At 69.6% G+C, this 57,671-nt stretch carries 47 protein-coding genes and 2 tRNA genes (1 of these 49 only partly in view); 28 read left to right on the plus strand and 21 right to left on the minus strand.

Features of this window, described 5'->3' with window-relative positions:
- The first annotated feature begins 205 nt into the window (after positions 1-205).
- Positions 206-1,558 (plus strand): MATE family efflux transporter, encoded by a 1,353-nt coding sequence (locus tag H9641_RS05440; protein ID WP_318244389.1) that lies wholly within the window; start codon positions 206-208, stop codon positions 1,556-1,558.
- 113 nt (positions 1,559-1,671) lie between these two features.
- Here H9641_RS05440 and rplI read toward each other — a convergent pair whose 3' ends face one another.
- The 5 genes from rplI to H9641_RS05465 all read right to left on the minus strand — a co-directional run bounded on the left by rplI (position 1,672) and on the right by H9641_RS05465 (position 6,028).
- The gene (gene rplI, locus H9641_RS05445; RefSeq protein WP_056654042.1) at positions 1,672-2,121 is read right to left on the minus strand and encodes a 50S ribosomal protein L9; all 450 of its coding nucleotides are present in this window, start codon (positions 2,119-2,121) and stop codon (positions 1,672-1,674) included.
- Positions 2,122-2,138: 17 nt separating this feature from the next.
- Positions 2,139-2,375: a 30S ribosomal protein S18 gene (gene rpsR / locus H9641_RS05450; RefSeq protein WP_030152654.1), complete on the minus strand. Its 237-nt coding sequence runs from the start codon at positions 2,373-2,375 to the stop codon at positions 2,139-2,141.
- Positions 2,376-2,472: 97 nt separating this feature from the next.
- Positions 2,473-3,012 (minus strand): single-stranded DNA-binding protein, encoded by a 540-nt coding sequence (locus tag H9641_RS05455; protein ID WP_056765068.1) that lies wholly within the window; start codon positions 3,010-3,012, stop codon positions 2,473-2,475.
- A 148-nt stretch (positions 3,013-3,160) separates the two neighbouring features.
- Positions 3,161-3,451, minus strand: a complete 291-nt coding sequence (rpsF, locus tag H9641_RS05460; protein ID WP_056654034.1) for a 30S ribosomal protein S6 — start codon at positions 3,449-3,451, stop codon at positions 3,161-3,163.
- A 171-nt stretch (positions 3,452-3,622) separates the two neighbouring features.
- Positions 3,623-6,028 carry a transglycosylase domain-containing protein gene (locus H9641_RS05465; protein ID WP_191801734.1) on the minus strand — a complete coding sequence of 802 codons (2,406 nt, stop codon included), beginning with the start codon at positions 6,026-6,028 and terminating at the stop codon, positions 3,623-3,625.
- A gap of 332 nt (positions 6,029-6,360) precedes the next feature.
- Here H9641_RS05465 and H9641_RS05470 point away from each other — a divergent pair, with 332 nt between their 5' ends.
- The 4 genes from H9641_RS05470 (at position 6,361) to H9641_RS05485 (ending at position 11,633) form a co-directional block, all read left to right on the plus strand.
- On the plus strand, positions 6,361-6,969 hold the full coding sequence (locus H9641_RS05470) for a PadR family transcriptional regulator (RefSeq protein ID WP_056654029.1): 609 nt from the start codon (positions 6,361-6,363) through the stop codon (positions 6,967-6,969).
- A gap of 52 nt (positions 6,970-7,021) precedes the next feature.
- Positions 7,022-8,113, plus strand: coding sequence for an inositol-3-phosphate synthase (locus H9641_RS05475; protein ID WP_191801735.1), 1,092 nt, complete (start codon positions 7,022-7,024; stop codon positions 8,111-8,113).
- A gap of 385 nt (positions 8,114-8,498) precedes the next feature.
- Complete coding sequence (locus H9641_RS05480; protein WP_191801736.1) at positions 8,499-9,821, plus strand: MFS transporter; 1,323 nt, start codon at positions 8,499-8,501, stop codon at positions 9,819-9,821.
- 276 nt (positions 9,822-10,097) lie between these two features.
- Complete coding sequence (locus H9641_RS05485; RefSeq protein ID WP_191801737.1) at positions 10,098-11,633, plus strand: MDR family MFS transporter; 1,536 nt, start codon at positions 10,098-10,100, stop codon at positions 11,631-11,633.
- A gap of 159 nt (positions 11,634-11,792) precedes the next feature.
- Here H9641_RS05485 and H9641_RS05490 read toward each other — a convergent pair whose 3' ends face one another.
- Positions 11,793-13,271, minus strand: coding sequence for a CCA tRNA nucleotidyltransferase (locus H9641_RS05490; protein WP_318244390.1), 1,479 nt, complete (start codon positions 13,269-13,271; stop codon positions 11,793-11,795).
- A gap of 123 nt (positions 13,272-13,394) precedes the next feature.
- Between H9641_RS05490 and H9641_RS05495 the strand changes: the two genes are divergently transcribed.
- From H9641_RS05495 to H9641_RS05530, 8 genes are all read left to right on the plus strand, one after another.
- The gene (locus H9641_RS05495; RefSeq protein WP_191801738.1) at positions 13,395-14,054 is read left to right on the plus strand and encodes an NUDIX hydrolase; all 660 of its coding nucleotides are present in this window, start codon (positions 13,395-13,397) and stop codon (positions 14,052-14,054) included.
- A 137-nt stretch (positions 14,055-14,191) separates the two neighbouring features.
- Complete coding sequence (locus tag H9641_RS05500) at positions 14,192-16,342, plus strand: DUF6049 family protein (RefSeq protein WP_191801739.1); 2,151 nt, start codon at positions 14,192-14,194, stop codon at positions 16,340-16,342.
- Positions 16,339-18,195, plus strand: a complete 1,857-nt coding sequence (gene murJ, locus H9641_RS05505; RefSeq protein ID WP_318244391.1) for a murein biosynthesis integral membrane protein MurJ — start codon at positions 16,339-16,341, stop codon at positions 18,193-18,195. The genes H9641_RS05500 and murJ overlap by 4 nt, the downstream gene beginning before the upstream one ends.
- 59 nt (positions 18,196-18,254) lie before the next feature.
- Complete coding sequence (locus tag H9641_RS05510) at positions 18,255-20,165, plus strand: protein kinase family protein (RefSeq protein ID WP_191801741.1); 1,911 nt, start codon at positions 18,255-18,257, stop codon at positions 20,163-20,165.
- A 145-nt stretch (positions 20,166-20,310) separates the two neighbouring features.
- A complete protein-coding gene (trxB, locus tag H9641_RS05515; RefSeq protein WP_191801743.1) occupies positions 20,311-21,357 on the plus strand; it encodes a thioredoxin-disulfide reductase in 1,047 nt (348 codons plus the stop codon).
- The gene (gene trxA, locus H9641_RS05520; RefSeq protein WP_191801745.1) at positions 21,354-21,680 is read left to right on the plus strand and encodes a thioredoxin; all 327 of its coding nucleotides are present in this window, start codon (positions 21,354-21,356) and stop codon (positions 21,678-21,680) included. Before trxB ends, trxA begins: the two co-directional genes overlap by 4 nt.
- Positions 21,681-21,888: 208 nt before the next feature.
- Positions 21,889-23,220: an aminotransferase-like domain-containing protein gene (locus H9641_RS05525; RefSeq protein WP_318244392.1), complete on the plus strand. Its 1,332-nt coding sequence runs from the start codon at positions 21,889-21,891 to the stop codon at positions 23,218-23,220.
- Positions 23,217-24,329: a D-alanine--D-alanine ligase family protein gene (locus tag H9641_RS05530; RefSeq protein WP_318244393.1), complete on the plus strand. Its 1,113-nt coding sequence runs from the start codon at positions 23,217-23,219 to the stop codon at positions 24,327-24,329. Before H9641_RS05525 ends, H9641_RS05530 begins: the two co-directional genes overlap by 4 nt.
- A gap of 101 nt (positions 24,330-24,430) precedes the next feature.
- Here H9641_RS05530 and H9641_RS05535 read toward each other — a convergent pair whose 3' ends face one another.
- The 8 genes from H9641_RS05535 to rpmH all read right to left on the minus strand — a co-directional run bounded on the left by H9641_RS05535 (position 24,431) and on the right by rpmH (position 30,670).
- Complete coding sequence (locus H9641_RS05535; protein WP_191801747.1) at positions 24,431-25,654, minus strand: ParB/RepB/Spo0J family partition protein; 1,224 nt, start codon at positions 25,652-25,654, stop codon at positions 24,431-24,433.
- Entirely contained in the window at positions 25,651-26,778 is a 1,128-nt protein-coding gene (locus H9641_RS05540; RefSeq protein ID WP_377615783.1) for a ParA family protein, read from the minus strand. Before H9641_RS05540 ends, H9641_RS05535 begins: the two co-directional genes overlap by 4 nt.
- A 239-nt stretch (positions 26,779-27,017) precedes the next feature.
- On the minus strand, positions 27,018-27,692 hold the full coding sequence (gene rsmG, locus H9641_RS05545; RefSeq protein ID WP_191801749.1) for a 16S rRNA (guanine(527)-N(7))-methyltransferase RsmG: 675 nt from the start codon (positions 27,690-27,692) through the stop codon (positions 27,018-27,020).
- A 439-nt stretch (positions 27,693-28,131) separates the two neighbouring features.
- Positions 28,132-28,653, minus strand: a complete 522-nt coding sequence (locus tag H9641_RS05550; RefSeq protein WP_191801751.1) for a Jag family protein — start codon at positions 28,651-28,653, stop codon at positions 28,132-28,134.
- 70 nt (positions 28,654-28,723) lie between these two features.
- Positions 28,724-29,788 (minus strand): membrane protein insertase YidC, encoded by a 1,065-nt coding sequence (gene yidC, locus H9641_RS05555; protein ID WP_191801753.1) that lies wholly within the window; start codon positions 29,786-29,788, stop codon positions 28,724-28,726.
- A gap of 58 nt (positions 29,789-29,846) precedes the next feature.
- A complete protein-coding gene (yidD, locus tag H9641_RS05560) occupies positions 29,847-30,164 on the minus strand; it encodes a membrane protein insertion efficiency factor YidD (RefSeq protein WP_191801755.1) in 318 nt (105 codons plus the stop codon).
- Entirely contained in the window at positions 30,161-30,526 is a 366-nt protein-coding gene (rnpA, locus tag H9641_RS05565) for a ribonuclease P protein component (RefSeq protein WP_191801757.1), read from the minus strand. Before rnpA ends, yidD begins: the two co-directional genes overlap by 4 nt.
- A 6-nt stretch (positions 30,527-30,532) precedes the next feature.
- Positions 30,533-30,670: a 50S ribosomal protein L34 gene (gene rpmH, locus H9641_RS05570; protein WP_010849920.1), complete on the minus strand. Its 138-nt coding sequence runs from the start codon at positions 30,668-30,670 to the stop codon at positions 30,533-30,535.
- Positions 30,671-31,162: 492 nt separating this feature from the next.
- On the opposite strand from rpmH, the gene dnaA reads away from it, so the two are divergent.
- From dnaA to H9641_RS05620, 11 genes are all read left to right on the plus strand, one after another.
- A complete protein-coding gene (gene dnaA / locus H9641_RS05575; protein ID WP_318244395.1) occupies positions 31,163-32,587 on the plus strand; it encodes a chromosomal replication initiator protein DnaA in 1,425 nt (474 codons plus the stop codon).
- 1,366 nt (positions 32,588-33,953) lie between these two features.
- Complete coding sequence (gene dnaN / locus H9641_RS05580; protein ID WP_191801761.1) at positions 33,954-35,084, plus strand: DNA polymerase III subunit beta; 1,131 nt, start codon at positions 33,954-33,956, stop codon at positions 35,082-35,084.
- A 49-nt stretch (positions 35,085-35,133) separates the two neighbouring features.
- Positions 35,134-36,036, plus strand: a complete 903-nt coding sequence (gene gnd, locus H9641_RS05585; RefSeq protein ID WP_191801763.1) for a phosphogluconate dehydrogenase (NAD(+)-dependent, decarboxylating) — start codon at positions 35,134-35,136, stop codon at positions 36,034-36,036.
- A 170-nt stretch (positions 36,037-36,206) separates the two neighbouring features.
- On the plus strand, positions 36,207-37,421 hold the full coding sequence (gene recF / locus H9641_RS05590) for a DNA replication/repair protein RecF (protein WP_191801765.1): 1,215 nt from the start codon (positions 36,207-36,209) through the stop codon (positions 37,419-37,421).
- Positions 37,414-38,007 carry a DUF721 domain-containing protein gene (locus H9641_RS05595; RefSeq protein WP_318244396.1) on the plus strand — a complete coding sequence of 198 codons (594 nt, stop codon included), beginning with the start codon at positions 37,414-37,416 and terminating at the stop codon, positions 38,005-38,007. Before recF ends, H9641_RS05595 begins: the two co-directional genes overlap by 8 nt.
- Before the next feature lie 345 nt (positions 38,008-38,352).
- The gene (gene gyrB, locus H9641_RS05600; RefSeq protein WP_225220065.1) at positions 38,353-40,392 is read left to right on the plus strand and encodes a DNA topoisomerase (ATP-hydrolyzing) subunit B; all 2,040 of its coding nucleotides are present in this window, start codon (positions 38,353-38,355) and stop codon (positions 40,390-40,392) included.
- Positions 40,393-40,587: 195 nt separating this feature from the next.
- Entirely contained in the window at positions 40,588-43,272 is a 2,685-nt protein-coding gene (gene gyrA / locus H9641_RS05605) for a DNA gyrase subunit A (RefSeq protein ID WP_191801767.1), read from the plus strand.
- On the plus strand, positions 43,269-44,294 hold the full coding sequence (locus tag H9641_RS19995) for a DUF3566 domain-containing protein (RefSeq protein WP_225220032.1): 1,026 nt from the start codon (positions 43,269-43,271) through the stop codon (positions 44,292-44,294). Before gyrA ends, H9641_RS19995 begins: the two co-directional genes overlap by 4 nt.
- Positions 44,295-44,421: 127 nt before the next feature.
- A tRNA-Ile gene (locus tag H9641_RS05615) sits at positions 44,422-44,495 on the plus strand.
- Positions 44,496-44,525: 30 nt separating this feature from the next.
- Positions 44,526-44,645, plus strand: a complete 120-nt coding sequence (locus H9641_RS20000) for a DLW-39 family protein (RefSeq protein WP_210410998.1) — start codon at positions 44,526-44,528, stop codon at positions 44,643-44,645.
- 31 nt (positions 44,646-44,676) lie between these two features.
- Positions 44,677-44,749: transfer RNA gene (locus H9641_RS05620), tRNA-Ala, on the plus strand.
- 147 nt (positions 44,750-44,896) lie between these two features.
- Here the strand turns inward: H9641_RS05620 and H9641_RS05625 are convergent.
- Positions 44,897-45,883, minus strand: a complete 987-nt coding sequence (locus tag H9641_RS05625; RefSeq protein WP_191801769.1) for a hypothetical protein — start codon at positions 45,881-45,883, stop codon at positions 44,897-44,899.
- Between the two features lie 150 nt (positions 45,884-46,033).
- Here H9641_RS05625 and H9641_RS05630 point away from each other — a divergent pair, with 150 nt between their 5' ends.
- Together H9641_RS05630 and H9641_RS05635 are read left to right on the plus strand one after the other, a co-directional pair.
- A complete protein-coding gene (locus H9641_RS05630; RefSeq protein ID WP_056648078.1) occupies positions 46,034-46,573 on the plus strand; it encodes a peptidylprolyl isomerase in 540 nt (179 codons plus the stop codon).
- 140 nt (positions 46,574-46,713) lie between these two features.
- Complete coding sequence (locus H9641_RS05635) at positions 46,714-47,454, plus strand: rhomboid family intramembrane serine protease (protein WP_318244397.1); 741 nt, start codon at positions 46,714-46,716, stop codon at positions 47,452-47,454.
- Positions 47,455-47,668: 214 nt separating this feature from the next.
- Here the strand turns inward: H9641_RS05635 and H9641_RS05640 are convergent, their stop codons facing one another.
- The gene (locus tag H9641_RS05640; RefSeq protein ID WP_056648075.1) at positions 47,669-47,923 is read right to left on the minus strand and encodes a cell division protein CrgA; all 255 of its coding nucleotides are present in this window, start codon (positions 47,921-47,923) and stop codon (positions 47,669-47,671) included.
- A gap of 183 nt (positions 47,924-48,106) precedes the next feature.
- On the opposite strand from H9641_RS05640, the gene H9641_RS05645 reads away from it, so the two are divergent.
- Positions 48,107-48,943 carry a DUF881 domain-containing protein gene (locus H9641_RS05645; protein ID WP_191801948.1) on the plus strand — a complete coding sequence of 279 codons (837 nt, stop codon included), beginning with the start codon at positions 48,107-48,109 and terminating at the stop codon, positions 48,941-48,943.
- A gap of 203 nt (positions 48,944-49,146) precedes the next feature.
- Positions 49,147-49,794: an aminodeoxychorismate/anthranilate synthase component II gene (locus H9641_RS05650; protein WP_191801771.1), complete on the plus strand. Its 648-nt coding sequence runs from the start codon at positions 49,147-49,149 to the stop codon at positions 49,792-49,794.
- 130 nt (positions 49,795-49,924) lie between these two features.
- Here H9641_RS05650 and pknB read toward each other — a convergent pair whose 3' ends face one another.
- The 5 genes in view from pknB to H9641_RS05675 are tightly spaced (each overlapping or abutting the next) and all read right to left on the minus strand, a layout consistent with a single transcriptional unit that may run on beyond the window.
- Positions 49,925-51,988: a Stk1 family PASTA domain-containing Ser/Thr kinase gene (pknB, locus tag H9641_RS05655; protein WP_191801774.1), complete on the minus strand. Its 2,064-nt coding sequence runs from the start codon at positions 51,986-51,988 to the stop codon at positions 49,925-49,927.
- Complete coding sequence (locus tag H9641_RS05660; RefSeq protein ID WP_191801777.1) at positions 51,989-53,704, minus strand: serine/threonine-protein kinase; 1,716 nt, start codon at positions 53,702-53,704, stop codon at positions 51,989-51,991.
- Positions 53,701-55,164 (minus strand): peptidoglycan D,D-transpeptidase FtsI family protein, encoded by a 1,464-nt coding sequence (locus H9641_RS05665; protein WP_191801779.1) that lies wholly within the window; start codon positions 55,162-55,164, stop codon positions 53,701-53,703. Before H9641_RS05665 ends, H9641_RS05660 begins: the two co-directional genes overlap by 4 nt.
- Positions 55,161-56,768 carry an FtsW/RodA/SpoVE family cell cycle protein gene (locus tag H9641_RS05670; protein WP_191801781.1) on the minus strand — a complete coding sequence of 536 codons (1,608 nt, stop codon included), beginning with the start codon at positions 56,766-56,768 and terminating at the stop codon, positions 55,161-55,163. Before H9641_RS05670 ends, H9641_RS05665 begins: the two co-directional genes overlap by 4 nt.
- A protein-coding gene (locus tag H9641_RS05675) for a PP2C family protein-serine/threonine phosphatase (RefSeq protein ID WP_191801783.1) crosses the window boundary here: on the minus strand, positions 56,768-57,671 show its 3' portion. It continues 509 nt past the right edge of the window; 904 of the gene's 1,413 nt are visible here — the last part of the coding sequence; its start codon lies off the right edge, out of view — the gene reads right to left on this strand; it ends in the stop codon at positions 56,768-56,770. The genes H9641_RS05670 and H9641_RS05675 overlap by 1 nt, the downstream gene beginning before the upstream one ends.

Genomic DNA, 57,671 nt, shown 5'->3' on the forward strand with positions numbered 1-57,671 from the left:
TCCCCTGTACAGCGCCGGGAGCAGCCAGTTCACTAGGCTCAGCCATGTGGACGAAGAAAATTCCGGCAACACGCCGCCGACACGCCAGCCCTCTCCCGGTCAGGGTGAGGACACCGGTCGTTCACCCCGTTCACCCGAGCACCGCCCCCGGGACATGCAGGACGCCCCAGGTGCCGCAGGGTCACCCGCTTCGTCCACAGGACCTGTGGAGACCTCGCCCACGTCTCCGCCCGAGCCCACGGGCCGCCGCCTCATCGACAAGCAGATCCTGGCCCTCGCGGTCCCGGCCCTGGGAGCTCTGGTCGCGGAGCCGATCTTCGTGCTCGTCGACAGCGCCGTCGTCGGGCACCTGGGGACCGCGCAGCTCGCCGGGCTCTCCCTCGCGTCGACGGTCCTGCTGACGCTCGTCGGCCTGTGCGTGTTCCTCGCGTACGCGACCACCGCGGCCGTGGCCCGGCGCATCGGCGCGGGCCACCGGCGCGAGGCGCTCCAGTCCGGGATCGACGGCATGTGGCTCGCGCTCGGGCTGGGCCTCGTGCTCGCCGCGGCCCTGTGGTTCGGGGGCGGCTGGGCGATCGGCGCGATGGGCGGCACGGGCGAGGTCGCGCACCACGCCCTGGTGTACCTGCGGTGGTCGGGCCTGGGCCTGCCCGGCATGCTCGTCGTCCTGGCGTCCACGGGCGTGCTGCGCGGCCTCCAGGACACCCGCACCCCCCTCTGGGTCGCCGCGGGCGGCGCGACGTTCAACGCCATCCTCAACGTCGTGCTCGTCTACGGCGTGGGCCTGGGCATCGCGGGCTCGGGCATCGGGACGGCGGTCGCCCAGCTGACCATGGGCGCCGTCCTCGGCGTCGTCGTGGTCCGCGGGGCCCGGCGCGAGGGCGCCTCCCTGCGCCCCGCCGCGGGCGGGATCTGGTCCAACGCGCGCGCGGGCGCACCGCTGTTCGTCCGCACGCTCTCGCTGCGCCTCGCGATCCTCCTGACGGTCTTCGTCGCGACGGGCCTGGGCGAGGTCACGCTCGCCGGCTACCAGGTGGTCGCGTCGGTGTGGGGGCTCGCGGCCTTCGCGCTCGACGCCCTCGCGATCGCCGCGCAGGCCCTCGTGGGCCACGGCCTGGGAGCGGGCGACCGGTCGCACGTGCGCTCGGTCCTGCGGCGCACGCTGCAGTGGGGCGTCGCGGCAGGGGCGCTGCTCGGCCTGGTCATGGCCGTCGGCGGTTGGTGGTTCGCGCTGTTCTTCACGTCCGACCCCGACGTGCGTGCCGCCGTCGCGCTCGGCATGGCCGTGTGCGGGCTGCTGCTGCCGATGGCGGGGTGGGTGTTCGTCCTGGACGGGGTGCTCATCGGCGCCGGGGACGGCCGCTACCTCGCGTGGGCGGGCATGGTCACGTTCGTCGTGTACGTGCCGTTCGCGCTGGCGGTCCGTGAGCTCGCGCCCGACGGCGCCGCGGGCCTCGCGTGGTTGTGGGCGGCCTTCGCGGGGGTCTTCATGGCGGCGCGCGCCCTGACGACGGGGCTCAGGGCGCGCGGCGACCGGTGGATGGTCACCGGGGCCTGAGGAGGACTACCTCCGAGAACGCCGACGGCCCGGCCCCCTCCGCAGAGGGGACCGGGCCGTCGGGTGAGATCTCCGATCCATCCATCCCTTGCGGGACAGGGGCGATCAGTCGATCAGGCAGCCACCACGTTGACCGCGATGTTCGCCGAGACCTCGGCGTGCAGGCGGATGGTGACCGTGTACGAACCGGTCGACTTGATCGGCTGGCCGATCTCGATCTTGCGCTTGTCGACGGACGGGCCGCCGACGGCCTTGACGGCCTCAGCGATGTCACCGGTGGTGACAGCGCCGAACAGACGGCCGCCCTGGCCCGCCTTGGCCTTCACGACGACAGGCTTCGACTGCAGCGAGTCGCGCGTCGCCTTGGCCTCGTCGAGCGTCGCGATCTCGCGAGCCTTGCGAGCCTTGCGGATCGCAGAGATCTGCGACTCGGCACCCTTGGACCACCCGGTCGCCAGGCCACGGGGGACGAGGAAGTTACGGGCGTACCCGTCCTTGACCTCGACCACGTCGCCGGGCTCGCCCAGGCCGGTGACCTCGTGGGTCAGAATGAGCTTTGCCATGTTCTATCCCCTCTCGATCAGCGTGCGGACGACGAGTACGGCAGGAGTGCCATCTCGCGGGCGTTCTTGACGGCACGTGCGATCTGGCGCTGCTCCTGGACGGAGACGCCGGTCACGCGACGGGCACGGATCTTCCCGCGGTCGGAGATGAACTTCCGCAGCAGGGTCGTGTCCTTGTAGTCGACCGACTCGATCTTCGCCGACTTCAGGGGGTTGGACTTCTTCTTGGGCTTGCGCACCACTGGCTTCGCCATGGTGTTGCTCCTTCACAAGGTGCTATCCCCGGCCGGGGTGGGTGCCCTCGTCGGGCACCTGCCCCGCCGGGAAGGGTTTGTCTGGGGTGAGCGGTGACTAGAAGGGGGGCTCGTCCGAGAACGAGGCACCACCCGACGACGCGGGGCCAGCCGTGGCCCACGGGTCGTCGTTGCTCTGCTGGCCACCGCCGGAAGCGCTGAATCCGCCGCCGCCGCTCGAAGCGCCGCCGCCGCCGAAACCGCCGCCACCACCGAAGTTGCCGCCACCCGAGCGCTGGGCCCGGGTGACCTTCGCGGAGGCGTACTTCAGGGAAGGACCGATCTCCTCCACCTGCAGCTCGACGACCGTGCGCTTCTCCCCCTCGCGGGTCTCGTACGAACGCTGGACCAGACGGCCCTGAACGATGACGCGCATGCCCTTGGTCAAGGACTCGGCGACGTTCTCCGCGGCCTCGCGCCAGATCGAGCAGCGCATGAACAGCGTGTCGCCGTCCTTCCACTCGTTGCTCTGGCGGTCGAAGGTGCGCGGCGTGGACGCCACGGTGAAGTTGGCGACGGCAGCCCCCGCGGGGGTGAAGCGAAGCTCCGGGTCCCCGGTCAGGTTCCCGACCACCGTGATGACGGTTTCACCAGCCATGCCAGCTCCTCATTGTTCGTTACGTATCGAAGACTCTTCGAAGGGGATGACCCCCGTCCGCGGACATCCCACCACGTGCCACTGACGCTGTCCTGGGGACGCGCAGCGCACCGGGGGTGCCACGAGGGAAGTCAGAAGTGCGAGGTGATCAGCGAGCGTCGGTGCGCAGGACCTTCGTGCGCAGGACGACCTCGTTGAGGCCGAGCTGACGGTCCAGCTCCTTGGCCGTGTCGGACGTCGCGGTGAAGTCGACGACGGCGTAGATGCCCTCGGACTTCTTGTTGATCTCGAAGGACAGGCGGCGACGGCCCCAGATGTCCACCTTGTCGACAGTGCCACCGTCGGTCTTGATGACCGTCAGGTACTTGTCGAGCGACGGAGCAACGGTGCGCTCCTCGATCTCGGGGTCGAGGATGATCATCAATTCGTACTGACGCATGCGGTTAACCCACCTCCTGCGGACTCAGCGGTCACGGTATCTCCGTGACAGGAGGGTTGTGCGTCGCTGTGAGGTCACCGTGCTGATGGCAGCACGGATCGAGACACAGCAAGTTCCCAAGGTACCCGGTCGGGGCCGGGGTCGGGAAATCTGTGGGGGTGACGTCGGTCGCTACCCGCCGTTGCCGTTGTTGCCGTTGCCGTTGCCCGGCCTTCCACCCTCCTCGGGTGGCGTGGTCGGCGGTGTCGACGGATCGGGCGTGGGCTTGGGATCCGGCCCCTTGGACAGGACGACCGTGACGGTCTTGCCCATCTCGACCTGCTGACCGGACCCTCCGACCCGGAGCACGATGCCGGGTGCGACGTCTGCCGAGTACTCCTCGGTGAACGAGACCTTGAGCCCCATGCCTTCGAGCACGGCCTTGGCGTCTGCCTTGGACCTCCCGGCCAGGTCGGTCGGGACAGTCACGGTGGTCGGTGCGACCGGCTCCTCCGGCTCGACCAGCTCCTCGATCGCGGGCTCCGTGGGCTCCTCGCTCGGCGTCGGGGACGGCTTGACCTTCTTCATCGTGTACTCGGGGAAGTCCTGGACCTCGGCGTACTGGGGCAGCGCGAGGACGCCCTCCATGTAGGAGGTCCAGGCGTCGACGGGCCACGTGCCACCTGTGATCGACTTCTTGTAGTACTCGCCGAACGGGGTGATCTGCTCCTGCGTCGACTGGTCACCCTGGTAGAGCCCGACGACCGTCGCCAGCTGCGGGATGTACCCCGCGAACCAGGCCGACTTGTTGTCGTTCGAGGTGCCGGTCTTGCCCGCGACGGGGCGGTTCAACGCCTTGGCCGGTGCGCCGGACGCGCCCTTCGACTCGACGACCTGCGTCATGGCGTAGGTCGCGGCGGCCATGACGTCGGCCTCGAAGACGCGGTCGTTGCGGCCCGGCATGTCGTAGGTCTCAGCGCCCGAGTCCAACCGCTTGACCGACTGGACCACGTGCGGCGTCGACTCGAAGCCCTGCGCGGCGAACGTCGCGTAAGCGTGCGCGATGTCGATCGGGTGGACCGACGCGGTACCGAGCACGTTCGACGGAACGGCCTTGAGGTCCATGGTGTCCTCGGGGATCCCCGCCTTGACGGCCGCGGCGACCGTCGCCTCCGGCCCGACCTCCATGTTCAGGGCTGCGTAGACCGTGTTCACGGAGTTCGCGGTCGCCGTCGCCAGGTCGATCTCGCCGTAGGGCTGGTTGCCGAAGTTCTTCACGCCCTGGCCCTTGTCGTAGAAGCCGGGCACCTCCACGTCGTTGTTGCCGTCGTACGTCGCGGACAGGTCGATGCCCTGCTCGAGCGCCGCGACGAGCGTGAACGGCTTGAAGGTCGAGCCTGCCTGGGCGACACCGCGGGTCGCGTTGTTGAACTCCTGCGTCACGAAGTCCGGGCCGCCGTAGACGGACTTGACCGCACCGTCCGCAGGGTCGATCGAGACGATCGTCGGCTTCAGGTTGGGCGAGGCCGGGTGGTCGCCGTCGTAGGGGATGCTCTCCGCGGTCGCGACCGCGAGGTCCTGCATGGTCTTGTCGAACGTCGTGACGATCGTGAAGCCCTTGGTGTCGAGGTCGCCACCGTCATAGCCGTTGGCCTCGAGCTCGCGCCTCACCAGGTCCAGGAGGTAGCCCGCCTGCCCACCCTTGGAGTTGGTCACGACCTTTTCCTTGAGCGTGTCGGCGGGGAAGACCGCCTCGGCCTTCTCGGCAGGGGTGATGTGCCCGTCCGCAGCCATGCGGTTGATCACGCGCTGCCACTTCTCCTGCGTGATGTCAGGGTTGTTGGCCGGGTCGTAGACGGTCGGGTTGGGGATGATCGCGGTGATCATCGCGGCCTGGGAGATGGTCAGCTCTGCGGCCGGGACACCGAAGTAGGTCTGCGCGGCGGCCTCGATCCCGTGGGCCCCACGGCCGAAGTAGATCGTGTTGAGGTAGTTCCCCAGGATCTCCTCCTTGGGCTGTTCCTGCGTGAGCCGCAGCGCGAGCATCGCCTCGCGGAACTTTCCGACGTAGTCCGACACCGTCGCGCCGGCGTAGTACCGCTCGGCGTACTGCTGGGTGATGGTCGACGCGCCCTGGAGGCTGCCCCCCTTGAGGTTGTTCACCATCGCGCGAGCGATGCCCTTGAGGTCGATGCCCGAGTTCGTCCAGAAGGAGCTGTCCTCGGACGCGACCACGGAGTTGCCGACGTAGTCGGGCAGCGTCGCGTAGTCCACGATGACGCGGTTCTCCTCCTGGAAGGTCCCGATCTCCGTGACACCGTCCGCGTAGTACACCGTGGTCTTCTGCTGCTGCACCGCGTAGGCGGGCTCGGCCGGGACCGAGGTCGTCGCGTAGGCGGCGATGACGATGCCGGCGACCAGCGCGGTCCCGGTGAGGAAGGTCCCGAGCAGCACGCGCCAGGACGGCAGCCAGCGACGGAAGCTCTTGACGTGGGAACGGGGGTAGTTGAAGAACCGGCGCTTGCGCGCCGAGGTGCCCGTGCGCGCCGTGCTACCGGCACGCGCCGTGCCCTTCGTCTGCCTCGCGGAGCTCGCCACGGTTCACCTTCCTCTGGGGGTCTGTACCGGTCCGGACCTGTTCCGCACCGCCGCCCGGGTGTGGGCGCGCCAGGCGCAGAGCATGCATCAGACCACCCTGAACAATAGGGCGTCCTCCCGTGGGGACAAGGCCCCTGGAGGCCTGGTCCGCCATTGTTTCGCCACAGCCACGCCGCAGGTCCCCCAGTCCTTCACATCTGCTCGGCGGCGTGACATATTGCGCGGTACCGCGAATCCACCTAACCTGTCGATGTATCGACTCGATACATCGAGTAGTCGAACCACGCCCGATCCGCCCTCCGCGGTGACAGCCTGACCGAGGAGGAGGTGTCATGGCACGCAGCCGTTCCGACGTGCTGGAGACCGCGATCCTCGGCCTCCTGAACGAGTCCCCGCTGCACGGGTACGAGCTCCGCAAGCGGCTCAACCTGCTGCTCGGGTCGTTCCGGGCGTTCTCCTACGGTTCGCTCTACCCGGCGCTCAAGGCGATGGTCACGCACGGCTACATCGTCGGCACCGAGTCACCCACCACCCCTCCCCACGCGTTGTCCGGCAAGCGGGCACGCATCGTGTACCAGCTGACCGCCGAGGGCAAGGAACGTCTTCAGACGGTCCTCGCGACCTCGGGACCGGCAGCCTGGGAGGACGAGAGCTTCGACGTCCGGTTCGCGTTCTTCGCGCAGACCGACGCCGAGACCCGGCTCCGCATCCTCGAGGGTCGGCGCAGCCGGCTCACCGAGAGGCTGGAGTCGGTCAAGGAGTCCGCCGCACGCACTCGTGAGCGGCTGGACGAATACACCCTCGAGCTGCAGCGTCACGGCCTGGAACAGGTCGAGCGTGAGGTTCGGTGGCTCGACGGACTGATCACGACCGAGCGCGACCGTCGTCGCACCCGGCCGTCGAGCGGCCCTGAGAACCGTCACGGGCAAGACAACCACTAACTACGAAGCCGTCGGCGCGCAGCGCCCCCGGCACTGACAGCAAGGAGCGAGGATGTCCTCCATCCGCGTCGCCATCGTTGGCGTCGGAAACTGCGCATCTTCCCTGGTCCAGGGCGTGCACTACTACCGCGATGCTGACCCGAGCAGCACCGTGCCCGGACTGATGCACGTGCAGTTCGGTGACTACCACGTGTCCGACCTGGAGTTCGTCGCCGCTTTCGACGTCGACGCCAAGAAGGTCGGCTTCGACCTCTCGGAGGCCATCAACGCCTCGGAGAACAACACCATCAAGATCGCCGACGTCCCGCCGCTGGGCGTGCCCGTCCAGCGCGGTGTGACGAACGACGGTCTCGGCAAGTACTACCGCGAGACCATCGAGGAGTCGGACGCCGAGCCGGTCGACATCGTCGCCGCGCTCAAGGAGTCGGGCGCGGACGTGCTCGTCTGCTACCTGCCCGTCGGTTCGGAGATCGCTGCGAAGTACTACGCGCAGTGCGCGATCGACGCGGGTGTCGCGTTCGTCAACGCCCTGCCGGTCTTCATCGCGTCGGACCCCGAGTGGGCTGCGAAGTTCGAGGCCGCAGGCGTCCCGATCGTCGGCGACGACATCAAGTCGCAGGTCGGCGCGACCATCACGCACCGCGTGCTCGCGAAGCTCTTCGAGGACCGCGGCGTCGTGCTGGACCGCACGTACCAGCTGAACGTCGGTGGAAACATGGACTTCAAGAACATGCTGGAGCGCACGCGCCTCGAGTCCAAGAAGATCTCGAAGACGCAGGCCGTGACGTCGAACCTCGAGGGTCCCCTCGGTGGCAAGACCGAGGACCGCAACGTCCACATCGGCCCGTCGGACTACGTCGCGTGGCTCGACGACCGCAAGTGGGCGTACGTCCGCCTCGAGGGCCGCGCGTTCGGCGAGGTGCCCCTGAACCTGGAGTACAAGCTCGAGGTGTGGGACTCCCCCAACTCGGCCGGCATCATCATCGACGCCGTGCGCGCCGCGAAGATCGCCAAGGACCGTGGCGTCGGTGGGCCCATCCTCTCGGCGTCGACGTACTTCATGAAGTCCCCGCCGGTCCAGATGGAGGACACCAAGGGCCGTGCGGCTCTGGAGGCCTTCATCACCGGTGAGAACGAGCGCTGATCCGGAACGACGCAGAGGTTGAGGGCCCGGCACGCTCTTCGCCGGGCCCTCGACCGTCGCGGAGCGCAGGACCAGCGCGACCAGGAGAACCTGCGCTGATCCGTAGCACCCGCCGAGTTGTCAGAACCAGCCCGGGCGACACCCCGTCCTGCTGCTGACGACCGAGCGAGGAGGGTCCGGAACCTGAGGGTTCCGGACCCTCTTCGCATGCCCGACGGCGGAGCGCACCACCCCGTTCGGCCCCGGCAACCCGCCGGCTGAGCTGTCAGAACCAGCCCGGGCTGTACCCCGCCCTGCTGCTGACAACCCCCGAGCCTCAGGGGGAGGACCGCCGCCTGCCCGTCCCGGGGCGAGGTCCGCTCACTCCACCGCATACCCTGATCCGGTGGGTGTGATCTCGGAACTCGGCGTCCTGCTTCGGCTGCGCGACTTCAGGAAGCTCTTCGCCGTCCGGCTGGTCAGCCAGGCGGGCGACGGCATGTTCCAGGTCGGGTTGGCGTCGCTCCTCTTCTTCTCCCCGGAGTCCCAGGGCACGGCGGCGTCGATCGCCGCTGCGTTCGCGGTGATGCTGGCCCCGTTCACGATCGTGGGTCCGTTCGCGGGGGTCTTCCTGGACCGGTGGAGCCGGCGCCAGGTCCTGGTGTGGGGCAACGCGGTGCGCGTGGTCCTGACGGCGGCCACGGCGGTCCTCATGCTGACGTCGGGCGTGACGCCGTGGATCTACGTCCTGGCGCTCGCGACGCTCTCGGTCAACCGGTTCCTGCTCGCGGGCCTGTCGGCGGGCCTGCCGCGGGTGGTCGACGGCCCGCTGCTCCTCACGGCCAACTCCCTGACGCCTTCTCTCGGTGCCGCGGCGGCCTTCGTGGGCGGCGGCATCGGGTTCCTGCTGAGCCTGTTGTTCGAGCCGGGCCGGGTCAAGGACTCGGTCGCGCTGATGTGCGCGGCGCTCGTGTTCGGGGCGGCGTCGGCGCTCGCGCTGCGCATGTCGCGCGGGCTGCTGGGGCCGGACGAGCCCGCGGAGGCCGCGATCACGACCGAGATCGCCAAGGTGGCCCGGGGCCTCGCGGACGGCGCCCGCTATCTCGCGGCACGGCGAACGCCCGGTCAGGCCCTCATGGTCATGGCGACGCACCGCTTCCTCTACGGGGTCACGTTCATCGCGTCGATCCTCATCTCGCGCAACCTGCTGTCGGATCCGGGCAACGCGAACGCGGGTCTGGCGACGTTCGCGACCGTCGTGGGGCTCACGGGGGTCGGTGGCGCTCTCGCCGTCGTGCTGACCCCGACCCTGTCGCGCTACACGGGGCCGCACCTGTGGATCGCGCTCATGCTGGGCCTGGCCTCCGCGAGCCAGCTCCTGCTCGTCACGACGCCGTCGCGCACGGTCGTGTACGCGGGGGCGCTGCTGCTGGGGCTCGCTGCGCAGGCGACCAAGATCGCGGTGGACACGATCGTCCAGCGTGACACCGCGGACGCCTTCCGCGGCCGGGCCTTCGCGTTCTACGACGTCCTGTACAACGCGGCGTTCGTGGGGGCGGCCGCCCTGGCCGCGTTCACGCTCCCGGACACGGGCTACTCGCGTCCGGTCTTCGTGGTGCTCGCGCTCGCGTACGCGGCGGCCGCGGTGGTCTTCGGCCGGTTCGGGGCTCGTCACCCGGCGGAGCCCGACGGCGCCGCTCACCTCCCACGGGCGACCGTCGGCGAGTAGCGCGTGGGGTGAGGTCGCTCACCCTGGGACCCGTCCACGTGACCGCCCAGCAGCGGATCCGGCCTGTTCCGGGCCGTGCGGCGCGGCCCGCGGCGTCGTCGCGGCGCGACCGATGAGTCCTGCCCGGAAAAGGAGTCGTCAGGGTCGCGGGGAATAACTGAGGATGGTCGAGCGTCGTTTCTCGTAGGGCGTACGACTTCTCGACCCGACGCTCCCCACCTCCCTCGCTGTGCTCCCCCGGGCCGCGCGGGCGCACGCCGACCCCACAGGAGAGCCATGCAGGTACCTCAGAGCACCGCCCCGTCCTTACCCACCTCCGACAAGCTCTCGCGCGAGAACTTCCTCGTGATCGCGCTGCTGCTCGTCTCGGCGTCGGTCGTCATCCTCAACGAGACGACCATGGGCGTCGCCCTGCCGCACCTCATGGCCGAGATGCACATCTCCGCGACCACGGGCCAGTGGCTCACGACGGCCTTCATGCTCACCATGGCGATCGTCATCCCCGCGACGGGCTTCCTGCTGCAGCGCCTCGGGACCCGCGGCGCGTTCCTGCTCGCCATGTCGCTGTTCAGCGCCGGGACGGCCCTCGCGGCGTTCGCGCCCGGCTTCGGGTGGCTGCTCGGTGCGCGCGTGGTGCAGGCCTCGGGCACGGCGATCATGATGCCGCTGCTCATGACGACCATCATGACGCTCGTCCCTCCGACGGCCCGTGGCCGGATCATGGGCAACGTCGCGATCGTCATGGCCGCCGCTCCCGCCCTGGGCCCCACGCTGTCCGGTCTGATCCTCGACACCCTGAGCTGGCGCTGGATCTTCGGCCTCGTCCTGCCGGTCGCCCTCGTGGCGCTCGTCGTCGGCGCGAAGTACGTCAAGGACTCGGCCGACCGTACGCACACGCGACTCGACCCGCTCTCGCTCGTCCTCGCGGCCCTCGCGTTCGGCGGCCTGGTCTACGGCCTGTCCAACCTGGGCGAGGCCGCCCGCGCCACGCCGGTCGTGCCCGTGTGGATCCCGCTCGTCGTCGGGCCCGTGTTCCTGGTCCTGTTCGTCGCGCGTCAGCTCGTCCTCCAGCGCCGCGACGCGGCACTCCTCGACCTGCGCGTCTTCTCCTCGCGCGGCTTCACGGTGTCGCTGGGGATCATGGCGGTCAGCATGATCGCGCTGTTCGGCTCGATCATCCTGCTGCCGCTGTACCTGCAGAACTCGCTGGGCTTGGACCCCTTGTACACGGGGCTGCTCGTGCTGCCAGGCGGTCTGCTCATGGGTCTGCTGGGCCCGACGGTCGGGCGCCTGTACGACCGCGTCGGCCCGCGTCCCCTGGTCCTGCCCGGCCTGGTCGCGGTCACGGTGTCGCTCGCCGCGCTGGCGACCGTGGGCGCGAGCACGTCGCCCTGGTTCGTCCTGGGCGCGCACGTCGTGCTCAGCCTGGGCCTGGCGTTCGTGTTCACGCCGCTGTTCACGGGGGCGCTCTCGGCACTCCAGCCGTCGCTGTACTCGCACGGTAGCGCGATGATCGGCACGGTCCAGCAGCTCGCGGGGGCCGCCGGTACGGCGCTGTTCGTCGCGGTCATGACGTCGCGCTCGGTCACGCTGGCGGCTGAGGGCGCGAGCCCGCAGGTCGCCCTCGCGGAGGGCGTGAGCTCAGCGTTCGTCTGGGGCGCGGCGGTCACGCTGGTCGCGGTCGCGCTGACGTTCCTGCTGCGCAGGCCGGCTGCGGTCGAGACGTCCCCCGTCCTGCCCGACGCCGTCGTGCCCGCCACGCTCGACGCTCCCGTCCTCGAGGGCGTCGGGGAGGCGCCCGAGCGGCGCTGACGCGGCCGGGTCGGAGGCAGGACGACGCACGAAGGGCGGGCACCGATGGTGCCCGCCCTTCGTGTACCCGCCCCCGTCGTCGTGGGCCGGGTCGACCGCTCCACCGGGCGGGCGCAGACCCGCACCTCGACAAGCGTCAGCCGGCGGCCGGGCTCACGGTCACTGCTCGCGTGCGGCCCACCAGGCGAGCAGCTCCTGGCGGGCGGTCTCCTCGTCGAGGGGTCCGCGGTCCAGCCGCAGCTCGAGCAGGAACTTGTAGGCCTGCCCCACCTCGGGCCCGGGCGCGATCCCCAGGGTCGCCATGATCTGCTGCCCGTCGAGGTCGGGTCGGATCGACGCCAGCTCCTCCTCGCCCCGCAGCCGTTCGATGCGCTGCTCGAGGTCGGTGTACGCGTCGGAGAGGCGCTGCGCCTTGCGCTTGTTGCGCGTGGTCGAGTCGGCCCGGGTCAGGCGGTGGAGCCGCTCGAGCAACGGTCCGGCGTCCGTGACGTAGCGGCGCACCGCGGAGTCGGTCCACTCGCCCTCGCCGTACCCGTGGAAGCGCAGGTGCAGCTCGACGAGCCGCGAGACGTCCTTGACCGTGTCCTTGTCGAAGCGCAGCGCCTTGAGCCGCTTGGCGGTCAGCTTGGCCCCGACGACCTCGTGGTGGTGGAAGCTGACCCCGCCCCCGGACTCGAAGCGCCGCGTGGCGGGCTTGCCGATGTCGTGCAGGAGCGACGCGAGACGCAGGACGAGGTCCGGGGCCGGCACCGCGCCGTCGGGCCCCGTCTCCTGGGCGATCGCCTGCTCCAGGACGGTCAACGAGTGCTGGTAGACGTCCTTGTGCCGGTGGTGCTCGTCGATCTCGAGGCGCAGCGCCGGGAGCTCGGGCAGGACGTGGTCCGCGAGCCCGGTCTCGACGAGCACCTCGAGGCCCTTGCGCGGCGCGTCCGACAGCAGCAGCTTGGTCAGCTCGTCGCGCACGCGCTCCGCGGAGACGATCTCGATGCGCGAGGCCATGTCGACGATCGCCGCGCGGGTCGCGGGCTCGACCTCGAACCCCAGCTGTGCGGCGAAGCGTGCAGCCCGCATCATGCGCAGCGGGTCGTCGTCGAACGAGCGCTCGGGGGCGATCGGGGTGCGCAGGACGCCCAGCGCCAGGTCCGCGAGCCCGTCGTGGGGGTCGACGAACAGCATCTCCGGGACGCGGACCGCCATCGCGTTGACCGTGAAGTCACGCCGCGACAGGTCGCCGACGAGCGTGTCCCCGAACGCGACGAGCGGCTTGCGCGACGCAGGGTCGTACTCGTCGGTGCGGTAGGTCGTCACCTCGACCACCAGGTCGCCGGCTCCCCGCGGGCTCCCCTTGGGACCGAACCGCTTGGCGCCGATCGTGCCGAACTCCTTGCCGATGTCCCAGTGCGCGTCGCCCCACGCCGCGAGGAGCGCCTGGGTCTGGTCGGGGTCCGCCGAGGTCGCGAAGTCGAGGTCGTTGCTGGCTCGTCCGAGGAACGCGTCGCGGACCGGGCCGCCGACGAGGGCCAGCTCGTGGCCGGCGGCGTGGAACAGCTCCCCGAGCTCGACCGCCGCGGGCGCCATCTCGGTCAGCACCGCCAGGGCGCGCCGGAGGAGCTCGAGCTGTTCGGGCGTGGTCGGCACCCCACGAGAACCCTCCGCGGGCTGCGCGGAAGGCTCGGGGACGGGGGAGTTCTGGGAAGGAGTCGGCACGACATCCAAGCGTGCCAGATCAGGCGCTGACTCCACACTCGGTAAAGTTGGGTCATGTCCACACCAGCGCACTCTCCGGACCACCGCGGTGTCCCAGCACCGCCCGGTGGGCATGCGTTGCGGATCGATCCGGAAGCCGCGCGCGCCACGACCCCGGCGCCCGCCCCGGCGGCCCCGCTCCCCGTCGTCGAGGAGATCTCCGCAGGTGGACTCGTCGTCGACACGTTCGACGGCCTGTTCCGCGCCGCGGTCATCGCCCGCCGCAACCGCGGCGGACGGCTCGAGTGGTGCCTGCCCAAGGGGCACCTCGAGGGCGACGAGACCCCCGAGGAGGCCGCCGTCCGGGAGATCGCCGAGGAGACGGGGATCACGGGCGCGATCCAGGTGCCGCTCGGGATCATCGACTACTGGTTCACGGGCGAGGACCGGCGCGTCCACAAGGTCGTCCACCACTTCCTGCTCAAGGCCACGGGCGGGCACCTCACGGTCGAGGGCGATCCCGACGGCGAGGCCGAGGACGTCGCCTGGATCCCGTTCGAGGACCTCCCCGAGCGGTTGTCGTACCCGAACGAGCGGCGCCTCGCGGCCGTCGCGCACGATGTCCTCCGAGGTCGGCGCACGACGGCCCGCTTCCGGGGTACCGTGACTCGCACCGTCGTCCGTACCAGCCGGCCGGCACCCGACGACCCCCGGAACCCGACCGACCACTCATGACCTTCCACTTCCCCGTCGGCTCAGCCCGTGCATCGAGCCGCCGCCCCGCAGACTCCACCGCGCCCTCGGCCGCCCCGCGGACTCGGCCGTCCTCTGCCGACCCTCGCACCGGCGCCAGGGCTCCTGGTCCCCGGGCCGTGACCCGGAACCTCGTCGGTGGCCTCCTGACCGCAGCGCTGGCGCTCGCGCTCGTCGTCGTGCCGTCCTCCCCCGGAGGCGCACGTGAGGCTGCGGCCTCCACCGTCGTCGGGACGGGCGGCGCCGCTCCCGCGGTCGTCGACGAACCGGGAACCGTCTCGACCACGCTCGTCTCGATGACGCCCACCACGGTCGGCCCCGGCGGCACCGTCACGGTCGTCGCGCGGATCCACAACGGTACCGACGAGACGCTCACCGACCCCCGGGCCACGCTCGGCGTGAACTGGCGCCTCCTCGGCACCCGGTCCGCGCTGGCCGCCTGGGCCGACGAGCCCACCTCGAAGCGGTCCGCCGAGGCCATGGCGACCGAGAACCTCGAACCGATCGCCCCTGGCCAGGACGCGACGGTCACGTTCGACCTGGACACCGACGACTTCAACCTCGAACCAGGATCGACGTGGGGTCCCCGTCCCCTCTCGGTCACCGTCACGGACGGGTCCGCGCGGCTCGACGTGCTCCGCACCTTCCTCCTGTGGGAGGACTCCGCGGCGCCGTCGCCCGTCGGGCTGAGCATCCTCGCCCCCGTGACGGGCCCCGCGCTGGACCTCGTCACCGCTCCGGACACCGAGGGCCAGGAGCAGACGAGCGTCAGCGTCGCAGCCGTGGACGACGCTCTGGGTGCAGACCAGCGCCTGGGGCACCTCCTGTCTGCGACCGCGGGTCGCCCCGAGGTCGCCTGGGCCGTCGACCCGGCCCTGGTCGCCGCCGCGCGGACCTCGGCCGAGAGCTCGACCGCAGCATGGGTCTCCGCGTTCGACGAGGCGTCCACCGACCGGTCGATCTTCGCGCTCCGCCCCTACGACCCGGACCCTGCTGCCTATGCGCAGGTCGGGGCGGCGCTTCCCGCGCCGACCGTCCCCCTTCCGGGGGGCGCGACGACGGATCCCGCCTGGCGCACCGACCTCACGCTCCCCGGCGACGAGGTCCCCGGCCGGGCCACGGTGCGCACGAGCGTCCAGGCCGGCTCCCCTCTCGTGGTGGTCCGGGGCGACGGGCTGACCCCCGTGGACTCCGTGAGCTACACACCGACGGGTCTGGCCACGGTCGAGACGGACGCAGGTCCCGCGACCGCCCTGGTCTCGGACTCCGCGCTCACCGAGGCCTTCTCGGCCGGGGCCCAGACCTCGGGGGCAGGTTCGACGGCGGACGCCACGCAACGTCTCCTCGCGGAGACCGCGGTGATCGCCTCGGAACGCCCAGCGGACCGACGAAACCTCCTGATCGCCCTCTCCCGAGGGTTCGACCCGGACCCGGCCGCGTTCGACGCCGTGCTCGACGCGCTCGAGGCCACCTCCTGGGTCACGCTCGCCCCCGTCGACGACCTGCTGACCGCGCAGGTGCCGGACGTCGAGCGCAACGCCCTCCCCGAGACGGACGGGGGCGAGGGCGTCCTGCCGGCCTCCGAGATGTCGGCGCTCCAACGGGCCCGCTCCGAGGTCTCGACCTTCTCCACGATCGCCACCGACCCCACCGCGATCACGCAGGAGGCCGAGCCCGCGCTCGTCGTGCCCACGGCCGTGGCGTACCGAACGGAACCCACCGAGCGGACAACCGCGGTGCAGGCCGCGATCGCCGACGCGGACCGCCTCCGTTCCTCGGTCGCCGTGGTCCGTCGGGGGTCGGGCGTCCTGCTCATCAACACGTCCGGCAACATCCCGGTGCGGGTGCGGAACACGCTCGACCAGGAGGTCACGGTCCAGGTCGCGCTCCGGCCCGACAACGCGCGCCTCAAGGTCGTCTCGTTCCCGGTCGGCCCCATCCCGCCGGGCACCGAGGTGGACTTCAAGGTGCCGGTCCGGGCGTACGGCAGCGGCAACGTCCGCGTCGAGGTCGAGATCCTCGCTGTCCCGTCCGGGACCGTCGTCGCCCCGTCCTCCGACTTCTCGGTCAGGGTCCGCGCCGACTGGGAGACGGTCGGTACCGCGGTGTTCGCGGGACTGGTCGCGCTGCTCATGATCGGCGGGCTCTGGCGGACGATCCGGCGCGGGCGCTCCCCGCGCCGTGTCGCGGAGATGACCCCCGCTTCCGGTGTCCCGACCACGCAGGCCTCGGCGCCGCCGTCGGGCACCTCGGCAGGGGGCGACGAGTGAAGCACGCCCGCCCGAGCGGCACCCCGCGCGGGCCCCGCCCCGTGCCCGACGGCGCGGCGCGCGCCGCCGACGAGACGACGCCGCCCGCGCCGGACGGCACCCAGGACACCGAGGCAGGGACGTCGACCGTGACCGGCACCAAGGGCGGACTCGGCCGCAGCTCGATGCTCATGGCCTCCGGTACCGCGGTCTCCCGCATCCTGGGGCTCGTCCGCAACGTCCTGCTCATCACCGCGATCGGGACCACGGGCCTCGCCGCTGACGCGTTCGACGTCGCGAACAAGATCCCCAACGTGCTCTTCGCGATCCTCGCGGGCGGTGTCCTCAACGCGGTCCTCGTCCCCCAGATCATCCGCGCGTTCCGTTCCAAGAACCCGCAGGAACGCCTCGACAAGCTGCTGACGCTGTCCGGGGTCCTGCTCCTGGGGCTCAGCCTGCTCCTGACCTCGGCGTCCACGATCATCGTGTCGCTGTACACCGACGGGTGGGGGTCGGCGCAGTTCTCGCTCGCCGTGGCCTTCGCGTTCTGGTGCATCCCCCAGCTGTTCTTCTACGGGCTGTACACGCTGCTCGGGCAGGTGCTCAACGCCCGCGGACAGTTCGGGCCGTTCATGTGGGCCCCCGTGGTCAACAACGTCGTGTCGATCGTCGGCTTCCTCGCGTTCATCGTGATCTACGGTCCGTACGCGACGGGCGCGGTCGAGGACCTCGGCACGTGGGACGGCGCCAAGATCGCGCTCCTCGCCGGGACGGCGACCCTCGGGGTCGCGTCCCAGGCCCTGATCCTGATCCTGCCCCTGTGGCGCTCCGGCTTCCGCTGGCACTTCCGCCTGGGCCTGCACGGGATCGGGCTGCGCTCTGCGGGGCAGGTCGCGATCTGGACGTTCGGCGCGGTGATCCTCGAACAGATCGGTGTCCTGTTCACGACACAGTTCGCCTCGAGCGCCCCTGCCGCAGCGCTGCGGCAGACGTTCGGCGACTACGCCTCCGCCCCGGCCGCACTCGGGATGGTCACGGGGGTCGTGACCGGCGCTCCCGAGGCCTTCTCCGTCGCGGGCAACGCCGCCTACACCCAGGCGCTCATGATCTACCTGCTGCCCCACTCGCTCGTCACGGTGTCGATCGCCACGGCGCTGTTCACCGGGATGAGCGCCGCCGCGGGGGCCGGCGACTTCGCTCGCGTCCGGCACGACCTGTCCCGCGGCGTGCGGACCGTGGGGGTGTTCACGGTCTTCGCGACCGCGGTCTTCGCGATCCTCGCGCTGCCCCTCACCAAGCTCCTGCTCATCAACGTCTCGCCGAGCGGGGCCGTCGCCGTCAGCCAGATCCTGGTCGCCATGGCGTTCGGCCTGGTGCCGCTCGGGGGCATGGTCCTCATGAAGTGGGTCTACTTCGCCTACGAGGACGGCAAGACCGTGTTCATGATCCAGGTCCCCGCGACCGTCGCGCTCGTGGGCATCGCGTGGCTCGCGACCCGCACGCTCGACCCGGTGTGGTGGGTCGTCGGTGTCGGTGCCGCGATGTCGCTGTCCAACATGATCGTCGTCCTCCTGCGGACCGCGGGCCTGCGGCGCAAGCTGCACGGGCTGGACGCGTTCCGGATCGTGCGGATGCACGTCAAGACCATCCTCGCCGCGGGAGCCAGCGCTGCGGTCGGATGGGGTGTACTTCAGCTCTTCGGCGACCTGTACGGACTGTCGTGGCTCCGTGCCGCGGTCGTCACGGCAGTTGTCGGGATCGTCATGACCGTCGTGTACATCGGCGGTCTCAAGGCAATGCGGGTCCGTGAGCTCGACCAGCTCGCCGACCCGCTGCTCCGCAAGCTCGGGCGACGACGTCCGGCCACGAGATAGAAGGCGCCCGTACCATGTGGGGGGAAGATGTCAACGGCAAGGAAGTTCGAGGTGGGCAGGTGACCGCAGCAGGACCCGGCACGACGCTGGTAGGGCGATACCTGCTGGCCGAACGACTGGCGAGCGACCTGGTCGACGTCACCGCCTGGTCCGCGCACGACTCGGTGCTCAACCGCACCGTGCGAGTCTCGCTCGTCACCGGGGAGCACGTCACCGAGGCGATCGACTCGGCCCGACGCGCCGCACTCGTCGCCGACCCCCGCCTGACGCGCGTCCTCGACGTGGGGACCGACGACGGCGTCGCCTACGTCATCACCGAACCCTTCGCGGGCATCACCCTGTCCGAGGTCGTCGCCGGCGGGATCGTCGACGCCCAGCAGGCCCGGGTGATCGTCGGCGAGGCGGCAGCCGCGCTCGAGGTCGCACGACGCCGAGGCGTCCACCACCTCGCGCTGCGCCCCGAGGCCGTCCGCGTCGACGGCAACAAGGTCCTCGTCACGGGCCTCGGCCTCGACGCCGGGATCAGCGGGCAGGACCAGCACGACGCCGAGGCCACCTCGCACCTCGACGCCGTCGGGCTCGTCGCGCTCCTCTACTACGCCATGACCGCGCGCTGGGCCGGGCCCAGCCTCGACGTCCCCTGGATCAGCTCCGACTCCGTCCACCCCCTCCCGGCCCAGCGGGACGCCTCGGGCATCCTCCCGCTCTCGGCCGTCGTCCCCGGGGCCCCTGCCGACCTGTCCGAGCTCTGCGCTCAGGTCCTCGCGGACGCCGCAGCACGTCCTGCCGGGTCGGGTGCCGACGCCTCGTCCGACGGCGACGTCGAGAGCACGGCTCCCGCAACGCCCGCCCAGGTAGTCTCGGCCCTCGAGCCCTGGGGCACCCTCTCCGTGGTCGCCGCGATCCCGACCTTCGTCCAGCGACCCGCGCCGCAGCCCACCAACGGCGTGAACCGCCAGTCGATCCGCAGCGCGTTCGACGTCCCGCTCTCGACCCCGCCAGGCACCCCGCCGCCGGCGGTCCCGTTCCATCGTCCGACGACCGGACGGATCCACCGGGTGCCTCTGAGCGGCGCATCGACGCTGCCCGACGGCGCCAGCTACCCGGCCCCCACCTACGCCGACTCCCCCGCTCCTGCGGCCTACGCCGCGGTCCCGGCCCCTCCCACCGGTGGCTACCCGACGCAGCCCGCCCCCGCCGTGCCGCACCCGGTCTCGGCAGCGCAACCCACCGTCAGCGTGCCGCCACCCCCGGCTGCGGCTTCTCAGCCTTCTGCCGCGCAGGCCGCCGCTGGTCCGCCGTCGGGCCCCTTCGCCACCACCCCCGCCAAGAAGACCGGGTCCAAGAGCACCTGGATCATCATGCCGATCGTGCTGCTCCTCGTGATCGTCGCGGTCGTGTGGGGCGTCAAGTTCGGGCTCAGCGGTTTCGGTGGTGCATCCTCGCCCAACGACGACAATGACGCCCAGGCGCCGGCGGACTCCGGCCCGTCGGAGGGCGGGACCGACGAGGACCTGCCCGTCAACACCGATCCCCTCACGATCGCGAGCGGCGGACTGCTCGACCCGGACGTCGCCGATCCCGGCGACGTCGGGGAGAAGCCCGACGCCGTGCCCTTCGCGATCGACGGTGACCCGTCGACCTTCTGGTTCACCTACTCCTACAAGGACGGGGGCTTCGGCGGGCTCAAGTCCCGTACCGGTTACACCATCTCGTTCCGGGAGCCGGAGACCGTCCAGCGGATCGTCTTGAGCACGAACAACACGGGCGGACACGTCGAGGTCCGCGCCGTGACCCCCGCCGAGCCCGACGGGGGCGAGATCCTCGCCTCGGGCACGTTCTCGGAGACCGTCGAGCTCACGCTGGATCCCGCCACCGAGGGGACGATGTTCGTCCTGATGATCACCGAGCTGCCGCAGGCTCCCGACGGCGCCTACCGCGTCGAGCTCAACGAGATCACCGTCTACTGAACGGCACCGACCAGCGCTGACCGCCCTGCGGTGCTCCCCGCGTCGGCGTGGGGAGGACCGCAGACCAGCGGAACCGGTGCCTTCGGAACAGAAGGGCGCCGCTCGGCGTTGGACCCGGTGCACCACCCACCACTGAGGAGTACACGTGACGGAGAACAGCCCCACGACCGCGCCGCGGAACGTCATCATCGTGGGTTCGGGCCCTGCCGGGTACACGGCCGCCGTGTATGCCGCGCGCGCGGGTCTCGAGCCCCTCGTCCTGGCCGGTTCGATCACGGCCGGTGGCGCGCTGATGAACACGACCGAGGTCGAGAACTTCCCCGGGTTCCCCGACGGGATCATGGGTCCCGAGCTCATGGAGAACCTGCAGAAGCAGGCCGAGAAGTTCGGCGCGCAGGTCGAGTGGGACGACGCGATCGAGCTGCGGCTGGACGGCCCGGTCAAGACCGTGGTGACGGGCAACGGCGAGACCTATACGGCACGCGCCGTGATCCTCGCGACCGGCTCTGCGTACCGTGAGCTGGGCCTGGACGACGAGAAGCGCCTGTCCGGGCGTGGTGTGTCCTGGTGTGCGACGTGCGACGGCTTCTTCTTCCGCGACCAGCACATCGTGGTCGTCGGCGGTGGAGACTCCGCGGTCGAGGAAGCGACCTTCCTCACCCGCTTCGCGTCCAAGGTCACCATGGTCCACCGCCGCGACGAGCTGCGTGCGTCCAAGATCATGGCCGACCGCGCCAAGGCCGACCCCAAGATCGAGTTCGCCTGGAACAGCGAGATCGTCGCTATCCACGGAGAGAACAAGGTCGAGTCGCTGACGCTGCGCGACACGGTCACGGGTCAGGAGCGCTCGCTCGACGCGACCGGCCTGTTCGTCGCGATCGGTCACGACCCGCGCACCGAGCTCGTCAAGGACCAGATCGACCTGGACGACGAGGGCTACATCCAGGTGCAGGGCCGCACGACGCTGACCAACATCGAGGGCGTGTTCGCGTGCGGTGACGCGGTCGACCACACCTACCGCCAGGCCATCACCGCGGCCGGCTCGGGCTGCTCCGCTGCTCTCGACGCCCAGCGCTACCTCACCGAGATCGCCGACGCCTTCGAGGACGCCGCTGGTCTCCCCGAGATCGCCGGCACCCCCGACGTCCCCAACCCCGACGAGCTGCCGCAGGCACTGGAGGAGATCCGATGAGCAACACCGTCAAGGTCACCGACGACACGTTCAAGGCCGAGGTCCTCGAGTCGGACGTTCCCGTCATCGTGGACTTCTGGGCGACGTGGTGCGGACCGTGCCTGCAGATCGCCCCGATCCTCGAGGAGCTCGCGGGCGAGTACGCGGGCAAGGTCAAGATCGCCAAGCTCGACTCCGACGAGAACCCCGCGATCACGGCCGCGTACGGCGTGGTCTCGATCCCGACGCTCAACTTCTACTCGGGCGGAGAGCTCGTGAAGTCGATCGTCGGCGGGCGCCCCAAGCGCATCCTCGCCGAGGAGATCGACGCGCTGCTCTCCTGATACGCCTCGCTCCGCCTTCCGCGGAGCGCACCTCGAAGGGGTGGACCGGTCCTCGCGACCGGCCCACCCCTTCGTCGTCCGCAGACCCAGCACGGCTGCTGCTCCAGGACGTGACGGGTCCTGGGCGTTGCGTCCTTCGACCGGGCGACGGTGTCCGGGGAGCGACCCTTCACGGTTCCCCCCGATTCGTCGTGCGAGACTGGGGATCGTGAGCACGACACCGACGCACCCCGCTCAGCCCGCTCCCTCCGGGGGCACCCGCCTCGACCCGTGGTTCGGCGCCTACGCCGAGCGCGCCCACGGCATGCGAGCGTCGGAGATTCGCGCCCTGTTCGCGGTCGCGAATCGCCCCGAGGTCGTCTCGCTCGCCGGCGGGATGCCCTACCTCGAAGGCCTTCCCCTCGACACCATCGCGGACGCCATGCAGCGACTCGTCGCGACCCGCGGCACCACCGCTCTCCAGTACGGCTCGGGTCAGGGCGCAGAAGAGCTCCGTGAGCGCATCATCGACATCGTGCGCCTCGAGGGCATCGACTGCCACCCCGACGACGTGGTCGTGACCACGGGCTCCCAGCAGGCCCTCGACCTGGTGACGCGCATCTTCATCGACCCGGGCGATGTCGTCGTGGCCGAGGCCCCCAGCTATGTCGGCGCGCTCGGCGTGTTCCGGTCCTACCAGGCGGACATCGTCCATGTCCCGCTCGACGAGCACGGGCTGGTCCCCGAGGCGCTCGAGGAGACCTTGACGCGGCTCGCTGCCGAGGGGCGTCGCGTCAAGCTGCTCTACACGGTCCCCAACTTCCACAACCCGGCGGGCGTCACCATGTCGCTCGAGCGCCGGCCCCGGATCCTCGAGATCGCGCAGCGTTTCGGCGTGCTCGTCATCGAGGACAACCCGTACGGGTTGTTGGGGTTCGACGGCGATCCCCTGCCGGCTCTACGCTCGCTCGACGACGACGGCGTGCTCTACCTCGGGTCCTTCTCGAAAACCTTCGCCCCCGGCTATCGGGTCGGCTGGGTCGTGGCCCCGCACGCGGTCCGCGAGAAGCTCGTCCTGGCGAGCGAGTCGGCCATCCTCTGCCCGTCGAACGCCTCGCAGCTCGCGATCGCTACGTACCTCGAGACGTGCGACTGGCAGGGACAGATCAAGCAGTTCCGGGAGCTGTACCGCGAGCGGCGCGACGCCATGATCGGTGCCCTCTCGGAGCACCTGCCTTCGGCGTCGTGGACCGTTCCCGACGGCGGCTTCTACACGTGGGTCAAGCTTCCCGACGGCCTCGACGCACGATCCATGCTGCCCCGTGCTGTCACGGCGCGCGTCGCCTACGTCCCCGGGACAGCGTTCTACGCAGACGGGTCCGGGGCGGACCACGTGCGGTTGTCCTACTGCTTCCCGACGCCCGAGCGCATCCGTGAGGGAGTCCGCCGGTTTGCCGGCGTCGTGTCCGCGGAGAGGGACCTCGTCGAGATCTTCGGTACGTCAGGCGCTCCGGACTCGGACCTGACCGATGTCGAGAACCCCGGCCCCAACCTCGCGTGAGCACCACCCCCGCACACACGAGCACCCTGCAGAACGTCGAGAGGACCAAGACCGTGGGCACTGCTGCGGAGAACGCCATTCTTGCGGAGGACGTCGTCGAGCCCGACGCCGCCACGACGGCCGGGAGCGTTGCCGACTCATCCCTTCCCGAGGTACAGCGCGTCGTCATCCTCGCCGGAGGACTCTCGCACGAGCGTGACGTGTCGCTCCGCTCCGGCCGACGCGTCGCGGAGTCACTCCGAGGGGCCGGGCTCGACGTGACGGTGCTCGACGTCGACGCCTCGCTGCTCTCGACGCTGGCGGCCGAGCGCCCCGAGGTCGTGTGGCCGCTCCTGCACGGCGCGAGCGGCGAGGACGGATCTGTGCGCGACGTGATCGAGCTCCTCGGCCTGGACTACGTCGGAACCGGCCCCAGGGCGTCCCGCGGCGCATGGAACAAGGCGATCGCCAAGAACGTCGTGCTGGCCGCCGGGATCGACACTCCCGACTATGTGACCCTCCCCCAGAGCCTGTTCCGGGAGCTCGGCGCACAGCCGGTGCTCGACGCGGTCGTCGGCCGGCTGGGACTGCCGCTCGTGGTCAAGCCCAACCAGGGAGGATCGGCTCTGGGCGTGACGCTCGTGACGCGTGCTGAGGATCTTCCCCGGGCGATGGTCGACTGCTTCTCCTACGGCGACCTCGCGCTCATCGAGAAGGCCGTCCAGGGCGTCGAGGTGGCCGTCAGCGTGGTGGACGGTACCGACGGGCCGCGCGCTCTCCCGGCTGTCGAGATCGAGACCGATGGGCCGTACGACTACGACGCCCGGTACAACCCCGGCCGGACCAGCTATTTCACGCCCGCGCGTCTCACCTCGGCAGTCGCGGCACGTGTCGCTCAGACCGCCGTCGACGCTCACGTGGCTCTGGGGCTTCGCGGCCTCTCCCGGTCAGACCTGATCGTCGACTCCGAGGGCGTCCCACACTTCCTCGAGGTGAATGTCGCCCCGGGCATGACGGAGACGTCGCTCTTCCCTCAGGCTGCGCAGGCTGCGGGCCTCGACCTCGGCGACCTCTACCGTCAGATCGTCTCGCAGAGCGTCGGCTCGCCCGCGCGGGCAGCGACAGCCTGAGCGTCCCCGACAGGACGACACGAAGCCCCGGTGAGCATCTACTCACCGGGGCTTCGTGTTTCACGTGAAACATGGGGCCGCAGCCAGGTGCGCGGACCGCCCTACTGACGCAGCAGGCCCGGGTCCTCCGGGGCCATGAGATCAAGGATCCTGTTGAGATCCTCGACCGAGGCGAACTCGACTGTCAGGCGGCCCTTGTTCTTGCCGAGATCCACCTTGACGCGAGTCTCGAACCGGTCGGACAGGCGGACCGCGAGGTCGTCGATCGCCGCGATGCGCTGCCCGGGGCGTGGTGCGCGTTCCACCGGCTTCTTCGCATCGAGCCCCCCGAGGGCGACGATCTCCTCCGTGGCCCGCACCGAGAGGCCCTCCGAGACGATCCTCTGGGCGAGTCGTTCGATCTCCGCACCGTCGGTCAGGCCCAGCAGAGCGCGCGCGTGTCCGGCCGAGAGCACCCCCGCCGCCACCCGACGTTGTACGAGCGGAGGCAGCCGCAGCAAGCGCAACATGTTCGAGATCTGCGAACGGCTGCGCGAGATCCGGGTACCGAGCTCCTCGTGCGTGCACCCGAAATCGTCGAGAAGCTGTCGGTAGGCGGCAGCCTCCTCGAGCGGGTTCAGTGCGCTGCGATGAAGGTTCTCGAGGAGAGCATCGCGGAGGAGATCCGCGTCCTCGGTCTCGCGGATGATCGCCGGGATGACATCCAAGCCCGCTGCCTGCGTCGCCCGCCAACGGCGCTCACCCATGATGAGCTCGTAGGCGCCCTCGTTCTCCGGGTCTCGTCGGACGACGATGGGCTGGAGAACACCGATCTCCTTGATCGACCCGACCAGCTCGTCGAGCTCGCCCTCGTCGAAGACCGTGCGCGGCTGGCGGGAGTTTGCTCGAATCAGCCCCACGGGGAGCTCAGCGAACGTCGCCCCGGGAACCGGGACCAGATCGTCGTTCGACGTCGGCGCGCCGTCCGACTGACCAAGCGCCGCCGATGTTTCACGTGGAACATCGCCTGGGCGCGCGCGCCCCTTCTCGATCGGAGGCTCCGTGGGAATCAGCGGACGAGACGTCGACTCAAGCTCGGTGGCGGAATCGGCGAGGCCGACCAAGCCGACCGGCGAATCAGAGGACTCTCGTTCGACGGTGAGGACGGCCGAGGTGCTGAGGCTCGATGCCCCCACTCCCCCGCCCTCAGGGTTGGTGTTCTGCTCGACCGACGCAGCAGCCTGCGGCGCGGACGGGAAGAATACATCGACGGGGCGCTCACGCTCTGGGCTCGTCGGAATCAGGGCTCCAAGACCACGACCGAGCCCACGGCGCTTCTCACTCATCGTGCATCCTCCTGGTAGCTAGGCAGCACTGCCCATCGTTCTGCGAGGTAGTTCTGCCGGGAGACGTCGCGAGATGCGCCGTCAAGGGGTTGAACCGGTGCGGGGCGTCCACGGTCAGCAACCTCCCGAGCGGCTTCGAGATAGGCGAGCGCACCGGTCGAGCTCGGATCGTACGTGATGACCGTCTGCCCATGGCTGGGCGCCTCGGAGATGCGTACCGAGCGGGGCACCGTCGTCTTCAGGGTCTGCTCGGGGAAATGCTCGCGAACCTCGGAGGCAACCTGCTGCGCGAGGTTGGTGCGACCGTCGTACATGGTCAAGAGAATGCTCGAGACATGCAGCTGGGGGTTCAGGTGCGCCTTGATGAGTTCGATCGTCTTGAGGAGCTGACTGAGACCCTCGAGGGCGTAGTACTCGCACTGGATCGGAATGAGGACCTCACGGCCGACCACGAACGCGTTGACGGTCAGCAGACCGAGGCTGGGCGGGCAATCGACGAGAACATAGTCGATACGCTCAAGACCTTGCGCGATGCGCTCCTCCAAGAAGACGTCGACCGCACGGCGGAGTCGCGTTTCACGGGAAACCAAGGAGACGAGCTCGATCTCCGCACCCGACAGGTCGATCGTCGCAGGAACGCACCAGAGGCTCGGAATGTCGGGGCATTGCTGAACCGCCGAGGCGAGCGGGGCCCCGTCCACCAATACCTCGTAGACGGAGGGAGTTCCAGCGCGATGCTCGACACCGAGGGCGGTCGACGCATTCCCCTGCGGGTCGTTGTCGATGACGAGGACGTTGAGCCCAGCCTGAGCGAGTCCCGCCGCGAGGTTGACCGTCGTCGTCGTCTTCCCGACGCCGCCCTTCTGATTGGCGATCGTGATGATGCGGGTCGCCGCGGGACGGGGGAACTGTCGTCCGTGAAGGTCGATCCGCCGACGGGCGTCGATGGTGAGCTGGGCAGCGAGGGGCGTGTCGTCGTCCATCTCGGGCAGGCTCGCCATGAGGGCAGCACGACGGTCGTCTTCGTTCGCCATCGCCGCAGCGCCCTGGCCCCCCGTGCCGGCCGACGATGTTTCACGTGAAACATCCGCGAACGGAACTGCCTCTCGATGATCGAACGGCATGCTCTGGTACCGATCGGAACTCTCAGTCACGCCCATCTCCCTCATTTGACCCACCACACAGCATGCGCTCAAGACTCGACAATGATCGGAGTCTCAAGCGCGTGTCGCACCGGAACTCGGCAGGCTAGCCAATCGATGCTGTACAGCCGCCGCATCGTTCGCGTGTCCGGTGTTGTCGACGCTACCTCACGGAGCCATCCCCGGGTGGCCCTCCACCGGTGTCGCAACGACGGACCAGGTCAGGCAGGGGTACGTCGCACCCGGAGTACTGTCGTCGGCTCGACGCCCTCGATGCTGAAGGCCTGCAAGATCTCCGGCTCCTCAGTCTTGTACTTCCGCAGGACCTTGCGCGCCGGCTCGATCTCCTGCTCGACGTTCTTGCCCTTGAGGATCACCATCTCGCCCCCGCGCTCGACCAGCGGAAGTGACATCCTGGCCAGCTTCTCGAGCGCAGCCACGGCGCGCGACGTCACGGCTTGGCACTGGAAAGCACCGTGGTACTCCTCGGCCCGACCCCGCTTGACCTCGACGTTGGTCAGCTCGAGCTCCTCCACGACCTCGTTCAACCAGGTGCAGCGTCGCTCCATGGGTTCAACGAGAAGCACCTGTGCCTCTGGGAGCATCGCCGCGATGACGATGCCCGGCAGACCTGCTCCAGATCCGATGTCGGCGATGGTCCCGCTCGTGGGGAGATACTGCACCACGGCAGCGGAGTTCAGGATGTGGCGCTCCCAGATGCGGGAGACCTCGCGCGGGCCGATCAAGCCACGCAACTCTCCTTGGTCATGCAGCATCTCGGCGAACCGTGAGACGAGCGGAAAGGAGGCTCCGAAGTACTGCTGTACCTCCGGCGAATCGGAGAGGGTTTCACGTGAAACATCGTTCGCGAAACCGTCGCTCATCTCGTTCGTCATGTACTCCTCTTTCGGTGCAGATCCCCCTTGCGGCGAAACGCACGTAGTGCCGGACAACCAGGGTCCATGGTGTCACGTCCCAGCCGCGGTCGGGCCGAACGTTCGACGTGAGACGACTCGGCCGCTCACGCCACGGAAACGACCGTGTCGTGATCGACCCGGACGACCCACACGTCGCTACCCCTCGGGTGCTGGTCGAGTCGGAGTCGCCCCCCACCCCCGCGGCGCGGCTGTCCTCCGCGCGGTCTCCTCGTTCGCGGTCCTGGTACCTCTCGACCACAGAACCACGTTCCCGTTCGAACCCCGCCCCCATGGTGGAGAGCCGCACTCTCAGGGATGCTTGACGAAGCACATGTCCGCCATGATCGGCGACGACGAAGCCGCCCGATGTTTCACGTGAAACATCGGGCGGCTCAGAGGTAGGGAACTCCGTAACGAGTCAGGACACCTCGACCGGGCGGATCACGACATAGCGCTCCGGGTCGGTTCCGCGTGAGTCGCTCGTGAGACCAGCAGCCGCCACGACGTCGTGGACGACCTTGCGCTCGAACGCATTGAGCGGATCCATCGACAACTCTTCGCCGGACTCCTTCACCCTGGCGATCGCGACAGTTGCGAGCTCCGTGAGCTCGACCTTGCGCTGAGCACGGAAGCCGGCGATGTCGAGCATGAGGCGACTCCGCTCCCCCGTCCGTGCCTGGACAGCGAGGCGAGTGAGCTCCTGGAGAGCGTCCAGAACCTCACCCTCCTTGCCCACCAGATGACGGAGCGACGCAGCGTCGTCGGCCACGATCTCGAGCGCCGCGCGGCCGTGGTCGATGTCGATGTCGATGTCACCGTCGAGGTCTGCGATGTCGAGGAACTCCTCGAGGTAGTCCGCAGCGACCTCGCCCTCTTCCTCGAGGCGCGTCATCTCGTCAGGTGCTTGGTCTTCGGCAGCGGGTGCGTCGGTCGACGACATGCTGACTCCTTGGGGTCAAGAGAACCCCGGGTCGCGAAGGATCCTCGGTGCTCTCGGAACGGGACTAGGGCTACTTCTTCGGCTTCTTCGGAGACGGAGAACCCTTGCCGGTTCCCTGTGCCTTGCCGCCGGTCTCGTCGTCGGACGGTGCATCCTTGACCTTGTCCGACGGAGCCGTGGTTCCGGTGATGACGCGGGGCGTGCCCGGCTTCTGACGATCCTTGCGCTTGGGCTGCTGGCGCTGTCCACGCGGCTGCTCGATGACAGGCGCCGCGTCCTCGACGATGCCCTTGGCGGCCGCCTTCCGCGCCTGACGCTCCTTCATCAACCGCTCGGCTTCGGAGCCCGGTGCAGGCATGCGCTTGATCGTGTAGAACTGCTGCCCCATGGACCAGAGGTTCGTCGTCGTCCAGTAGACGAGGACACCGACGGGGAAGTTCACGCCGGACACCGCGAAGATGAAGGGGAAGACGTAGAGCATCATCTTCTGCGTGGAGGCCATGGGGCCCTCGAGCGCCGACTTCGGCATGTTCTTCATGGTCAGCTGGCGCTGCGTGAAGAACGTCGTGGCGCACATCGCGACGATGAGCGCACCGATGACGATCTTGACCTGCAGGTCGTCCGTCTTGAGGAAGACGTCAGAGAGGTGGGCACCGAACAGCGAGGAGCTCTCGATGTCCTTCGCGACCGCCGCGTTGATGGGACCGATCGGGTCGGCCGAACCGTCCGAGATGGGCACGAGCCCGTTGAGCACGCGGAACAGGGCGAAGAAGATGGGCGACTGCAGAAGGATCGGCAGGCAGGAGGCGAACGGGTTGGTCCCGTGCTTCTTGTAGAGCTCCATGGTCTCGCGACTCATGGCCTCGCGGGACGCCGGATCCGACTTGCCCTTGTACTTCTTCTGGATGGCCTGCATCTCGGGCTGCAGCATCTGCATGCCACGGGAGGCCTTGATCTGCTTGAAGAAGAGCGGGATCAGCAGGATACGGATGATGATCACGAGCCCGACGATCGAGAACACCCAACCGAGACCCGGGCCGTCGCCCATGCCCAGGAACACGAGTCCCTGGTGACACAGGTACATGATCCACGCCACGACCCACTCGATCGGCGCGAGGAACGCGAAGAAGTCCATCCGTACTACTCCCTAACCTTCAACAAACTGGGTCCTGCCGACGTCGCCGGCAGGAGGACTAGTGCGAGTGCTTCCTCAGCGCCTCGGGGACGTCGTCGACGCCTCCCTTGCTCCAGGGGTTGCATCTCAGCAGCCGCCAGGCGGCAAGCCGTACGCCGCGCAGCACTCCGTGCCGACGTATCGCGACGAGCGCGTACTGCGAGCACGAGGGGTAGTACTTGCAGGTCGGGCCAGTCATCGGAGAGATGACGCTCTGATATCCGCGGATCAGACCGACGAGCACGAGCAGGGGGATCCTCCGCACGAAGCGCCAAGACCGCGCAGCCCACCCGGAGGTGACGACGTCGGGACCCTCCACAGGGACTGCCGCACTCATGCGTCTACCGTCCGCTGACTCCACCGGGTCACCGCGCGCCTGACGCAGGACGCTAGGTCCTGATCGAGCTGATCGAAGTTGCTCGAGCCTGACGCCGGAAGGGCCCGGACAACCACCCGAGTCCTGGGCGGGAGCGCATCCAGATACGACAACGAGGCGGCGCGCAGACGCCGCTTCACCTTGTTCCGGTGCACGGCGTTGCCCACAGCCTTGGATACGACAAAACCGACCTGTGGTGGTTCGTCTCCCCCAGGATCCTGGATGAGATGAACCACCACGGTCGATCGTCCCGCGCGCACGCCACTGCGCACCGCCCGTTCAAAATCTACGGAACGGCGCATGCGGTGCGCCGCGGGCAGCACCTGCTGTCAGGCAGAGAGCTCGGCGCGGCCCTTGCGACGACGGGCAGCCAGGATGGCGCGGCCGGCGCGGGTGCGCATACGCAGCCGGAAACCGTGGGTCTTCGCACGGCGCCGGTTGTTCGGCTGGAAAGTCCGCTTGCTCACGAGGTACTCCAAGAACGTCGGGGAGGTACACCGTCTATGTCCTCGACGATGCAGTGCTACAGCTGGTAGAGATGCAGTTCTGCATCCCAGCCGTCCGTGTACCCGCCACGATGTGTCCGTGGATTCGCCCCCGTGAGGGCGCGCGAAAGTACCTGGAACGGCTGTATGACGTTACGCCGGGGGACCCCCTCGGGTCAAACCCGGGCTGGAACACGCCGAGCCTGTCATGATATGTCGTGCGGTAGCCGATACGTCTAGGGTGAGGACGCAGCCGCGGACCCACCATCGACGGCCTTCCGTCGCCACCCTGGTGCCACCCGGGTTCGAGTGATCCCCCGAGCCACCCGCCGTCGACACTCGATGTGACTTCAGAAGCGCACCCTGCTAGCAGCCCACAGGTTGTGGAAAACTATGTGGATAACCGGTCTGCGTGACACACTCCAGGTCGGTCCTGCTCCTCCTGCTCCACACGACGACGAAGGAAATCACCTGGTGCCCCACCCTGACGAGAACATCACTGATGTCTGGGCACAGACGATCGCCGTCCTCGAGGCCAGCCCCGACATGACGCCAAGGCAGATCGCGTTCATCAAGCTCGCGAAGCCCCTGGCGATCCTCGACGACACCGTCTTCATCGCCGTCCCGCACGAGCAGACCCGCACCTACCTCGAGACGCGCGTCCGAGACGAGCTCGTCTCCGCGATGTCTGGTGCCCTCGGCCGCGACGTCCGGTTCGGCATCACCGTCGATCCGGAGCTCAGCTCCGAGCCGCCGTCCCCCGCCGCACTCACTGCCAGCTCCCCCGAACCTCTGCCTCTGCGCAGCGAGGTCGAGCACGAGCGACCGCTTCCCGCCCCCTCTCCGCAGCGTCCTCCCGCCGAGCCGACCAGGCTGAACCCGAAGTACATCTTCGAGACGTTCGTCATCGGCTCGTCCAACCGGTTCGCGCACGCGGCTGCGGTCGCGGTCGCCGAGGCACCTGCGAAGGCCTACAACCCCCTCTTCATCTACGGACAGTCGGGCCTCGGCAAGACGCACCTGCTGCACGCGATCGGCCACTACGCGCACAACCTCTACCCGAACGTCCGCGTGCGCTACGTGAACTCTGAGGAGTTCACCAACGACTTCATCAACTCGATCAGCGAGGGCAAGGCAGGGACGTTCCAGCGGCGCTACCGCGACGTCGACGTGCTCCTGATCGACGACATCCAGTTCCTGCAGGGCAAGGAACAGACGATGGAGGAGTTCTTCCACACCTTCAACGCGCTGCACAACGCCAACAAGCAGCTCGTCATCACCTCGGACCTCCCACCCAAGCAGCTCAACGGATTCGAGGACCGGCTGCGCAGCAGGTTCGAATGGGGCCTCATCACGGACGTCCAGCCCCCGGACCTCGAGACCCGCATCGCGATCCTCCGCAAGAAGGCCGCGAGCGAACGGCTCGCAGCGCCGGCCGATGTCCTGTCCTACATCGGTTCCAAGATCTCGACGAACATCCGTGAGCTCGAGGGCGCCCTCATCCGCGTGACGGCGTTCGCGAACCTCAACCGCCAGCAGGTCGACCTCGCCCTCGCCGAGATCGTCCTCAAGGACCTCATCACCGACGACGACGCGTCGGAGATCACCCCGGCCAGCGTGATCGCGCAGACGGCTGCGTACTTCGGGCTGACGATCGAGGACCTGTGCGGGAGCTCGCGCTCTCGGGTCCTCGTCACGGCCCGTCAGATCGCGATGTATCTGTGCCGTGAGCTGACCGACCTGTCGCTGCCGAAGATCGGCCAGCAGTTCGGTGGCCGCGACCACACCACGGTCATGCACGCGAACCGGAAGATCACCGAGCAGATGGCCGAGCGGCGTTCGACCTACAATCAGGTCACCGAGCTCACGAGCAGGATCAAGCAGCAGCACCGAGGCTGACGCTGCTCACCGACGTCCCCGGGCCCTCCTTGGTGGGGCGTCTTCCTCGACATGCTGCGCCGCCCAGACCGCGCCCTCTGAAGGCTCCCTGGGCCCCAGGTTGAAGCCCCCAGCGACGGCCTCGGAGATCGGGGCGCCGTCGGTGCGGTGCGAGCCCTGTTGCACTCCCGGGGAGCCACCTGGACCGCTGCCCAGCCGGCCTCACGGCACAACGCGGCAACGTCCGTACCCGGGCCAGGCGCACGTGCCTCGCAGAGCCCGTCTGCACCCTCTGCTCGACGGTCCCCCGCGGGCCTACCCGGGTCGTCCGTGCCGGCCCCGCCAGGAGACGAACTACTCGGGTTGCCCGCTCCACACCGCAGATCGCCCCGTCGAGCCACGCCGCGACGGAGACCGAGCACGACGACGAGCACCCCGTCGTCGTGCTCTCGTCCGACGACCGCCACCACCGAGAGTCCACGCCAAGGCCTCGGTCGATCGAGCCTGGCAGGCATTATGCGGCTTATAGGGCTTTTCCACGGATGGCGCGATGCGGACCGCAGACCTTGTGCACAGGGACACCTCGGCGCGTGCACCCGACCTCCCGCAGCCTCGACGGACGCACAGTGGCAGTGAGGGCTTGTGTACAAGCTGTGGGCAAGGGAAGGCCGTCCCCAGAGTTGTCCACAGGGCCTGGGGGTATGTCCACCACCGCTTCGTCGCTGTCCCCAGAACTGGACTGCTGCGTCCCCAGTCTCCTGTGTACAAGCCACTCTGCCCTGTGTACGGCTCGTCCCGCAGAGCCGCCAACCCACAACCTTGTGCACCTGCCTGTGGATAACTGTGGATGACCGGGCACATCGTGTGGACAGAGGACACCTCATCGGTGGACGGCGCACTGTGGACAACTCGTCGTCAACAGTGCCTGCGATTTACCCACAGGCTCGTCCCCTGTTCGTCCACACGAAGAAAAGGCATCTGACCTGGGAAGAGACCGCTTTTCCACACTTTGCACAGCACCGATGACTACGACGAATGATCTCTAACCAGGAAAAATCCACACGCCTTCATCTGGTCCCGCGAGCTCAGCGCTGCCCCAACTCGCACGTGTGACCGCGGTCACAGCCAGGGCTGGAAGGGCCCAGACCACGGGTACTCGAGATCGCACGTCCACGAGCCTGCCAGAGGTACCGCACCCGGCGCAGACTCGCGTAGGGTTCATGCGGGCACGACCCGAGCAAGGTCTCGTCCTCCCCGACGGCGAGGAGGACGGAGCAGGGCGGCGTGACGTGCGTGCAGAGTTCTGCACAGACACTCTCCGATCCTGTGTACCGCGCGGTGGAGTGCCTGACATGTGAAGATCGATCCATGGACGAGAGGGTGTGGGATGAAGTTCCGGGTTGAGCGTGATGTCCTGGCCGACGCTGTGACGTGGACGGCCCGTACGTTGCCGACCCGACCTCCTGCTCCCGTCCTCGCGGGCGTGCGCATCGAGGCCGACGCCGTCGGGACGATCGGTCTGTCGAGCTTCGACTACGAGGTCTCAGCGCGCTCGGAGATCCCTGCCGAGGTCACCGAGCCGGGCACCGTCCTGGTGTCCGGTCGACTCCTGGCCGAGATCTCCCGGGCCCTGCCCGCCAAGCCCGTCGACTTCGCCGTCGAGGGCAACAAGGTCATCGTGACCTGTGGAGCGAGCCGCTTCACGCTCCTCACCATGCCCGTCGAGGACTACCCGGCCCTGCCGGTCATGCCGGAGCTCTCGGGCACGGTCTCGGGCGACGAGCTGACGCACGCCGTCGCCCAGGTGACGGTCGCCGCGAGCCGTGACGACACGCTCCCGCTCCTCACAGGTGTCCGCATGGAGATCGAGGGTGAGCGCATCACGCTGCTCGCGACCGACCGCTACCGCCTCGCGCTGCGTGAGCTCACGTGGACCCCCGGCACCCCCGACTTCAGCGCCGTCGCGCTGGTCCGGGCTCGCACGCTCAACGACGTCGCCAAGTCGCTCGGCAGCTCGGGCCTCGTCAACGTGGGCCTCACGGCGGGTACCGGCGTCGACCTGATCGGTTTCGAGGCCGGCGGGCGCCACACGACCTCGCAGCTCGTGGACGGCGACTACCCCGCGGTCCGTCGCCTGTTCCCCGACGAGACCCCGATCCACGCGGTCATGGCGACCGCTCCGCTGATCGACGCGGCCAAGCGCGTGTCGCTCGTGGCGGAGCGCAACACGCCGATCCGGCTGTCGTTCACGGACGGCCAGGTCGTCCTCGACGCAGGCCAGGGCGACGACGCACAGGCGTCCGAGGCCCTCGAGGCCGTGCTCGTGGGCGAGGAGATCTCGGTCGCGTTCAACCCGCAGTTCCTGCTCGACGGCCTCGGTGCCCTGGGGACGGACTTCGTCCGCCTGAGCTTCACGCACCCGAACAAGCCGGTGGAGTTCACCGGTCAGGAGTCGCTGGACGGCGAGGACTCCTCGCACTACCGCTACCTGCTGGTCCCCATCCGCTTCGCGAGCTAGCAGAGGCCGGCCCGCGCAGTACACGAGCTCAACGGCACGGAGGCACGCGATGGTCACGCACATCGGTCTGGTCGGACTCGGCAAGATGGGCGCGAACATGCGTTCGCGCCTGCGCGCCGGTGGTATCGAGGTCACGGGCTTCGACCGCAACCCGGACGTCTCGGACGTCTCGACGCTGGCTGAGCTGGTCGAGGCTCTCCCCGCGGGGCAGCGTGTCGTGTGGGTCATGGTTCCCTCGGGGGCCATCACCCGCGGGGTGGTGACCGAGCTGGGCGAGCTGCTCACGGCCGGTGACGTGGTCGTCGAGGGCGGCAACTCGCACTTCTCGGACGACGCGGAGCACGCCGCGCAGCTCGCTCCGCAGGGCATCGGCTACCTCGACGTCGGCGTCTCGGGCGGTGTCTGGGGCCTCGAGAACGGGTACGGGCTCATGGTGGGCGGCGACGCGGCTCTCGTCGAGGCCGTGATGCCGGTCTTCGACGCGCTGCGCCCGGACGGTCCGCGCGACGAGGGCTTCGTCCACGCCGGGGCGGTCGGTGCGGGCCACTACGCCAAGATGGTCCACAACGGCATCGAGTACGGGCTCATGCAGGCCTACGCCGAGGGCTACGAGCTCCTCGAGGCCAAGGACATCGTGACCGACGTCCCGGGCACCCTCAAGGCCTGGACGCGTGGGACGGTCGTCCGGTCCTGGCTGCTCGACCTCCTGGTCAAGGCGCTCGAGGAGGACCCCGAGCTGGGCGCGATCAGCGACTGGGTCGAGGACTCGGGCGAGGGCCGGTGGACCGTGGACGAGGCGATCGACAGCGCCGTGCCCCTCCCCGTGATCTCGGCCGCGCTCTTCGCGCGCTTCGCGTCGCGACAGGGGGCGTCGCCCGCGATGAAGGCGGTCGCAGCGCTGCGCCAGCAGTTCGGCGGGCACGCGGTCAAGCCCGCGGGCCCGGCCTCCTGACGGATTCTGTCCCGCCTGCTCGACGACGCCCGCCGCCTCGCGCGCACAGCGTCAGGTCGAGGCGTCACACTGGTGGGAGCACCTTCCTGACCGTCGTGTCCACAACGGCTCCCTGCCCTGTGGACGAAGATCGCCTCGTCGACCTCGTCGACCGCAAGCCGTAGGACCAGATGTACATCTCCCACCTCTCCCTCGCTGACTTCCGTTCGTACACGTCCGTCGACGTCGAGCTCGAGCCCGGCGTGAACGCCTTCGTCGGGCCGAACGGCCAGGGCAAGACGAACCTCGTCGAGGCGATCGGCTACGTCGCGACGCTCGGCAGCCACCGTGTCCCGTCGGACGCGGCGCTGGTCCGCGCCGGTGCCTCGCGGGCCGTGATCCGCACGAGGATCGTCCGCGGGGACCGAGCGAGCACGGTCGAGATCGAGATCTCCCCGGGCAAGGCGAACCGAGCCAGGATCAACCGGGCGCCCGCGGGCCGCCCCCGGGACGTGCTCGGCATCGCCCGCACGGTGCTGTTCGCCCCGGAGGACCTGGCGCTCGTCAAGGGCGACCCGGACGGGCGGCGCAGGTTCCTCGACCAGCTCGCGGTGCTCCTCGTCCCGCGGTTCGCGGGCGTCCTGAGCGACTACGACCGGGTGCTGCGACAGCGCAGCGCGCTCCTCAAGTCGGCGGGGGGCGCCATGCGTGCCTCACGGTCGCAGTCGCCGGACCTGCGCACGCTCGACGTCTGGGACGCCAAGCTCGCGTCGACCGGCGCGGAGATCATCGCGTTGCGGCTCCAGCTCGTCGAGGCGTTGCGGCCGTACGTGGCGGCGGCGTACGAGCAGGTGAGCTCGGGACAGGGCGAGGCGCACGTCGCGTACCGCTCCTCGCTCGCGGCCGCGCTCGAGGAGGCGAGCGACGTCGTCGGGCAGGATGGGACGCCGCAGGACGCCGCCCAGCTGGAGGCCCAGCTCCTGACCGCGATGACCTCCTTGCGCAGCAAGGAGATCGACCGCGGCGTGTGCCTCGTGGGGCCTCACCGTGACGACCTGGTCCTGACCCTGGGCGGCCTGCCTGCCAAGGGGTACGCGAGCCACGGCGAGTCGTGGTCGTTCGCGCTCGCGCTGCGCCTCGCGTCGTACCGGCTGCTCACGGACGGCGCGCCTCAGGAGTCGGGCTCGCTCCTGTGGTCGCCGGACTGGGGGCCCGACGGCGAGCCCGTCCTGCTGCTCGACGACGTGTTCGCCGAGCTCGACGTGCGCCGCCGCGACCGGCTCGCGGACCTGGTCGCCGGGGCGAACCAGGTCATCATCACGGCTGCGGTGCCCGACGACGTCCCGGCCCAGCTCCAGGGGCTGCGGCTCGACGTTCTCGACGGACAGGTGACCCGACGTGCGTGACCAGCCGGGCGGCGACCCGGAGGACGAGCTCGGGCACGAGGACGACGAGCCCGCACGTCCCGCAGGCCTTCCCGTGGGCGAGGTCGTCGACCTGACCCCTCCGGCCCAGGTCGCGCGCGAGGCGCTCAACCGGGCTCGGGCCGCTGCCCGGGCCAAGGGCATCCGTCCCGGGCAGCCCTCGCGACGGATCCTCGCGGACCCTCCTCCGTCGTCGGGAGCCCGGCCCGGTGGGCGCGACCCCCAGACGTTCGGTGCGGTCGTCCAGCGGCTGCTCCACGAGCGGGGGTGGGTGCAGGACGTGTCGGTCGGCGGGGTGATCGGGCGCTGGCGCGAGGTGGTCGGCGACCAGGTGGCCGACCACTGCGTTCCCGAGACCTTCGAGGACAAGGTGCTCGTGGTGCGCGCGGACTCGACCGCATGGGCGACCCAGGTCAAGCTGCTGACCCCTCGACTGCTCGAGCGGCTGGCGCAAGAGGTCGGTGAGGGGGTGGTCGAGACCGTGACCGTCCTGGGGCCGGCCGGGCCGAGCTTCCGCCGCGGTCCCAAGACCGTCCGTGGCCGTGGCCCGCGCGACACCTACGGCTGATCTCGAGGGCGATTCGTCCCGATATGACGGGCGCGCGCCGTGTGCGGGCAAGGCTGTCGGCGAACAGATCCACCGACCTGTGGAGAACCTTGTGGAGAACTCGCTCCGAAGGGCTCATCATCCGCTGTTTTGGCTGCCTCCCAGGTAGAATGGTGAGGTCATTCCGGGTCACTCCGCGCGCGCCGACTGGCACGCGCGCGAGCCGGAACCGATGAGCCGTGCAGCGATCCTCCCCAGCGGGTGAACCTGTCGCGTGCAAGATGACGAGGAGCGCTTCCGCCCGTGGCAGAGCACACAGACAACGTCCCTTCGAGCCTGCCCCCGGAGAGCGGTGGAGGTCCCGGCCTGGACCAGGACCCTTCGGGCGGCACGTACGACGCGAGCAACATCACCGTCCTCGAAGGGCTCGAGGCCGTCCGCAAGCGACCCGGTATGTACATCGGCTCGACCGGTGAGCGAGGGCTCCACCACCTGGTGTACGAGGTTGTGGACAACTCTGTGGACGAAGCCCTCGCGGGCTACGCCGACACGATCGACGTGACACTTCTGGCCGACGGAGGTGTACGCGTCACCGACAACGGCCGCGGTATCCCCGTCGCGATCCACCCGACCGAGGGCAAGCCCACGGTCGAGGTCGTCATGACGATCCTCCACGCCGGCGGGAAGTTCGGCGGGGGCGGCTACGCGGTCTCCGGTGGACTGCACGGCGTGGGCATCTCGGTCGTCAACGCGTTGTCGCGCAAGGTCCAGACGGTGATCAAGCGCGACGGTCACGTCTGGAGCCAGAACTTCAAGGACGGCGGCAAGACCGACGGGCCTCTCGTCGAGGGCGAGGCCACCACGGAGACCGGCACGACGCAGACGTTCTGGCCGGACCCGGAGATCTTCGAGACGACCGAGTTCGACTTCGAGACTCTCCGCTCGCGCTTCCAGCAGTACGCGTTCCTCAACAAGGGGCTGCGCATCACGCTCACCGACGAGCGCCGTCAGTTCCTGGACACCGACGACGAGGTCACGGGCCAGGTCTCTGACCCCGCGGAGGACCTCGTCGCGGCCCCCGAGGGGGAGGACGAGTTCAAGCCCCGCGTGGTGTCGTACAAGTACGACGAGGGGCTGGTGGACTACGTCAAGCACCTCAACGCGGCCAAGAAGGTCGAGCTGATCCACGACGAGATCATCGACTTCGAGTCCGAGGACAAGGAGCGGCGCATCTCGGTCGAGATCGCGCTCCAGTGGACCAGCGCCTACTCCGAGTCCGTGCACACGTTCGCCAACACGATCTCGACGACCGAGGGCGGCACGCACGAGGAGGGCTTCCGTGCGGCCATGACCTCACTGGTCAACGAGTACGCGCGGGCCAAGGCCATCATCAAGGAGAAGGACGACAACCTCACGGGCGACGACATCCGCGAGGGCCTCACGGCCGTCCTGTCGATCAAGCTCGGTGAGCCCCAGTTCGAGGGCCAGACGAAGACCAAGCTCGGCAACACCGAGGCCAAGTCGTTCGTGCAGCGCGTCGTCCGCTCGCAGCTCACGGACTGGTTCGACTCGCACCCGACCGAGGCGCGCGACATCATCCGCAAGGCCATCCAGGCCTCGCAGGCGCGGCTCGCAGCCCGCAAGGCGCGCGAGGCGACGCGGCGCAAGGGGCTCCTCGAGTCCGGCGGCATGCCGGGCAAGCTCAAGGACTGCCAGTCCAACCGGCCCGAGGAGTGCGAGGTCTTCATCGTCGAGGGTGACTCGGCAGGCGGCTCGGCCGTCCGTGGACGCAACCCGCACAACCAGGCGATCCTCCCGCTGCGAGGCAAGATCCTCAACGTCGAGCGTGCACGCCTCGACCGTGCGCTGGGCAACAACGAGGTCCAGGCGCTCATCACGGCGTTCGGCACGGGCATCGGCGAGGACTTCGACATCGCCAAGCTGAGGTACCACAAGATCGTCCTCATGGCGGACGCCGACGTCGACGGCCAGCACATCTGCACGCTGCTGCTGACGCTGCTCTTCCGGTACATGCGTCCGCTGATCGAGCACGGCCACGTGTACCTCGCGCAGCCGCCGCTGTACCGCCTCAAGTGGTCCAACGCGCCGCACGACTACGTCTACTCCGACCGGGAGCGCGACGCGTTCCTGCTCGCGGGGCAGGCCGCGGGCAAGCGCATCCCCAAGGAGAACGGGATCCAGCGCTACAAGGGTCTCGGCGAGATGGACTACTCGGAGCTGTGGGACACGACCATGGACCCCGAGCACCGCACGCTCAACCAGGTCACGCTCGACGACGCGGCTGCCGCCGACGAGATCTTCTCGATCCTCATGGGCGAGGACGTCGAGTCGCGCCGCAACTTCATCCAGCGCAACGCCAAGGACGTGAGGTTCCTGGACATCTAGCGGGTAGGACGTGGTCGGTGGCGAAGGACGGCCGGGTGGAAGACCCGGCCGTCCGCGCGCCGACCCCGACCTACCGCGTGACGGCACGACGGACGGCCGGCCCGGGACCTTCACGGTCGAGCGGGCGAGCTTCCTCCGGGCCGCGACCACAGCTTCACCACACAGCAGGACCACGACAGGACGAGGTAGACGACGGTGACGGACGAGACTCCCGAGCAGGACGAGAACCAGGGAACCCTTCCCGGGGACGGGACCGAGGTGACGCTGGGGGCCGACGGCACGGTCGCGGTGCAGCACGGCCGGATCGCACAGGTGGACCTGCAGCTCGAGATGCAGCGCTCGTACCTCGACTACGCGATGAGCGTCATCGTCGGTCGTGCGCTCCCGGACGTGCGCGACGGTCTCAAGCCCGTCCACCGTCGCGTGCTGTACGCGATGCACGACGGCGGCTACCGCCCGGACCGCGCGTTCTCCAAGTGCAGCCGTGTCGTCGGCGACGTCATGGGAAAGTTCCACCCGCACGGTGACACGTCCATCTACGACGCCCTGGTCCGCCTGGTCCAGGACTGGTCGCTGCGCTACCCGCTCGCAGCGGGCCAGGGGAACTTCGGGTCCCCCGGCAACGACCCGGCCGCAGCTCCTCGATACACCGAGACCCGCATGGCGCCGTTGGCTCTGGAGATGGTCCGGGACATCGACAAGGAGACCGTCGACTTCCAGGACAACTACGACGGCCGGACCCAGGAGCCCGTCGTCCTGCCCTCGCGTTTCCCGAACCTGCTGGTCAACGGCTCAGCCGGCATCGCGGTCGGCATGGCCACGAACATCCCTCCGCACAACCTCCGCGAGGTCGCGGACGGCGTGAAGTGGCACCTCGAGCACCCGGAGGCCTCCAAGGAGGAGCTCCTCGAGGTGCTGCTGACCAAGATCAAGGGCCCGGACTTCCCGACCGGCGCGACGATCCTCGGCCACAAGGGCATCGAGGAGGCGTACCGCACGGGTCGTGGCTCGATCACCATGCGAGCCGTCGTCAACGTCGAGGAGATCCAGAACAGGATCTGCCTCGTCATCACCGAGCTCCCCTATCAGGTCAACCCCGACAACCTGGCGCTGCGCATCGCGGACCTGGTCAAGGACGGCAAGGTCCAGGGCATCGCGGACATCCGCGACGAGACGTCCGGTCGTACGGGGCAGCGCCTCGTGATCGTGCTCAAGCGCGACGCGGTCGCGAAGGTCGTCCTGAACAACCTGTACAAGCACACGTCCCTCCAGGAGAACTTCGGCGCGAACATGCTCGCGCTGGTCGACGGCGTGCCGCGCACGCTGAGCATCGACGCGTTCGTCCGGCACTGGACGACGCACCAGATGGACGTCGTCATGCGCCGCGCCCGGTTCGACCTGCGCGCCAAGGAGGAGCGGGCGCACATCGTGCGCGGCTACCTCAAGGCGCTCGACGCGCTCGACGCGGTCATCGCGCTCATCCGTGGTTCGGCCACGGTCGAGGACGCCCGAGAGGGCCTCATGGCGCTGCTCGAGGTCGACGAGGTCCAGGCCCGCGCCATCCTGACCCTCCAGCTGCGCGCCCTCGCGGCCATGGAGCGGCAGAAGCTCATCGACGAGTACGCCGAGCTCGAGGCCGCGATCAAGGACCTCAACGACATCCTGGCCCGTCCCGAGCGCCAGCGTCAGATCGTGGGCGACGAGCTCGAGGAGATCGTGGCCCGGTACGGCGACGAGCGTCGCACGACGATCCTGCCCTACGACGGAGAGGTGTCGATCGAGGACCTCATCGCCGAGGAGGAGGTCGTCGTCACGATCACGCGCGGTGGCTACGCCAAGCGCACGCGCAGCGACAACTACCGTCAGCAGAAGCGCGGCGGCAAGGGCGTGCGCGGCGCGCAGCTGCGCGAGGACGACATCGTCGACCACTTCTTCGTCACGACGACGCACCACTGGCTCCTGTTCTTCACGAACCTCGGCCGGGTGTACCGGGCCAAGGCGTACGAGCTGCCCGAGGGCGGGCGCGACGCCAAGGGCCAGCACGTCGCGAACCTCCTGGCGTTCCAGCCCGGAGAGAAGATCGCCCAGGTCCTGGACCTGCGCGACTACGACGCCGCGGAGTACCTGGTGCTCGCGACCCGTCGCGGTCTGGTCAAGAAGACGCGCCTCGCGGAGTACAACTCGCCGCGCTCGGGCGGTCTCATCGCGATCAACCTGCGCGAGGACGAGGACGGCAACACCGACGAGCTGGTCTCCGCCCGGCTGGTCGACGCGACGGACGACCTGATCCTGGTCTCGCGCAAGGGGCAGTCGATCCGCTTCACGGCCGACGACGACGCCATGCGTCCCCTCGGCCGGTCCACGTCGGGTGTGACGGGCATGAAGTTCCGTGACGAGGACGACCTCCTGGCCATGGACGTTGTCCGGGACGACGCGTTCCTCTTCACGGTCACCGAGGGCGGCATCGCCAAGCGGACCCAGCTCACGGAGGACAACTACCGCGTCCAGGGTCGCAACGGGTTCGGGATCAAGGTCGCCAACCTGCCCGAGCGCAACGGTGACCTGGTCGGCGCGCTCGTGGTCGACGCCGACGACGAGGTGCTCGTCATCATGGAACGGGGGAAGATCGTCAGGTCGTCCGTCGACGAGGTCAAGCCGACGGGTCGTACGTCGCAGGGCGTGATCTTCGCCAAGCCGGACAAGAACGACAAGATCATCGCCGTTGCCCGTAATGTCGAACGTCGACTGGGGGAGGATCGGGATACCGTGGACGAGGAAGCATCCGAGCAGGGGCAGCCTGACGTCGCCTCTCCCGCCAGCACCACCGGGCAGGAGGCTTCGTCGGAAGCGGCCCCCGGAGCCACCGAGGATGGTAGATGAGCAGCGAGAAGAAGTCCCCGCCGACGATCGTGCCGAAGGTGGTGACCCCGCGTCCTGACGACGTGACGGGCACCGCGAGCCGCCCTGCGGCGACCAACGGCACGGCACGGCCCGCAGGGGGCGGGACGACCAGCGGCGCGCAGGCCGGGGCGAACGCCCCGGTGCCGCCGCCTCCTGCGACGGGAGCGGCGTCGTCGGGCGGGACCGAGGCTCCCGTGCCGCCGCCCCCCGAGTCGAACGGCGGCACGGCGCGCTCCGGTGCGCTCAAGGCCGCCGCGGCCGCCATGGCGACGGCCAAGGCTGCCGCCAAGAAGCTGTCCGACCCGGCTCCGGCGACCGCCAAGCCGGCGACCGCCAAGCCGGCGGCGAGCCCGGCGCCAGCAGCTGCCGCCCCGGCGGCTCCTGCTCCACAGTCCACGACCGAGATCGACGACCGAACGGTGCCGCGCGTGACGAAGAGCTCGACGAGCACCACGGCTCCTGGCGGTACGCAGGAGGTCCCCGCGATGCACTACACGGCCGCCGGCTTCAGCGGGACGGCCCGTCCGGTGACGGGGACCACTCCGGCGACTCCGGCCGCTGCCGCGCCTGCGGCGGCCACCGCGACCTCTCCCGCGCCCGCGACGGGGGCCACGCCCGCCGCGCGGCCGGCGTCCGACGGCCCCCGCAGGGTCCGCCTGACGGTGTCGCGGGTCGACCCGTGGTCGGTCATGAAGCTGTCGTTCCTGCTGGCCGTGGCGATCGGGATCATGACGGTCGTCGCGACCGCGGTCTTCTGGACCGTGCTGGACGGCATGGGCGTCTTCACCGAGGTGAACTCCCTGGTGGAGAGCATCGTCGGCAAGGAGAGCCCCGTCGACGTGCTCCAGTTCGTGGAGTTCAACCGGGTCGTCGCGCTCGCCACCCTGATCGCGATCGTGAATATGGTGCTGATCACAGCGCTGTCCACGATCATGGCGTTCATCTACAACCTGGTTGCCGCGATGGTGGGCGGAATCCACCTCACGATGACGGACGACTAGGGCAAAACGTCCCCTGACCGGGGCGTCGTCGCAGGCCGTGGGGCGTCCTGCAAGGCTCCCGACGATGTCCCGGTTTGGGTACCACCCGAGAAGTGCGATAGTCTCAAGCGCTGCCGCAGCACAGCAAGGGCCTATAGCTCAGACGGTTAGAGCGCTTCCCTGATAAGGAAGAGGTCAGAGGTTCAAGTCCTCTTAGGCCCACTGCCGGAAACCCACCCGAGGGGGAACGTCATGAAGAAGTTCTTCGTACTGCTGCTCGTTGCTGGCGCTGGATTCTTGATCTGGCGCAAGGTGTCCGAGGACAACAACGAGCGCGATCTCTGGGCAGAGGTCACCGACACTTTCGAGTGACGGCTCTCTGCACGTCGGTTCCGAGCGTTCTGGGGCCATGGCGCAATTGGTAGCGCACCTGCTTTGCAAGCAGGGGGTTGGGGGTTCGAGTCCCCCTGGCTCCACACAGTGAGAAGGCCGTCGGCCGGGTCCATGACCTGACCGGCGGCCTTCTGCGTATCCGGACGTCTCGGTCGCCCGGAGGCAGCGGCATACGTGAGAGGGGCCCGCCCGGCGAGACCGGACGAGCCCCTCACGTTCTCTCGCAGGTGTCAGGCCGTGGGCTTCTTGTCGTCGCCCTCGGTGCTGTCGTCGTTGCCCGACGACGCCGCGTCCTTGGCACGTCCGGTCGCCTTGCGCGTGGCCTCCTTGGCATCGGTCACGGCGTCCTGGACCTTGCCGGAGATCTTGTCCCCTGCGTCGGCGACGGCACCCTGGACCTTCTCGCCGGTCTCACGGCCCTTGGCGACAGCTGCACCGGCCGCTTCGCCGACGGCCTCGGCCGCGTTCCCCACGGCTGCCCGTGCGTCGTCGAAGGTCGAGGCAGGGACCTGGTCCCAGGGCTCGGCCCACGGGTCGGTGGTCGGCTGGGCACGGCGCCACAGCACGTAGGCGCCCCCGGCCGCGGTCACGCCACCCACGACCCACCACAGAGCCTTGCTCTTCTTCTGCGGGTCCGCAGCCTCAGCAGCCGCCGTGAGCTTGGCGGGCGCAGCCTTGGCGGCCTTCTTGGCCGATGCGGCCGAGGCGTCGATGCCCTTCTTCGCTGCCTTGGCAGCCTTCTTCGCGGCCTTCTTGGACAGGGTCTCGGTGGTGGTGGCGGAGTTGGCCGTGGCGGCCGCCGCCGCGTCCGCCGCGCGGGACGCAGCGTCTGCTGCGGCCGCGGCCGCTGCGTTGAAGCTCGCCACGATCTTGGGCAGGACCTCGTCGACGAGCTTGTCGTGCGCGGTGTCGATCGCAGGCGCTGCCTTCCCGGCTGCCTTCTCGACGCGTGGTGCAGCGGCCTGGAGGCTGTCCTGCCATGCCTTCTCGACGCGGGGCGTCAGCCACTCGACGAAGGCCTCGACCTTGGGGCTGCCCCACTCCTTCGCCTGACCGGCGGCCCCCTTGGCCTGGTCGGCGAGCTGGACCGCGGTCGTCTGCGCCTTGGCGCCGGCCTCCCCGACGAGCGCAGCGACCTCAGCGGCCTGATCCTTGAGCTTCTCGGTATCGATCGTGTCGGTCACGGCGCGTGCGGAACGGCGGGTTCGGTCGGACATGGAGACTCCAGGTGTTCGTGATGCGGGCTGTAGGCGCTGGAACTCCACTCTGCCACCGTGCCCGGAGGCTCGCGAGGCAAGCGCGCCGTGGCACGGGACACGAGCCGAGCGACAGGGCGGGGGCACAGGCGACCGTGTGAGAATGGGGGCATGTTCGCAACCCTCCACACCACTGCTGGTGACATCCGTATCGAGCTCCTGCCGAACCACGCGCCCAAGACGGTGGCGAACTTCACCGGTCTGGCGAAGGGCACCACGACCTGGACGGATCCGCGCACGGGCGCGGAGCGCAACGACCCGTTCTACGACGGTCTGATCTTCCACCGCGTGATCCAGGACTTCATGCTGCAGGGTGGCTGCCCGCTCGGCACCGGTACCGGTGGACCCGGCTACACGTTCAACGACGAGATCCACCCCGAGCTGCAGTTCGACCGCCCGTACCTGCTGGCCATGGCGAACGCGGGCTCGCGTCGTAACCCGGTCTCGGGTGAGGTCGAGGGCACCAACGGGTCGCAGTTCTTCATCTCGACGGTCCCCACGCCGTGGCTCAACGGCAAGCACACCATCTTCGGCGAGGTCGTCGACGACGAGTCCCGCGCGGTCGTGGACGCGATCAACGCGACGCGGACCCGTCCGGGCGACCGCCCGGTCGAGGACATCGTCATCACCTCGGTCACCATCGAGGACTGACCATCTCCGTCCCCGCCTTCGGGACACCGGGGCCGGCGCAGCCGGCCCCGGTGTGTCCCCGACACCCAGACCGCGTCTCGTACGTCCGCTGCCAGCGCTGTGGACGTCCGGCCTGCCCCGAGTGCCAACGCCCGGCGGCCGTGGGTATCCAGTGCGTCGACTGCGTGCGCGAGCAGGCCCGGTCCGCACCCCAGGCCAAGACGGCTCTTGGCGGGACCGTCCGGACGGGGCGTCCGGTCGTCACGCTGACGATCATCGCGCTGTGCGTCGTGAGCTGGCTGCTCCAGCTGGCCACCGGGGGCGAGTGGACCCAGCGGCTGGCGTTCGCACCGTTCATCGGTGACGTGCAGCCCTACCGATTCCTCACTGCGGCCTTCCTGCACTCGACGAGCGTCTTCCACATCCTGTTCAACATGTACGCGCTGTGGATCACCGGGCCCTTCCTCGAGCAGATGCTCGGGAGGGCACGGTTCGTCGCGCTGTACGTGCTCGCGGCGGTGGGCGGATCCGTCGGCGTCGTCCTGCTCGCTCAGCCGACGCCTGACGGCGGTTGGTTCACGCCGGTCGTCGGTGCGTCCGGGGCCGTGTTCGGGCTCTTCGGTGCGATCCTCGTGGTGCTGCGGCGCCTGGGGCGGAACGCCGCCCAGATCCTCGTCCTGATCGGGATCAACTTCGCGATCGGCTTCATGGTCAGCAACATCGCCTGGCAGGCTCACCTCGGTGGGCTCGTCGTGGGCCTCGTGCTCGGGGCGGGTTACGCCTACGCGCCCAAGGAACGGCGCAGGCTGTGGAGCATCGTCATCACGGTCGCGGTCGCGGTGGTCCTCGTCGTCCTCACGGTCCTGAAGTACGCCTCGGCCCCGCAGTTCCTGCTGTCCTGAGCAGACTGCTCGATCTCGGATAGTTATCCACAGAGTTACTCACAGGTGTGGAACTACACCGATGTAGTTATCCACAGGGTAAGGAATCTGTGGACAGCCTTCCGCCCTGCGCACGCCGGTGACAGGCAAGAGGGTGGGGACCGCAGCTCTGCGGGCCCCACCCTCTCCTGTACCCAGCCCGGCCGACGTGGGTCGGACGCACGTCGGCCAGCGACTACTTCCAGCGCGTGGTCAGCGCGAATCCGGCGATGATCAGGACGAACCCGACCACCAGGTTCCAGTTGTGGAGCGCCGGGATCGGCAGGCCGAGGCCACCGCTCGTGAGGTAGAAGATGACGATCCATGCCAGGCCCAGGAGCATCAGGGTCAGCATGGTCGGTACCAGCCAGCGCGGGTTGCCGGTCTCAGGCTTCTTCACCTGCGGGGCCTTGACCTTGGCGGGCTTCTTACGGGACTTCGACTCGGGCACGAGAGCTGGCTCCTGTCCTCGGGATGCGTGTTCCTGGCACCAGTCGTGTGCAGGAGCTGTGTCGGGTGGGACGAAGCGCCGTTGCGCGACGTCGTGAACGGCGACGCCATTCGTCATCTAGCGTAGTGGGCGGACAGAATAGCGTGTGCACGGGCAGGTGGACGAGAGCCGGGAGTGAGCCAGATGGATCGCCGTCACGGAGCGACGCACGACACGGGGGGCGCAGGAGCCGAGGATGCTCCGAGCTCCACTGCCGGCGAGCCTGCGGTCACGGCTGCGACCCGGCCGCTCACACGAGCACGTCGTATCCGGTCGAGCGTCACGGTGCTCCTGGTGCTCGGCCTCTCGGGGCTCATGTTCTCGGCCAGCGCACGCCTCGCGCAGGGCCAGGAAGGGCGCCACCCCGAGAACCTGACCGACCTGGTGCAGAGCGAGGAGCGTCGGGTCGAGGACATGACCGAGAAGGTCGTCGGCCTCGAGGTCGAGGTGTCGAGGCTTGCGGCCGGTACCGGCCAGACGGAGACCGAGTCTCCTGAGCTCGTCGAGCGCACCGGGATCGTCTCCGGGGCGGTCGCGGTGACGGGGCCGGGACTCAGCGTTACGCTCGACGACGCCCCGTTGACCCAGGACCACTCCAAGGCGCGCGTGGACGACCTCGTGGTCCACCAGCAGGACCTGCAGGAGGTCATCAACGCGCTCTGGGCGGGAGGCGCCGAAGCGATGACTCTCCAGGGCCAGCGCGTCACTCCCACGACCGCGTTCCGGTGCGTGGGGAACGTGCTCAACCTCCACGGGCGGGTGTTCTCACCGCCCTACACGGTGTCCGCGGTGGGCGACCCCGTGCAGCTCCAGAAGGCGCTCGATCGTTCCGACGCGATCGACATCTACAAGCAGTACGTGGACGAGTACGGCCTGGGGTGGAAGGTCGACAAGTCCGACTCGCTGCTCATGCCCGTGTTCGAGGGAGCGCCGGACCTGAAGTACGCGCGTGTGGCCGGCTCGGCCGACGAGGGCGCGTGACCGGGTCGGACACGGCGACGGGATTCGCTTTCCGTGTGCCGACCGCCGGTGAGCACGCGCATGGACGCAGCCGCCGGCACCCCGCAGCAGGGACAATGATGAGCAGGCGGGGCCGGGTCCGGCCGCGCCGGACGAGCCGCTCACCCGGCGCGGCGTCCGGCTGCTTCAACGCAACGACTTCCGAAGGAACAGGTGGGTAAGGGATGGTCCGCATCCTCGTCGTGGACAACTACGACTCGTTCGTCTACACGATCGTCGGTTACCTGAACCAGCTCGGGGCGCGGACCGTGGTCGTGCGCAACGACGCGGTCCCCGACGTGGGCGCGGACGGTCGGTTCCGCGACGCTGACGGTGTGTTCGACGGCGTGCTCGTCTCCCCCGGCCCCGGCACCCCCGAGGAGGCCGGGCAGAGCGAGGCCGTGATCCGCGCGTGCGCGGCGTCCGGCACGCCCATGCTGGGTGTCTGCCTGGGGCACCAGGCCCTTGCCGAGGTCTACGGGGCGACCGTCACGCACGCCCCCGAGCTCATGCACGGCAAGACGAGCCCGGTGGTCCACGGGGACCTCGGCGTGCTCGCCGGCCTCCCCTCGCCCTTCACCGCGACCCGCTACCACTCGCTCGCCGTGGTGCCCCGGACGATCCCGGCCGAGCTCGTCGTCACAGCGACGACCGAGAACGGCGTGGTGATGGGTCTGCAGCACCGCGACCTGCCGCTGCACGGCGTGCAGTTCCATCCCGAGTCCGTGCTCACCGAGGGGGGCCACCTGCTGCTCGCCAACTGGTTGACGGTGTGCGGGTCGGTCGACGCGGTCGAGCGTGCGCAGGGCCTCGCCCCTCTCGTGCGCCTCTGACGAGCCTCGCGAGGCTCGACCAGCTTCCGAACGCGAGGAGGGCCCGGCACCAGATGGTGCCGGGCCCTCCTCGTCTCAGGAGCCGACGCGCGTCGGGTCAGCGGACCGACCGAGACCCCACGTCAGTGGGTCACGGGGTGGACGTGCCGTCGTCGTCCCCGCCACCGGTGGGCGGACCGCTCGAGATGACCAGGTCCACCTTGGTCCCCTCGTCGACCTCCGTGTTCGCACCGGGGCTGGTCGAGATGACCCGCCCCTTGGGCACGTCCGCAGACTCCTTCTCGGTGACGTTCCCGGGGTTCAGCCCGTTGGCGTAGAGAGCCTCGATGGCCCTGTCCTTGGTCATGCCGACCAGGTCACCGGGCACCGTGGTCTTCTCCGGCCCCGTGGGCACGATGGCCTTGGCCACGACGAGGGTGACCTTCTGGCCCTGCTTGGTGGGACCCGGCTTGGGCGTCTGGTCGATGACGGTGCCCGCGGTCTCGACGCTCTCCTTGGTCGTGATGACGGAGGTCAGCCCCAGCTTGCCGAGCTCGGTGACGGCCTGGTCCTCGGTCATGCCGATCAGGTCCGGGACGCTCACGTTGCCGCTCGAGATGAAGATCTTGACCGTGGATCCCGCAGCGGCGCTCTCGCCACCGCCAGGATCCGTCCGGGTCACGAGACCCTTCTTGATGGTCCCGTTGTCCTCGGCCTCGACCGTCGGATCGACCACGAGGTTCGCAGCGGTGATCTTGGAGTGCGCCTCCTCCTGCGTCAGACCCGTGACGTCGGGGACCAGCACGGTGTCCGGTCCGGCGGAGAAGAAGACCTCGACCTTGGTGCCCTCGGGGACCTCCGTGCCGCTCTCGGGGTCCGACTTGGTGAAGGTTCCCTCGGGTTCGGTCGACTCGGTGTCCCGCGCATACAGGTACACCAGGCCGACCTCCTCGAGCGCCTGCTTGGCCGACTCCTCGGTCGTCGAGGCGTCGAACTGAGGAACGGCGACGTCGACCGGGGCGTCGGGGCGTGAGTTGATCACGATCATGGTGATGATCGCGGCAAGAGCCAGGACACCCACCGCGATCAGGGCCCACATCAGGCCGCGCCTCTTGGCCGGCTCCTCCTCGGGTTCCTCGGCGGCCAGCCCGTTGCCGGGCTGCTGGCCCGGAGGGACCGCTGCCGGGGCGACGCCCGTGGTCTCCCACGGGTTGGGAGGCGTCGCGACGGCCGGGCTCATGACCTGGGTCGCGTTCTCGAGCGGCTGCTGGACCTGGGTCGCGGTGACCGCGGCCCCTGCCACGGCGCCGGCGGCCGCCGCTGCGGCCGCCCCGATGGCCGGGGCCGTGATGTGCCCGCCGCGGACTGCGTTCTCGAGGTCGTTGCGGAACTCGGCGGCACTGCTGTAGCGCGCGGTACGTTCCTTGGCGAGGGCCTTGAGCGTGATGCGGTCGAGGACCTCCGGCACGTCGGGGGCGAGGTCGCTCGGCTTGGCCGGCGCCTCCCGCACGTGCTGGTAGGCCACGGCGACGGGCGAGTCGCCGATGAACGGCGGACGCCCGGTGAGCAGCTCGAACAGCAGGCAGCCGGTCGAGTAGATGTCGCTGCGAGCGTCGACCGTCTCCCCGCGCGCCTGCTCGGGCGAGAGGTACTGGGCCGTGCCGATCACGGCGTGGGTCTGCGTCATGGTCGCCGCGGAGTCCGCGACAGCCCGCGCGATGCCGAAGTCCATGACCTTGACCGCCCCCGTGGGGGTGATCATGACGTTGGCCGGCTTGATGTCGCGGTGCACGATGCCCGCGTGGTGGGAGTACTCGAGCCCCGACAGCACACCGGCCGTGATCTCGATGGCCTCGTCGATGGGGACGGCCTGGCCGTCGCCGAGGATGTCGCGGACGGTGTGGCCCTCGACGTACTCCATGACGATGAACGGCACGTGCGCCGTGCCACCGCCGGGCTCGGTGTGGGTGTCCTCGCCCGTGTCGTAGACGGCGACGATGGCCGGGTGGTTCAGAGCGGCGGCGGCCTGTGCCTCGCGACGGAACCGCGCGAGGAACGACGGGTCGCGCGCGAGGTCGGAACGCAGGATCTTGATCGCCACGGTCCGTCCCAGGCGCGTGTCGTGGCCGATGTGCACCTCGGCCATGCCGCCGCGGCCGATGAGCTCACCGACCTCGTAGCGGCCGGCGAGTACCCGGGGAGCGTTGTCCACCACTTAGGAATCCTTCGAGGTTGTCGGAGCCGAGGACGCAGAGGCCTCCGGCGCAGTACTGAGCATCATCCCATCGCTGGACGTCGAGTCCTGGGACGCGTGCAACGATCTGGTCACGGTCACCGAGCCCGCGTCGTCCGCGCCGTCCCCGCCACCCCTGACGAGAGTCGCCACGAGGACCACGAGCAGCAGGATCAGCAGGGCCACGAGCGGCCACGACAAGCCCTTGGCGAACCCGCCGATCCGTTGGCCCGTCGTCGTCGAGGTGCGGCCGCCTGCCGGCTCCTGGGAGGCTCGGCGTCGCTCGGCGCGCGTCACCCCGCCCGGCTGAGCCTCCGCGAGAGCGGGAGCCGACGACCCCGCGGTGCGCGACGTCGTCGGGCCGGCGTCCGGGCGCCTCGGACGCGAGGCCGCCGCACCGTGCATCTCCCGGCGGGGCGGGTACGAGCGCGGGACCGCAGGGGCCTCCGGCCCGCCCGACGAGTCGGCGCGTTCCCAGGGGAGGGCGTGGCCGGCCTGCGGAGCCTCCGACGACGAACGGGGGGCGGGCGGCGGAGGCGGCGGGGGGACGGCCTGGTCGTCGTACGGGACGTCGTCGCGTGCGACCGACGCGGCCGATGCCGCGGAGGGGGCCGAGAGCGCCGAGTAGCCCGACGGCGCCGAGAGCGCCGAGTGCCCGGAGTACGCCGACCAGCCGGAGGTGGCCGGGCCAGCTCCGCCGGCCGCCGGGGCCGGGGGCACCGTGGGCAGCGGACGCGACCGGAGCTCGGCAGGGATCTCGATGGGTGTGGGCGAGCTCGGAGCCGTCGGAGCCCCGTGCCGCGCGGGCTGCGGCCGGCGCGAGCGCCTGCTCCCCGAGGCAGCGCCGGAACGGGCCGTGGCCCCCCACGGGTCGCGGGCGATGGTCTCGGCCAGGTCGTCGAGCGTCTGGGCCAGCGCGGACGCGGGCATGGGACGGGCCTTGGGGTCCTTCGCGAGCATCGCGTAGATGAGCGAGGCCAACGACGGGTGCACGTGCGCGGGCAGCGGCGGCACCTTCTCGTTGACGTGCGCGACCGCGATGTCGACCGGGGTCGTGCCGGTGAACGGCCTGTTCCCCACGACCGACTCGTAGGCCACGATCCCCAGCGCGTACACGTCCGACGCGCCGGTCGCGGCCTGGCCGATCGCCTGCTCGGGCGACAGGTACTGGGCCGTGCCCATGACCATGCCCGTCGCCGTCATGGGGACCTGGTTCGCCGCGAGAGACACCCCGAAGTCGGTGATCTTCACGATCCCGCGCGACTCGAGCAGGATGTTGCCCGGCTTCACGTCGCGGTGCACGACCCCCGCGAGGTGCGCGGCGTGCAGGGCGCGCGCCGTCTGCGCGAGGATCGGCAGCAGCTTGGCCGGCATGAGGACGGGCTCGCGCTCGAGCAGGTCCGCCATGGGCTCGCCCATGACGAGCTCCATGACGAGGAAGCCCGAGGCGTTCTGCTCGCCGTAGTCGTACATCTGCGCGATGTTCGGGTGCGAGAGGGCCGCGCTGTTCCGTGCTTCGGTGCGCAGGCGCTCGAGGAAGTCCTCGTTGCCCGCGTACTCCTCGCGCAGGACCTTGACGGCGACCTCACGGCCGAGGGCCTTGTCGTTGGCGACCCACACCTCGCCCATGCCGCCGATCGCGATGCGGCGGACCAGGCGGTAGCGGTCGCCGAGCCACAGCCCCTCGACCGGCCTCACTTGTTCAACACCGCCTCCATCACGGCCTTGGCGATCGGTGCGGCCACGGCGCCGCCCGTGGCCTCGTTGCCGCTGTCCCCACCGTTCTCCACGATGACCGCGACCGCGACCTGGGGGTTGTCGGCCGGGGCGAAGCCCGTGAACCAGGCGTGCGGGGCGGCACCCGACTGGTGCTCGGCCGTGCCCGTCTTGCCCGCGACCTGGACGCCGTCGATCTTCGCGGCCTTGCCCGAGCCGCCCTCGACCACGCTGATCATCATCGAGGTGAGCTGGGACGCGACGGTCGGTGAGACGGACGTGCGCAGGAGCGAGGGCTCGTTCTGCTGGACCACGTCGAGGTCCGCGCCGCGCACGGTCGCGACCGTGTAGGGCGTCATCTGCTTGCCGCCGTTGGCGATGGCTGCCGAGACCATGGCCATCTGGAGAGGCGTCACGCGGACGTCGCCCTGGCCGATCGAGGCGCGCGCGAGCTGACCCGCGTCGTCGGTGACCGCTGCGTCGGGGAAGTGGCTCGGCGTGACCGTCATGGGGATGCTGAGCTTCGAGTCGAACCCGAAGTCCTCGGCCTGGTCACGCATCGCGTCGCCCCCGAGCGTCACGCCCAGGTCCGCGAAGGCGGTGTTGCACGAGATGCGCATCGCGTCGGCCAGCGTCTGCTCCCCCGTCGGGGAGCAGCGCGCTCCGCCGAAGTTCTTCATGGTCTGGGTCGAGTTCGCGTACGGGTACTCGTCCGGTGCGGGGATCACGGTCTCGGGCGTGTACTGGCCGCTCTCGAGCGCGGCGGCCGCGGTCACGAGCTTGAACGTGGACCCCGGCGGGTAGGTGTTGCCGGAGATCGCGCGGTTCACGAGCGGGTCGTCGTCGGCGTTGATGAGCGAGGTGTAGGCCTCGCGCGCGGCCTTGGTGTCATGGGTAGCGAGCAGGTTGGGGTCGTACGACGGCTTCGAGACGAGCGCGAGGATCTTGCCCGTCGAGGGCTCGATCGCCACGACGGCGCCCCGCTGGTCACCCAGCGCGTCGTACGCGGCCTGCTGGGCCGCGGGGTCGATCGTGAGCTCGACCGACGCGCCCTGGGGCTTCTTGCCCGTGATGAGTCCCTGGAGACGGTCGATCCACAGCGTGCTGGCCTGGCCGTTGAGGAACTCGTTCTCGGTGCGCTCGATCTCCTTGGTCCCGTTGACGATCGAGAAGAACCCCGTGACGTGGCCGTACAGGGGTCCGTTCGTGTACGAGCGCTGGTAGCCGTAGGGGTCGTCGATGGGGGTCGAGAGGGCCACCGACTCCCCCGCGACCACGATCGGGCCGCGGAAGTTCCCGTACTCCTTGTAGATCTGGCGGACGTTGCGGGAGTCGCTGTTGAGCGAGTCCGCCTGGACGAACTGGATGTAGGTGGTCGAGACCATGAGTGCCAGGAACATGACCAGCACGACGGTCGCCACTCGGCGCAGGGGGACGTTCACGGGGTCTTCCACTCGGTGTCTTCGATGATCTCGGTCGCCCCGGTGTCCGGGCCACCACCGACCTCGGGCAGGGCCGTGCGGACGACCTGCGTGGGCTGGTCGTCCGGGAACGCGCCGTGCGCAGCGGGCTCACGCTGCCCGACGGCGGAGCGCCCGTCCGCGAGGTCGGCGGCACCCTGGGCGCCGGCCTGGACCACGACGGGCTGGGGGCCGGTGTCCGGGCGCTCGGAAGCGCGGGACGGGGCGACCTGGCCGCGCACCGGCAGGGAGGACGGCCGGCGCGCGTTGTCGGAGATGCGCAGCAGGAGCCCGACCACGAGCCAGTTCGCGAGCAGCGACGAACCGCCTTGCGCGACGAACGGCATGGTCAGACCCGTGAGGGGGATGATCCGGGTGATCCCGCCGATGACGACGAACAGCTGCCACGCCATGACGAACGCGAGGCCGCCCGCGAGGAGCTTGCCGAACCCGTCGCGGACGCCGATCGCGGTACGCAGACCGCGCTCGACCAGGACGAGGTACATGACCAGGATCGCGAGCAGGCCCGTGAGCCCGAGCTCCTCGCCGAGCGAGGTGTAGATGAAGTCGGAGAACGAGTACGGCACCAGGCGGGGATAGCCCTCGCCCCAGCCCGTGCCGGTGAGCCCACCGTTGGCGAGACCGAACATGCCGCCCACGAGCTGGCCCGAGCCGCCCGGGTCACGGCCGTAGATCTCCGGGTCGAGGGGGTGCAGCCAGACGTCGACGCGGGCCTGCACGTGCGGGAAGGCCGAGGCTGCGACGACGGCGCCCACGGCGAACATGCTCAGACCGATCGCGACCCAGCTGAAGCGTTCGGTCGCGATGTACAGCATGGCCACGAAGAGGCCGAAGAACAGGAGGGAGGTCCCCAGGTCGCGCTCGAAGATCAGCACCGCCAGCGAGGCGGCCCAGACGATGACGAGCGGCCCCAGGTCCCGCAGGCGCGGGAGCTGGAGCCCGAGGACCTTGGGGCCGGCGAGCGCGAGCGTGTCCCGGTTGGTCACGAGATAGCCCGCGAAGAAGATCGCGAAGGCGATCTTGGCGAACTCCGCGGGCTGGAGCGACATGCCGGCGATGTTGACCCAGATGCGGGCGCCGTTGATGTTGCGCCCGATCACGGGGAGCAGAGGCAGCACGACGAGCACCAGGCCGACGATCATGGCCGTGTAGGAGTACTTCCGCAGCGTCCGGTGGTCCTTGAGGAGCCACACGACCACGCACGCCGCGATGACGCCGAGCGCCGTCCACATGAGCTGCTTGGACGCGAGGTCCTTGTCGCTGCCGACGAGCTTGCCGCCGATGTCGATGCGGTTGATCATCCCGAGGCCGATCCCGTTGAGGGCGATCGTGACCGGCAGGATGACCGGGTCGGCGTACGGGGCCTTGAGGCGCAGGACCACGTGCCCGACGACGGCGAGCGCGACGAGGCCCGCGCTGTAGACGTAGAAGTTGGTGGGCAGCTCACCGAGCATCGACAGGCCGACGGAGGCGTAGGCGCCGATGCCGAGGGCGAGGGCGAGCACGAGCAGGCCCGCCTCGGCCCGCCGCGAGGGACGCACCTCGTGGGGCTCGACCGTCGCCATCAGGGGGCCGCCGGCGGGTCGGTCGTGGTCTCGGGGGGCACGGTGCCGTCGGCCGGGGCGGCAGGGTCCGTGGTCGTGTCGGCCGGGGGTGTGGTCGCTGCGGTGCCCGCGGGCTCCTGCGTGGAGGTGTCGGTCTCGGCCTGGGCGTCGGCGACGAGGCGCGCCGCGCGGTCACGGGCGTCGTCGAACGACGTGGCGCTGATGGTCTCGGTGAGCCGGTCGACGACGTAGGGCGGGAGGTCGTCGACCTTGTCCCCCGTGAGCTCGATCGGGGTCGAGAGCGTGAGGGGGCCCGCGCTGGTGGGGATGCCCCGGAAGACCGCGACCTGGCCGTCGGACACGCCCACGTAGTACTGGTCCTGCGTCCACCGGTAGCCGTACAGGCCGCCCGCGCCGACGACCGCGAGGATCGCGATCGTCACGACGGGGGCGATCCAGCGGCGCGGGCGCTTGCCCGGGCGCACGTCGGAGTCGTCACCGGTCGCGTCGGTGCCGTCCTGCGGGGCGTGCGCGGGGTCCTCGGCCGAGACCTCCGTGGACTCCCCGGCGGACGACGCGGCGGCGACGAGCGTGGCCGCACGTGCCGCGGGGCCGTCCTGGGCAGAGGTGGGACGGTCGCGGTCGATCGCGGCCGAGCCGACGACGACCGGCACGGTGGAGGGACCCGCGCCGTCGGCCAGGGTGTCGAGGTCGACGACGTCGGCCACGACGACCGTCACGTTGTCCGTGCTGCCGGCCCGGAGGGCGAGCTGGAGGAGCTGGTCGGCGCACTCGTCGGTGTCCGCGACGGTGCTCAGGGTGTGCTCGAGCGTCTCGATGCTCACGAACCCCGACAGGCCGTCCGAGCAGAGCATCCAGCGGTCGCCGGGGCGCGCCTCGCGCACCGACATGTCCGGTGTGAGG

It is taken from the genome of Oerskovia merdavium, assembly GCF_014836755.1.
Lineage (GTDB): Bacteria > Actinomycetota > Actinomycetes > Actinomycetales > Cellulomonadaceae > Oerskovia > Oerskovia merdavium.

What these genes read in the sequence shown, in the direction of transcription:
- rplI (WP_056654042.1), bottom strand. Translation starts at nt 2,121, where the DNA reads ATGGCAAAGCTCATTCTGACCCACGAGGTCACCGGCCTGGGCGAGCCC.
- rpsR (WP_030152654.1), bottom strand. Translation starts at nt 2,375, where the DNA reads ATGGCGAAGCCAGTGGTGCGCAAGCCCAAGAAGAAGTCCAACCCCCTG.
- H9641_RS05455 (WP_056765068.1), bottom strand. Translation starts at nt 3,012, where the DNA reads ATGGCTGGTGAAACCGTCATCACGGTGGTCGGGAACCTGACCGGGGAC.
- rpsF (WP_056654034.1), bottom strand. Translation starts at nt 3,451, where the DNA reads ATGCGTCAGTACGAATTGATGATCATCCTCGACCCCGAGATCGAGGAG.
- H9641_RS05470 (WP_056654029.1), top strand. Translation starts at nt 6,361, where the DNA reads ATGGCACGCAGCCGTTCCGACGTGCTGGAGACCGCGATCCTCGGCCTC.
- H9641_RS05475 (WP_191801735.1), top strand. Translation starts at nt 7,022, where the DNA reads ATGTCCTCCATCCGCGTCGCCATCGTTGGCGTCGGAAACTGCGCATCT.
- H9641_RS05485 (WP_191801737.1), top strand. Translation starts at nt 10,098, where the DNA reads ATGCAGGTACCTCAGAGCACCGCCCCGTCCTTACCCACCTCCGACAAG.
- H9641_RS05495 (WP_191801738.1), top strand. Translation starts at nt 13,395, where the DNA reads ATGTCCACACCAGCGCACTCTCCGGACCACCGCGGTGTCCCAGCACCG.
- trxA (WP_191801745.1), top strand. Translation starts at nt 21,354, where the DNA reads ATGAGCAACACCGTCAAGGTCACCGACGACACGTTCAAGGCCGAGGTC.
- H9641_RS05535 (WP_191801747.1), bottom strand. Translation starts at nt 25,654, where the DNA reads ATGAGTGAGAAGCGCCGTGGGCTCGGTCGTGGTCTTGGAGCCCTGATT.
- H9641_RS05540 (WP_377615783.1), bottom strand. Translation starts at nt 26,778, where the DNA reads ATGCCGTTCGATCATCGAGAGGCAGTTCCGTTCGCGGATGTTTCACGT.
- rsmG (WP_191801749.1), bottom strand. Translation starts at nt 27,692, where the DNA reads ATGACGAACGAGATGAGCGACGGTTTCGCGAACGATGTTTCACGTGAA.
- H9641_RS05550 (WP_191801751.1), bottom strand. Translation starts at nt 28,653, where the DNA reads ATGTCGTCGACCGACGCACCCGCTGCCGAAGACCAAGCACCTGACGAG.
- yidC (WP_191801753.1), bottom strand. Translation starts at nt 29,788, where the DNA reads ATGGACTTCTTCGCGTTCCTCGCGCCGATCGAGTGGGTCGTGGCGTGG.
- yidD (WP_191801755.1), bottom strand. Translation starts at nt 30,164, where the DNA reads ATGAGTGCGGCAGTCCCTGTGGAGGGTCCCGACGTCGTCACCTCCGGG.
- dnaN (WP_191801761.1), top strand. Translation starts at nt 33,954, where the DNA reads ATGAAGTTCCGGGTTGAGCGTGATGTCCTGGCCGACGCTGTGACGTGG.
- gnd (WP_191801763.1), top strand. Translation starts at nt 35,134, where the DNA reads ATGGTCACGCACATCGGTCTGGTCGGACTCGGCAAGATGGGCGCGAAC.
- recF (WP_191801765.1), top strand. Translation starts at nt 36,207, where the DNA reads ATGTACATCTCCCACCTCTCCCTCGCTGACTTCCGTTCGTACACGTCC.
- H9641_RS19995 (WP_225220032.1), top strand. Translation starts at nt 43,269, where the DNA reads ATGAGCAGCGAGAAGAAGTCCCCGCCGACGATCGTGCCGAAGGTGGTG.
- H9641_RS20000 (WP_210410998.1), top strand. Translation starts at nt 44,526, where the DNA reads ATGAAGAAGTTCTTCGTACTGCTGCTCGTTGCTGGCGCTGGATTCTTG.
- H9641_RS05625 (WP_191801769.1), bottom strand. Translation starts at nt 45,883, where the DNA reads ATGTCCGACCGAACCCGCCGTTCCGCACGCGCCGTGACCGACACGATC.
- H9641_RS05630 (WP_056648078.1), top strand. Translation starts at nt 46,034, where the DNA reads ATGTTCGCAACCCTCCACACCACTGCTGGTGACATCCGTATCGAGCTC.
- H9641_RS05645 (WP_191801948.1), top strand. Translation starts at nt 48,107, where the DNA reads ATGGATCGCCGTCACGGAGCGACGCACGACACGGGGGGCGCAGGAGCC.
- H9641_RS05650 (WP_191801771.1), top strand. Translation starts at nt 49,147, where the DNA reads ATGGTCCGCATCCTCGTCGTGGACAACTACGACTCGTTCGTCTACACG.
- H9641_RS05670 (WP_191801781.1), bottom strand. Translation starts at nt 56,768, where the DNA reads ATGGCGACGGTCGAGCCCCACGAGGTGCGTCCCTCGCGGCGGGCCGAG.